We start from the raw sequence: 57,671 nt of genomic DNA, 5'->3' as shown, positions 1-57,671 counted from the left end.
AATAGATAGAAAAGTAGTCCCCTTATCCTTAAATTGTCACAAAACTATCAAATAATTTGTGACTAAAGGGGACTACCTTATTTAATACCCTAAGCTGCTTTTGTTTTGACAACAGTTCCAATAACTTTAATAACACTTGACATAACATGCCACATCATGACTGGAGGAACGGCATTTCCTATTGCTTTATATGCTCTAGTATTAGATACATTATATTTAAAACTTTCTGGAAATGACTGAATACTTGCAGCTTCTCTGGGAGTAAACCTTCTATAGCGACCATCAATACATAACACTGGATCGACACTATTTAAACTTGCTTTCGATAGATGAGCACTAATAGTATTACAATGACCTAAAGGATCTTGTATACGACCTTTATTCATTGTTTCTCTCTTTTTAAGCATCCCATCTATTGCTTTTTGAGAAAAGAAGAATTTATCTTCTACTTTACTCTCATCTTCTAATACATCTTTTAAAATGATTTGTGAATCTATCTTTTCAGGAAACTCAAACTCTTCACAGTCATTCGAGTTTAAGAAACCTACAATAAATACACGCTCTCTTTTTTGAGGAACACCATAATTAGAAGAATTAAGAACCATATATTTACAGTGATAGCCAGCATCTTTAAATGACTGCATAACCAATGGAAAGGCTTGCTTCTTATTAGCCGAAAGCAAACCTTTTACATTTTCAGCAATAAATACTTTTGGCTTATGAGCTGTAATGATATCAACCATTTCGAAAAATAATTTACCATTATCATTTTTATACCCTAAACGAGGGGGGTTTTGAGCTACAACAGAGAATGACTGACAAGGAAATCCCCCGATTAAAATATCATGCTTAGGAATATTGTCTTTTAACTCTCTAATATCACCTAAAATACTTTTATGCTCAAAGTTATCATTGTAAATATCAACAGCATATGAGTCGATATCAGAAGAAAAAACCACTTCTACATTGTTGCTTTCATAGTGTTTTCCTTGATAATTAAAACCACCAAGAGCGCCAAGATCCATACCACCACAGCCACTAAATACAGAGCAGACCTTTAGTTTATTCATGCTAGTAATTCAACCTCTTTCAACATATCTGGCTTAAATATAAGTTCTACACCTTTAGGAGCCGAAAGTTTAATTTTTTCTTGTTGTACTAACCCCACTGGGTTATTCATTACAAGTAACTTTCTAGTCTCATTAGTAATAATCAGTCGATAGATATAATAATTATCTTTGTTAGTATATGCTGCATTCCATTCGTTTTTTGTCAATGAAATTCGACTCTGTGTTAAAGGATGATTACTCAACGTAGTTTTAACTTCGATGAATATTTGGTTATCCATTTCGTCCATGGATTTTACATCATATCCAGCACCAAGATGGGTAGGTATGAATTGAACAAGATGTTTATTATGACCAAGCCCTAGACTCTCAAGTTTATTCTTCTCATGAGAGATAACTAAAGACTCACCTAAATCACCAATTTCTTTTGTAGTCATCTTATCCGTTGTGCCATCAGCCAAAATAATAGACACAACCTCGTCTTCCACTTTAGTTTGAATGAATTTACCTACACTCGTAGCACTTTTTGAAAAATCCAACGCATTAACATAGTCAAACCAAGAGTTTTTAATACTATTCAACTGACCGACTGTAAATTTTTTATTATAGAAAGGCTCAAATTCATCAAAGTTGCCATTTTCTTTACATGCATATTCAATAAAGTCAGACTCGATCTCATTTAAAAAATATTTCGATGATTTTTTTTCAACAACATTAGCAAGTACTAAATAATCTAGGAAGTCTAAAGCAGTTCTCGTTTGATCACCTCTGCCTTCTTTTGTAACACCTTTTACGAATGCATGCGTTTCATAAATTATAGACTTCTTTCTGTTAACTAATATTATGTCTTTAGCATCATTAGGACCAAGTACACCCGTTGTAAACCTTAAGTCATCAAAGACCACATAAGTTAATTCATCTCTCGTTATATAAGATTCACTAATTTCTTTTTCTTTGAGCAGAGTTAACAATTCAACAAGGAAAGATAAAGGCGCAAAGTCTACCTTATGTTCAATTAACTTTTTATTTACATGAGACTTCAAAATCCCATTAGGGAATTGAATTTTCATTGAAAAATTCTTAAAAAATTCGATTAAATCTTCTTTTTCAGACAATCTCTTAGAAATAGAGCTAGCGTAATATCCAAATCCATCTTCATATTGCATAAGCCCAAAAAGAGCACTAATCTCAGTCCGCCAATTAGCTAACGTTTTCTCTGATAAATGGCTATTACCAGGAAAGCTTGAAATCATACCGTCTAGAACTTCATTATCAATCGCACCAGAGAAAGATGTAATCTCTTTAGCCATGTAAAACAAAACATTTTCTATATTATTTTTAAACCTAGGCCTAACCATATGAAGTGGCAGCAAATTCACTTCTTTAGTTTTGTAAACATTCTGAACTATCATCTTTTCAATACCTCTGCTAATACTTTACCCAATAGAGGAGGTACAGCATTTCCTACTTGACGATATTGCTCTGTTTTATTGCCTAAAAATACAAATGAATCTGGAAACGACTGAAAACGAGCGTTCTCTCTAACAGTCGGAACTCGATTGTACTTATAGTGGAAATGGTGTCTATGTCCTGTATCTATAGTGCTAGCAGGTTTCTGGCTGTGGTAACGTGTCCACGCCACATTGAATTTGCGAGTAGATACAAAGTCTTCCGGTAAGTCCTTATAGTTACCACCTTCAGGCACTAGCGCAATTGTGGACTTAACCTTCTCCTGATGTTTAGTTATTAAATGGTTGTGAAGCTTAATCGGAGCGCCACTTCGCATTAGTTTTTGGTAATCACTAAGAGGTGAAGATGCATACTCAAAAGATTCAGGCATGAGATCATCGTCCAAACCATGTAAATCAGACACTGCCTGCTGACATGTAATGAAGTCTTTTTCATTTTTAATCAAAGGACTAGGAAATGAAACTTGCTGTTCCCCCTTTAAAGTACCAATAAATATCGCCCTTTTCCTTATTTGTGGGACGCCAAAGTTAGCGCTATTTAAAACCTTGTAATCGACATCGTACCCAAGATCACTAAACTCTTTAATAATCTGGTTTTTAACTTCGCCCTTAAATAGACTAATAATCCCCGGAACGTTCTCTAAAACGAAATGTTTAGGTTTTAAGTCTTTAACAACTCGAACAAATGACAAAAAAAGTTGATTCCTTGGATCCTCAAACTTCCTAGGGCCTGACAATGACAACCCTTGACATGGAGGTCCACCAATTACTACATCAACTGTTTTCCCACCAATGATATCTCTAATATCATTGGTTGCGATTGTTTGAATATCACCATGTATGATTTCAGAGCCATTGTGGTTAGCTTTAAATGTATCTAGAGCTGCTTTGTCATGATCAATACCTAACAGAACATCGAACCCAGCCTGCTCAAAACCAAGTGATAGTCCACCACAACCACAAAACAAATCTACTACATTCACACAAACACCCTAACTGTATTCTTATACAGTAAAAATAACACTAATCACACGATTATCGCTATGTTGGCATGTAATTTAAAGCCCTTAACAAGTTTTTTTTAAAAAAGACCATATAGCCGAAAAGCTGTTGGTCTTAGGTTCATTATTGTATCATCGTACATACTCTAATCACTCGTCAAAGAACAACACCTATACATGAATATGAACCTCCCTAATGCATTATCCCTTTTCAGGCTTATACTTATTCCTGTTATGGTTATTCTGTTCTACTTGCCCATAGAACATAGTGCAGTGCTTACAGGCTCTGTGTTTTTTATAGCAGGCTTCACAGACTTACTTGATGGTTATCTGGCAAGAAAGCTCAACCAGTCATCAGCATTCGGTGCATTTATCGACCCTGTAGCCGATAAGGTATTAGTAGCTACTGCTTTGATTTTAATAGTTGAATACTATAATTCAGCTTGGGTAACCATTCCGGCAGCGCTCATGATCGGTCGAGAGATCATAATTTCAGCCCTAAGAGAATGGATGGCAGAAGCAGGTAAACGAGATACCGTTGCCGTGTCTTGGTTAGGAAAAGTAAAAACAGCAGCTCAAATGCTAGCTATCCTCCTCTTTCTAATTCAACCTAATGGTATACTTCTATATACAGCCTATGTAACTTTTACAATCGCGACGATTCTTACTATTTGGTCTATGTGCTCGTACTTGTATCAAGCTCGAAAAGAGCTACTCAAAGGTATCTAGGTAACCGATAAAAGGGAGCTGTTACATAAATAACACTCCCTTGAGTAAATCATCTCACCTCATACAAAAAACTACTCATCTCCTCCTCTCTTAACATCTCAACCCATCCGTCAAACTCATTAACAAACCGAATCTTCGGCAAACCATACTTGACCGAAATCTCATCAATCGATAGGTTCTCAATATCGCCTTTGTTCTTCGCCCGACGAGCCTTGTCATTCAGTGAAGTAACAGCCTTACCCAAATCATCACCAGCAACCAGTTCAGGATTGGCTAGCAACAAATGACGCGCAGATGGATAGAGCTTACCTTGGTAGAACATCGGCTTAGATTGACCTTTTAACTTCTCACGCTCGGTATACGCAGTAGACAACGCTTCCTTTACAGATATGCCTGACTTTATGCGATTCATCAGTGTACTTTGCGCCACACCAAGCTCTTTAGCAGCCTGACGCATACTTGGGTACTCAGTACCGTCAATAACCACTTTCTTACGGTACGGTGTCGTAGGGCGAGCCTCAAGTTCAAGGGCTTGCTCTAGTGTCCAGCCGAACTTGGTAACGCGCTCATTAATCAATTTTGGGTTTAAGCCATAGTGACGCGCAGCAGCAGTGCGAGAGGTGAACTCAACACCCCCAACGGTCAATATTTTAGTATTTTTCATCGGTATTATTCCTGTAATTCAGATAGTAAAAAGCCCCACAGGAACCGAGAGGACAAGCCTCTCAGCCCCTGTAGGGCTAACTTTATGTTTAGTTAGAATGGTACGTCGTTATCTATTGGTTGCTCACCAGTGTTCAGTTTCACCTTATCGCCTAACTTTTCATACAGAGCCAACATTGGTTCGATGACTTCACGATGAGCAATGGGCTTATGGTACGAATTAACCCAGCCACGTTCACGGTATCTCGGAGCCCATTCATTCAGAGTGACTAGCACCGAACCATCAATACCCCAAACTTCGACACTATTCACACCATCATTTATTGCGTTATCAGCATACTGAATCGCTGCCTGAGCCAGCTCTAGATATTTCAGCTTGGCAGTGGCACCAGAACTCAGAGCAACAATCTCACTCTTTCCATCAGAGCCTGTAATGGTTGAATCGGCATTCTTACCACCGAAGTAGCAAGTCAGTACTCGCTTAGTTGCCTTAGCTGGTTTCACTTCTAAGTTGTAAGGGGTAATTCCCAGTAATTGCATAGCAGTAGGCTTCTTATGATATGGGTTACGTTTTCCACGTTTAGGTTTGTTAAACTTTAATCGGCTATCACGCTCTTTAATCTTTTCAAGTAGATAAACCTCAGCTTCAGCATAAGTATTGAATTTACGATTATGACCACCCGGTTCATTGTCATAGATCTCTTTAGCTTCTTCAAAGTTAGTAACAACCGCAGCACGCTTATTGTTCAATGCAGCATAATATTTAGTTTTAGACATAACGGGTCCTATATTTTTCAAGATCACCACGACGTTGTGGCATAGGATTAAGCTGGAAAGATTTGGAAAGAAATGAGGTTGTGTGATTGGTTATTGATGTGTATCCCAAACGAACTAGATACACACAGACCATGAGCCCTTGCTATACAAGGGCTCATGGCGTTTCATCATTTACGAAATATTTTCTAATTGACGCATAACTTCTTCATCGGAGGCATTAAACAACGGTACAGGGTCAAATTGAGGAAATTTACCCACCAGCAGTGTCGCTAACTTCAACGTTGATGGAGTAAGGGGAACAGTACCTTCCACAAGCTTTGTTCGACCAGCACCACGCACCAAGCTAGGCTTAATGTCATAACCTAACTCTACAAACCATTCAGATAGAGCTTTAGCGGTAATATCTTTCTTAGTGATACCTGATACTTCATGACCGTAAAAGCGCACAAACAAACGAGCCATTAATTCATCAGACTTTTCATCTTTCTTTAAACGAACTTCCCCCTTATCGTTCGCCTTATACATACTCAAACGCTCCTGCCAGTCGTACCAATCCTCCATGGTCTTCAAACAACGACCACTCTTACGCCAAGCATCAAAGCGAATACGGGTATAACGCATCTCAAAAGCATTCTTAAACGGTTTAGTTTCAAAGCTAACTAATGGAACACCATCAACTTCGATAACTCGTGGGTTGATTGGTTCACGCTTCATATCAAACTCAAGGTTCAAGCGTGATTGCTTCCGTTCCATCAGCATATCTTTACGTTCGGTACACATTGAACGGAGCGAAGTAAGGTGTGACGAATCAGTCATATGTTCAGGTGTTCGTTCTTTGTATAGATCCACCATGTACTGATTTTGATCAAAAACACCTTTAGGAACCTGAACCCCACCTTTCGCAAGTACAGGCTCCCAACCGTCCATTGGAGTTACCGTATATTGAGCGCGCGTCTTCGCACAGATAAGTTGCTTAGCCTTGTGCTTAACTTCTAATATCTCACCACCATTAGGCTCCATGCGATGAAACAACTCACGAAAGCGCTGGCAAATTGGTCCAGTTAAATCAAGGTCTTCAACACTTGTATTACCCAGAAATCCATCAGTCGTAATTGACAGAACCGTTTTATCATCTGGCACACTAGCTAACATTTCACTTAATAATGCACGCGCCAGACCACATGTATACGAAGCATAAAATGGATTGGTCAATTTGGATGGAGGTTGAGGCTTACTGTATCCATCCTCCACTGAAAATGTTTGCTTAGGTTTTACGTTTTGGCTAAATTTTCCATACGTAGAATTTAACATTTCTTTAACAAGCTTTTCCTGAAATGAGCCTTTCTCATAGCTCTTTCGCTTTTCACGCCCCCACTTCATGTACTTTTCGAAGATCCGCACATCGTTTTTCCATGGAAATATGAAACCCTGCTTGATCTTAATTTTAGCGCCTTGATTATATGCAACCTCTAATTCATGTCCCGTACAGTGAGTCTCACCACGGAGTGGGAAAATTAGTGAGTCCTTATCACGAACAACAAGTGACGGATGGCGAGTAGAAGATGGAAACTCAAATTCAACCCAAGCCAGTGCCATTTTATCGCCAAAGAAATCTTCCACCTTGTTACTCATGTACATGTCTTCGTAAGAAATTTCGCGCAGACCATTCGTAATCGCTCCGTAGCACGAAGGAACGTCTAGATCTAGCCAAGTATCAACTGGTGTAACACCTGACCAGAACGCTTCATTACGGCCACCGCTATAACATTCCGATGCGAACCACTCCATGGTCTTACGAGCTTGAGTAGGCTCTTCAATAGTGACTGTACGAACCTTGCCAGTTTCTTTCGACCATATTTCTCGCTTCTTCTCTTCAAAACCAAATAGCTTGCGATAACTTTTAGGGTCATCAAGCGAGTTAATGAATGTTTTGACCGCCATACCACCAATCGTATAAGGCACTGACTTCAAACCTAGCTCTTTACATAGGTCAGCCGTCACCTTGAAATGAAGAGCTGATATGAGGCTATCGGTTAAACCATACTCTTCAAATCCAGCCTTATTACCGGCAAGATATTCATCCATACGTTCAATGCTGTATGGTTCTGGTATTTCCAATTTAGGGACGCCTACGATATTTCCGACAGCCGATAAAGCCTGAGCGCTAGCAGGAGCAAGTAACATCGTATCGAAAAATGACATATGTAAGGTGTGATAATTGCGGTTCTTATCTTTAATCTGAACTGGCTCTTTATCTATACGACGAGTCATGACCTTACTTAAATCCAACTCATACGCATCCCCCAAACTCGCCACAGTTTTTCGGATCCCCTTGATATGAGTTTTGACTTGCTCAAAAGCCTGATTAAAGTTAAATAGGTCAGCTTTCATGAAGTGAGCTGTCACGATGATATCGGTAGGCCAAAGCTCAAGTACATCATCTTCAATGGCCTTTTCAATAACACGAGCAAAGCAGTAATCCATCGATAAACGACCAGATTTTTTAGCTGAGTCTGGATACAACACTAACTTAGACACTTTGCCATTATGTAAAGTGACAAATTGATAGCTTAAAACTCGGTTGTACTTGCCACACTTCGACAACACATACTCAGTATCGAATGAGATAATCGGACGGTCGAAGAACTTAGTACGAGCCTTATAGCGCTTACTCTTATCCTTCGAATTTTCAGACTTACTAATGTTTTCAACGGGCGGTATAGTCTCTACCGAAATACTACCAAGTGTTTCATCTACATGCTCATCGTTACTCGCATTGCCCCAAGCTTCAACTAAGCTTTCATCGACCTCGATACCATCAAATGATTCTTCAATTTTAATGTCCGCATCTTCAGCCCAGTAATTCATTGATTCTTCCATTTTATCCTCCTCTTAGATCAAAAAATGGCTCCGCAGAGCCATAGTGTTAAATCGAAATCAGATTACTGAGCCTTGTAAGCAGACCATTCAATAACAGGGAACTTCTCACCCTCACCGACACTAACCAGAGCATCCAAGATCACTTCGGTCAATCCATCTAGGTCAGAGAAAGTTTTAGCATCAAGAACACATAGAGGACGGTCATTAAGACCAACCATAACTAAATTACCAGTCTTCGGAGATACGAACACATTTGAGATAACACGTGCATCAATAAAGCCACCGTTATCTAACGCCAATCCATACTTGTCATGCGGTTTAATTGCTTTCTTCACACGTTCAAACAATTCAGGCGCTTTCTCGCTTTGGTCAAAAGCTACTTTTTGGCATTTATCATCCAGTAACAAAGTAAAGTCACCGTTATGAGTCAAACTCGTTGCAGTACTCGCATTTACTACAGAGTTACCGTTACGGATGAATAGTGGTTGAGTTGAAGTCGTCATAATAAAATCTCCATCGATTTATGTTTTATTTAAGTTTGTGTACCAATCAAGCCAATCTCGACTGGCAAAAGTAATAGCTGGAAAGAACTGGAAAATTTCGTGGTTTATGCCGTTTCCAATAAAGCTTTTTCCCATTTTTCAATTTCACTAACTAAAAAGCGGACACTGCGGCCAATGCGCAATACCTTGGGTAAACTGTCAGGCTTTCGAGTCACATTCGTTCTCACCGTGGCAGGGTTAAGGCTGTATGCCTCTGCAAACTCTTCTACTGTTAATACATTTTTCATCGTGTTCTCCTTAGCTGAATTGAAAATTGGGGAGCATTGCCTCAACAGTCTGCTGAGAGGCTTGCGCTAGATGGGTGTTTTGGTAATAGGCATAGCGCTCTGTGACGCTCACATTAGAATGACCAAGGCTCTGTTGAGCTAAACGAATATCATTGGTAGCGATCAGCATCTGGGTCGCATAGGTACGACGTAGATCGTGGATAGTGAAAGGCGCTTCTAGCGAACCTTCCACTTTCATGGCTTGCTGAATACGATCCATACAAGCTCGTGGGTAGGCAATATGCTCACCTTGGTTCTTCAACGATGGAAACACCCAATCATTAAAAGAAACCTTGAGGCACTTTCGGACAAGACGTTGTGCAGGCTCTGAAAGGTAAATGCGCTGCGATTTACCGGATTTAGTCATAGGCAATAAAGCAGACGATAGGTCATCGGCTAACATGGAGCGAGTAAGACTAATAACGTTACCAATACGCATACCTGTAAGCAGGCTAAGCATCAACGCATAGGCATGAATGAAGTTAGGTTCAGCGCAAGCATGACGACAAAAGCTTTCTACTTCTTTCGATGAGAGCACACGATCTTTAACGTTGTTCTCAGCCAGCTTTTTCACGCCCTTTACAGGACTCTTTTCAATGATGTCGTGCTCTATTGCCATAGAGAACAGCTTGGATAAAAAGGCTTGGTAACGATTTACCGTAGCTGGCGATAAGCCTGTTAAAGAGTTAAGAAATTTCTCCACATCACGACGAGTCACATCAGTGATACGCTTGTTACCTAAGACAACCATTACGCGCTTAGAACGAGATACAAACGTCTTATGATCACGGTGGTGACGTTGACTGAAAGGCACGAGTACTTCATCAAAGAACTGCTGAACAGTCAGGCGACTACCTTTGCGGTAGTCACCAGACTGAACATCAGCAATAAACTGGTAAGCCAACTTCTCAAGGTCAGCAAACTTCATTTCAGGGTAAGTACCAAATGACTCGTAGTAACGTTGCCCTTTCCAACCAAAGCGAACGATCCAGCGCTTACTCGAAGCTGTTACCAATAAACGTAAGCGAGAGTTCTTAGCCCATCGATACTCAACACCTTGCTCGCCCTTAGCAGGACGAGGCAAGACATTGAGCACCTTCTGGGTCATTTCTATAGATGTACTGCTCATTTAATCCATCCAAATATCAGTTAATCGATATAACCCAAGGCTGGAAAGAACTGGAAAAAATGAGACAATCCAAAAAACTTATTAAAAAAATACAGCTAATAATGTCTATATCATTAAAAAAGGCTTACTCAGCCTGTCTTTGGCTAGCCGAAAGAAAACTAGGAATACCCGTCGAAGAACAACGAGGGGAATGGGATCTTGAAGCAAAAGACAAAGCCTTCCACTGGAAGCGTGAAGAATTGGTAACAGCTTTACCTTTCACGTACTACGAGAACAACACGCTCTATTCATACTACGATGATGAAGATAACGTGTGCATTGATGCGAGTAATTTCATCGATGGTCATTTGTTCGCAGATGAAAACGACAACGATTTTTATCGCTATTCACCAAATCGCAATCGTCAGTTCTTTCACCCTCTGCGTGATGAAGTCAGTGATATACACCACGACTCAAACGAATCGTTACCATGGAAAGAATTGCCACAACTAACACTGGAAGAACTTACCAATACATTATGTAGTGATACCGACAAGTCACCTCTAGCCGCTTCCACAGCTCATTTAACATTGATGGAATTACTTCAGTCGGGACAGATATCAGCTAAAGGGTTCGCACACTTCACCCACACGCAAGAAACCATCACTTCAGAAAATAATCAGCACATGGTAGCGGTTGAGTTACCTCCGATATACTGGCACAACAACCCTATACCGAATTACGAGATCTCTGCCGTTGAAGAAGGTCTACAAAGACACATGGCTATGATCAGCTACTTCGACAAAGCACCATTCAAACCAGATTGGGATTTACTAAGTGTCAGTGAATATTGGTATGTAGATATAGAGGTGAGCGATAACTTCGCCAGTTGGTTAATGGACAAGGTTAGAGCCGAATTTCCGATACCAGAGAAAGTAACCTTAAAACCAGAAGGCAAAAACTTCTTAGTTCAGTTCGGAACTGATAAGAGAACCACAGTGCGCAATTCCAAGGGCATGTCGCTACTGTATAAAATATTAAAAGAATACCGCAAGAGTTCTTACAACATGGGTAGTGGCTATTCTACTGACGAAATCGAACAAGATATTCAGCACGAGTTAGGCATGAGTACTAAAACGTTGGATGCCAAACATGGTTACGAGGAGAAACTGCGCAATCAGTTTTTCAATCTATTAAGTCGATATTTTGAGGCTGGAGATTGGGATAAAAAAGAAAAGCTAGCGTCCATTGCCATCAATTCACTGACTGAAATTAATATGCTCAGTGATAATAATGTACTTACAACAGACGACCTAAAAGCCATATTACGCCAAGACATTGACTGGTTCGAAACTAACCATGACTCTCTCAAGCAAATGCTTAAAGTAGACGAGGTTGAGGAAACCAAGGAAATGGATAGTCTTCGCAAAAACCTAGAGAACGCCTTGGATAAACTGAAAACATCTTGCCCACATTTTACATATTACCTAGGCTCCCTAGCCTCGAAGAAAGCGCTTGGTCTTGGGTACTCCAAAGAGAACGAAGAATTTTACTTTATCTGTGATGATGATATTGAGTGGGACTTTGGTTGATAAGTTCTGGTGTGTGATTGGTTGTTGATGTATATCCCCAACGAGCTAATGACACACTAACCCGGATCCCTTGCAACAGTAAGGGAAAGCGAAAAACACAAATTACGATAAAGAAAAAAGTAGAGGAAAAACCACCTCTACTTTTTTCATTAGAGAACGTCTAGCTCATCCAGAACACCGCCGATTAAAGCTCCACTGACAAACCCGATTGCACCACCAAGGACAACACCTTGAGGCCCAAACCTAGCACCTAGAGCCGTCCCATAATGTGCTCCCTTCAGTCCAGTTGAAACGCTAGGCTTAAACCATCGTTGTTGAGGCATGATTCGATCATATGCTTTCATCATGATTCTCCTTTCCTATAGATATGAAAAAAGGCCATGCTCAATGAAGAACATGACCCTTTGGAGTTTTTGTTAATGCCGCTTTAGTGAGAGTGACCGCACACCTGACAGCTGCCATCATCATAAGCACGTTCACCACATGCAGGACAGGTTGTAACTAGTGTTGTAATTGATTTAATCGCCATGTTAAGGCTCCTTGTTGTTGGTTGATTGAGTGTTGCGGAGCTCATTGATACCTCAGCCTAGAGAGTTCCAATTTCGAAACTGAGATATCGTGAGCCAAGCTCCACAACAAAATTTATTGCGCTTTACCTTTTGGGGTATCAGGGCCGCATTGAGTCACATCAGTGACATGACCATTCATTGTTCCGCAGACATCGGCTTTCCATTGCACGATGACACCGTAAGACGCTGTATTCTGAATACCTGCCTTACCATTCCATTGTGGCTCTAGTAGCTCTTTCATTTTCGAGATATCGCCCGGATTACCACCGAACGTACCACCTGCGAATACTGAAGATGCGAATAGCGAAGTCAGACCGAGCAGGATGATTGATTTTTTCATTTTTTTTTTCCTTAATGGTGAATAAGCCTCAAGCTCGCAGCCTTTGTTGACTTATTGGTTGTTAGAATAAAGGGGGTTAAGGACAGGGTGTGTCCAACAAGATGAAATTGATTGAATATTTTGTATAGCCGCTGCTCCACCTAGGTTGATGAAAGCTATGCCAGTTCTTAGTGCGTAACGAATTGAAAGATTTAAAAATCTAACGGACACAACCCGTCCAATTGGTTCGTTACGATATTGAGATGAATGATAAGAGCGAAAAACTAGCCCTAAGACTTGGAGATATACTGACTCGGTTATACCGAGGTGAAGTGCTATCTATAAGTTGGCTAATGGAAGAATACGGTGTGAGTGAAAAGACCTTGCGCCGGGATTTCAACCAGCGATTGATTAATGCTCCTATCATGAAAACAGAACATGGATACCAGTTAGAAAGTCAGCTTAGCTCAAGCATAACAACCACCCAGCGTGTTCTTGAGGAATCAGGGTTATCAAGTCTGCTTCCACCAAAGCACAATATCAGTACCTCAGCTTCAACCATCCTATTTAAAAATCCACGTATCGAAGACACTCACAAGTTTGATGGTATGTTTACTCAGATAAATAGTGCGATTACCTCTAGAGCTATCATTGACCTTACCTACCAAGGTCGCCTGATAACTCAGGTGCATCCGTACCGATTGGTGAATGACAGGGGTATCTGGTACCTCAGTGGAGTAGCGTCAGATCAGCTATATTCGTACCGTCTTGCTAAGGTTTCCCAGATTCACACCACTGAAGATAAATACTATCCAGCACCGAAGGTATTAGAAAACATCCGTAGGGTGGGAATGGAGTGGTTAACTGCTGAAAATGCAGATGTGTTATTACAGGTTGATGTTGAGGTAGCTTCACACTTTATTGATGATGTTATTCTCCCTAACCAACAACTATTGAAGGAACTACCCGATGGAAGCTTATTAGTCTCCAGTCGAGTATCCAAACTAGGCGATATCATGCCGATTTTAAAACAATGGATGCCACGCATAGAGGTTCTTTCACCTACCACTTTGAAACTTGAGTTAATGCGTGAGTTGTATGCCTCATTGGATAGACTTTAACTAAAACTCAACTTTAACTCGGATTTTTTAACAACCGATTAGGTGCACTCTTGGTGCCTAATTAGGAACAGATGCCCATGAAGAATTTCAGGGTAAATTACATTTCTAATCGGCTCCCTATACGCGTACTAGAGAAAACGACCTTAACGGTTCCTATTGCTTCCACATAGCAATAGGAACCTATCTGACAATAAGAATCAAAAGAACATTGCCATGCAGTAATAAATATCTACAAAACAAATTATAACCCTTGAAAATCAGTAGATTAGAACCCATTACAATAGCTTATTAAATTAATAAGTTAGGAAATGACTATAATGACGCAATTCAACAAAGAAGATTGGCTATTAAATGGTTGTACTAGTGAAAAGCTAGCTAAATGCAACGCAGCAGCACATGCTCATGAGGCAATTATGGGAATGTGTACAATGTCAGTCGACGCTGACCACTATACGATTGAAGCTGGAGCTGAGTTCCTATCGAATGTTGAGGGTCAGGAAGTTCTACACTTAGAGTTCAAAGCGTACAGTGATTTTGAAGACTCTCGCTCTATCGCCCTGATTTATGAGAAAGAAGATCTTGTAATGTACTGCTCAGAGTTTTCATTTGGTGATGATGAAGAAGCTTACTTCGAACCTGTACAACCTATGACAACTCAAGGTTTTTTCAAGTACTTGAACTCACTACCAAACATTAAGAGTTACGCTCTTCCATCAAGCCTTGACAGTAAAGAGCAACAAGCTCAACAAGCCCTGATTGAACTAGCAGGCTAAACCAAAACACTCACTCCCATTGCTTCCAGATAGCAATGGGAGCCTTTAATAACAAAACACCAGTGAGAACCAAGCAAACTCGTTAAAATTAAGTCTCCCTTCCTTGGTGTTTCCACCGTCCATTACAGTCCAGCAACTGCACCCTCTCTGAACCCCGACGGCAACGTTTAAGTAATCCGTTGTAGAAACTTGATCCAATGAAAAAGGCTTCCCATCACACCATGAGTTACATGGAACAATAGGAAGCCTTGGTTTCACTAGGAAGTGAGAGGCGGATTTTATGGTGCATACATGGTGCTTTCAACTTGATTCGTTAGTGATGGACTAATCCACCGTGACTTTTATCTCATCAAAGCAGTCCATTCCGATGTAGCTTAGAAAGTTGGTTTCCCACATCGAATAGAACTCAGCGACACTGGGATCAGTAATGGGAACTTCACCCATGTAACGGATGTAAGCCACACCATGACCAAAATCAAAGTCGATTTCTTTCTCAAGTTCAGGCATCAATCCACAGTAACTAAAGTCAGTAATGTAGTCGAAAACCCATTGGTCATTAAGCCTAGTGATACGAACCTCCACAGGGTGGTAGCCACCGTTCTCCGGGCTGTAAGATTTCTGACGGAAAGAAAAGACGACCGATTGGATCATGGGTGTCCATTTACCTGATTCGCTGATCACTCGGTTTAAAGTATCTTGAAGATCCACACTGACAGGTAAAATCAGCTTATTCTTTGAAAAGCATAGTTTCATAATAAATTCTCTTTTAGCTTGTTAGGGATGCACTCTTGGGTAGTACACGGTATGAAATTTGGGAAGTAGTTTGGTCGGTAAGGATTGATAAGAAATTCGACGTTATTTAGCTTCGGTTTCACCGTCCACTAATGACATGAGCTCATCACGACGTTGCTCGTAGTCAGGCGCAAGAACGTGGAGAAACACCGATTTCTCCGACGGCAGGATAAGTAATAACCCACGCAGTGCCGCCGCCATAAATCCAGCATTATTAGCAGACCCACCTTTGAACACTGACTTGAATACAGTGCTCTTAAACGGTTTCTCGTCTTGCTCATTTAACACGGCGACAATATCTTCAAAGGCTATCCACTCTTTACTATGAAGACCGCCACCTTCATTACCCGAAAGTCTAAGGAATAGAGCATTTAGATCATCATGGACCGAAAGCTCATAGAACACATGATTCTGAGTTTTCGGTGATAACTTTTTCGCTTTGCCTTCTAGCACAACATTAGTGAAATAGTCTACAGGACTATCGTCAGTAACCGTGACTTGTTCATTACTCTCTACTGCTTCAGGTTGAACGATTTCTTGTTTTTGATTGGTTTTACGTGCCATGGGACACCTCCATACTATTAGTGACTATTAAGATTAAATTCGAGATTAAGATTCAGCTTGATCAGCAAGCTTGACGACAGGGAACGTTGGACTGTTCATTGGAGCGCAGCAATACACCCCACTACCAGCCGTAGTGACAATGGCAACAGCAATTAGCCAAGGAGAGTCATCATCATTTAGTAACAGAACCCATTCAGGGTAGTTAGTAACAAAGCGTAGAAAGTGTTGAGCTTCCTCTGACTCTTCACTCAAGGTTTCATCGGTATCATCGGCCTCAATCAAGTACAAAGTCGTACCGACCTCATCCCAGAACGCTTTCGTACTTTCTTCATCACCGAATGGTTCTATTAGATGCTCTAGCAGTTTTACTTTCACACCATCAGGCATTGGCAATGATTGAATATCTTCAAACTTGTTTACATTTTTCATAATTATTTTCTCCTAATAATGAAAAAGCCCCTGTTTAGCTCTTCGCTAAACAGGGGCTTTTCTAATATGTATTGCTTTATTCAGACCAATTAAACTTGTAGTTTAACGGCGGTAGTTCGTAATGTTGCCGTACATACCCATTGAGTAACTTACCTTCCAATGCATATGCATCTTCCTTCGTTTTGCATGATTTCCAGCACACATAGAGAGTATCGAGGGGAAATACATCCTCAAAATTAAAATTACAATATCGCCATCCAGCCATATGTCCTTTTTGGCTCGTTCCAGTAGCACAACTTATAAAAGCACGAACTCGAAAGTTTAACGTCACACTTTCACCGATATCCAAAATCCCATGCTCATCAACACCAACGGCTCTACTGAGCTCTTTCTCCGCAGCAATGATGTACACTCCTGGTCCCTTAGGTATCGAATTTATGTCAACACTGGACAGCAATACCCAGTCTGTCCAATCGGACCAATCATCGTATTTCATCTATATCCCTCTGTAATTCATTCTCATTATCTCTCAACCCCCAACGTATCTCTGGTTTCGCAGTCACCATATCCGACAAACGAGAACCTATCTCCCTCCTACGTCCAACGGTCAATTTCGAGTAGCGCCTTGTGGATGAAAGGTCAGCGTGATTCAACTGCTTGGCTATGTCGTGCAACGAGACTCCTTGGCTAGCTAATAAACTCCCAACCGTATGCCGAGCTGAATGTAGGGTTAGGTTCGCTTTATCTCCGGGTATGTCGGGCAGTCCCATCTTGGCTTTGATAGCCTTGAAAGCATGCCTAGGTTGACCTACGGGTTTACCCCTTTTACGTCCAGGAAAGAGATATGGGTTATTCGCCACATGAGGCACCGACCTCAAAATATCAAGCATGTAATCACTTAAGTAAATAACATGGCTACTACCATTTTTCGTTTGCGGAATAGTGAGTGTTTTCTCCTCCCAATTCACATCGGATTTTAATCTCAATCGTAATTCACTATCGCGTAATCCGGTCAAAAACAGAATAATTAGGTATGCCCCAATACTTTTATCTTCATGATTGAGAGCATGACCTATGAACTCTTTTAACTGTGCTTCGGTAAAGTAACCAGTACGGATGTTGTCTTCTTTCAACAAGCTGACCTTATCAGCAACCAACGGCGCGTCCATCAACTTGTAAGCCTGACGGTTTACCGTTTTCAAAAGCGCTAATACACGATTAATCGTAGCTACAGCATAAGGTTTCCCTGTTGTCTTACTTATAGCTCCCTGCATTTCCATTTGGATCTTAACGATATGTGCCGCCGATAATTCATTAATGGGAACATGAAATATCGACTTAGCATGACGGAACCTCGCTTGATCATCTTTCCAGCTTCGCTTTTGCTTAGCCAGTGGTAAATAGACCTCATTGAAAAACCGTTCAAGGGTCATAGAATTATCGACCTTTTCAGTATCACGCTCGATCTTCGGATCAATACCTTCAAGAATTTGCTGCCGATATTCTTTCGCTTTCTTGCGCAAGGTGATTAGGTCAGTGTCATTGAGCCGCCCTAGACCGATCGACGCCTTGCGACCAGTTACAGGGCTAGTAAACCTAAATATGAACCTGACAGATCCCTTTCCTTTACCCACCAGACATCTAACGCCCACAGGCAAGCCGCTATCTTTCATAGCTGACAAGTTAACTTCGTAATCAGCGGATTTAGCGTTGGCAGGATTGGGCTTGAGATTGTTGAGGAAAGTGGTGGTGAGTCGTTGTGATTTGCTCATTCAAACCTCCATTAACTAGATATTCAATTAGTTAATATCTGTTTGAATAGTTGTTTGTTACGGCGACGCGATACGGTTAGAGATATCACAAAGTTACTCAAAACTTCCGTAAAAACAAACTAGAACCAAAACATACAAAGAAAACATAGAGATTTATTTATGTAAAATTTACGCACAAAGACATCTAAATCCAAAAACTCTCCTCTCATGTAAAAAATCTCCCAAAAATAACGAATAGCAAGGTATCTCTCAGTCCAAAACACCTTCAAAACACCCAAAATTTCTTTGTTAATTTCTTGAAAATAAAAATTACCCCTTAAATTTCAGTAAATTAAAAAGACAGATTTCCGTAAGTTTTCCTTTCCATTGATAATCACATGCACTTATAGTCATTTCAAACTTAATCCAAACAGAGGTGTCTATGTCAGAATCAATAACCCACAATCAAAAGCTTGATAAGGACTGCGCAAAAAGCATTGTCGAGCAACTTGAATCGTTAAATATAGCCCCATCAGAAATCGCTCGCAGATGTGGCGTAAAACAGTCCAGAATCAACGGATGGAAAGACGGTCAGAAAGCTAGCAATGAATATCTTCAAAAACTAAGAGCATTGTTAAACCTCCGCTTACCGAACCATAAAGCAGAAACATTCCAAGTTTCAAAATGCGTGCGTTTAGCTTTATCTAAAGAAGACCTAGACCTATTTCTGGTAAAGCAAATGAAAGCCTTTATAGGAGAGCTCAAGTCACTTCCTTTCGAATTACGTGAGAAGTTCGATAGTGCTGATTCATTAGAGTTATTAAATGAGATTATCGCAGCTCAGTATCACTTGTATGTATGCAAGGAAGTGGATTCCGACCTCTATTTCTCTAAGAGGCAAAAACACTTGATTAACCAAATGTCACCATATGTAAAACCATTTGGCGTATTACCATCAAGTTACCAAAACACTATGCAAGCCGTACTCGCACAGCTTAAAGAAACAATTCAAGAGACTGAAGAACAGATAGAAAATAAAAATCAGCGTGAGAAAAACGAACGAGAATTCTTCAAGAGTACTATTGAACATTCCATTTCGAGTAGCTTACAAAGAACCCTATACAATCGAAACCCCGAACTAAACCTTGAAGATATAAAAGACGAGCTTCTTCAACAAGTCGACAAAGCTCTACAAGATTTCAAATACTCAGGTTCGCAATTCTCTTACTCTCTAAAACAGCTCGCAAGCATTATGGAGAGAGTTGCTCAATTTCTCGATGACAGTCAATTTGGTCCTAAGTACGGTATGTTACGGCTAGAAAACCAAAACATGTATTACCCTGAGTCTATTACGAAACCAGAAGACTTCATCGAATTTGACGATATCGAATTCGCAATTGATTCCGCTAAAAAACTTCAAGGCACCTTTGAAAAATTTATAGAGGAACAGCAAGATCGCTACTCAGAACTCTTTAACTTTAAAGCGAAAGAACTAGGACTATGTTCCAAGCTAGATAGCGACAAAGTATTCCACCAAAAAGCTTGTGAAGCTCTAACATCAGGTAAAGAGCTTGAGGTTCTAGATCCTCGCCTGAATGACCTATCTGTTATAGCCGATAGCATTTTGAAATCAGGCCAGCTAAAAATTGCTTTAGACGGAAATAAACATGAGTTAGAACTATTCGATGGACTCAAAGGTATGTTGACTGCACAAGTACCCGAACCAGTTATTCATACAGTTCAAATTGGTGGTAAATTAGCTTTCTCTACAGAAAGAGAAGTCCAAGGAAAAACTTTAATATATTCTTTAGACAACAATGATCTAATTCTTCTTCAAGAAGCTAGCATCTGCGACCAAAAAATCTTAACAATACAGCCAAAACTAGCAGCAGAAGAACTACTAGATCATATCGATATCAGTCTCAGAGAGTCAGTTAAGCAATCACTGCTAGAACACGGCTACATGTTTAGTGATGTCGAGGTTTTGGGGTAACTGACACGCAAAGAGCTCTTCTAGCAAAAGAGGTTTTCTAAGGGCTTAGTGTCTGATTTTCGTCAGCAGAACCACTAACAAAGTATTAATAATAACCAGTACAACAGCGGCCTACGGCAAGCTGTTGTACTGGTTATTATATATTTAATATCAATACTCTATCTGAAACCTAACTCTCAATTCATCCCACTACATTCGCGCAATCAACTAGCCACCGATACCACTACCCCAATTAAAATCCATATTTCGCATAGCAACCGCATCAGTAATATAGATTAATTCTCCCAGCAGTGCTCGACTCGGTAATCTCACCCACTTCCCCACAGAAACACCCCTGACAATCTCTCAGTGAGCTTACAACCGTGATTTTCACCCATTTAAAGTCAGTAATAACGATACTGAATCATCGCATTAGAATCGTTTCTGGTGGCTGTAGTGAAATTCGTTGATAGGTTTCTAAAGAGAATATCGAGACATTTACATGTAAAAATACATGGCTAACAAGATACCCACTTTTTCTTACAATCAGAGGTACGCTTGATCTGATTATTCTTAGATAGCTCGTTAACCGCCTTAGTGAAATCTGGCTTGGATAGTCCCAGTCGATTTTGCAGCTCTTGGTCGAGTGGGTGAGGTGATTTTAAGGCTTTAAGAAGCTTACTCTGTGCCGTTGAGAGGGATATTTTCGAATCGGAAATCGATACAACGGTATTATTTCTTGTACGGATACTCTCGAATTTCGCACCAAGCACATCACACTGAAATTCAAAAGCTGTTATCAAGCTCTCATCGTTACTATATAGCTCAAAATGTGTTGAACCTAGTTGCTTCTTATCCAGAGCCAGTAGCACTCTCGATAGGTAAGCAATAATGTAGAAGTCGGCTTGATTCGGTCCAGTAGGGTAATCACCCAAGAAGTGGTATAACGATTTTTGGCAAACCAACTTAACAGCATCTGATTTCGAAAATACAAATACCTTATCGACAATCGTAGCGTTGATCTTCTCAAGCTCCTTTAAACCTACATTTTCCGCATCAACAAATATCGCTTTCATTCAAATCAATTCCATTCACTTAAAGCCAGTTAAATATAATGCATATCATTACGACAAATGCAACTGCGCACTTATTTCGTGTGATTGGTTATTAATGTATATCCCCAGCGCGCTAGTGACACACTACCCAACAACGCCCATGATAAAAGGCTTAACAACAACCCCATAAAAACGATCTTTTCGCAACCAAAGGCCACATTAAAAATTCATAGCACCGTAAAGTCACCATGGTCGTACCATGGTTCTCTGACTCCACAGCCTTTGGTAATACTGGCTTGCAAGATTGCAGAAGTTTGCAGAAGTTTGCATTTGTTGGATTTACTAGGATTCCCTTGAGCACAGAATCGACATGTGATGAACCATAGATGCACCATGGAAGAAAATTCAAGGCTGATAAAGTGAGTCTATTGAGGGAGAAAAGTGTAGATAACAGAAAAGGAAAACTGAGCTAAGCTTTTGATTAGCCTAGATACAACAAAGCCCCGACAGAAGTCGAGGCTTTATCATTTAAATATGGTACCGGTAGGCGGACTTGAACCGCCACGCCCGAAGGCAACGGATTTTGAATCCGTCGTGTATACCAATTTCACCATACCGGCATTATCTTGGGGCATTGCCCTTTCGATGTCTGGCATTATACGTATGCGAACTGATGTGGCAAGTATAAAAACTTGAATTCATGTGTGTTTGCCGATAATTTCGCCACTAAATCATAAGCTGTGCGTTATGTCTCTTTTCACGCTAAGCCTTAAACTATATTCTGACGCCTCAATTTTTGAAGAAGTAATAACACAATGACATCAACAAACACTCTGCCACCAGCAGGAGTCATGCGCCGATTTGGTGCCTTGTTCTACGACGCTCTGATCGTAATCGCTATTGAAATGCTGGAAATGCTACCGCAGAGCTGGCGACGAAATCGATGAACCATATATAGACCATAAACACCCCTCCAATCACTTCAACACACTACCTCTTCAAAATCCCGTTGCCTTCGGGCGTGGCGGTTCCATCAAAGCATCTCTAGTCGAACTACTTTCAAACTCATTTCTGGACATAAATAGGTTAGAGTATACACCCTAATCTGGGCGCTTCAGATAAGAAAAAGTATCCCACTTCACAAAAAATACTGTTCTGCTATTATCGTCATTGAAACAGCTTCGCTTGCAAACGAGAAACTCTGAATATTTGATTTAGCAATCAAATTTGAAAATATAAGAAATGGTGATTACTTATGCATGTTCGCTATTTTTTGTCCGAACGGAGATGCCAAATACCCGTCGCAATCAGCAGGCCAATCACAACAACCACATTGCGGCATGCTGAAGTGATACAGCCAAATCCATAGTAGAAATACAGCGATCATAATAATCAGAAAGTAGCAAAGGAGTGACTTTTTCAATTTCATAAGAATCTAATACCCCTTGGCAAGTTGTTCTATAGTAAACGGCAGCACGCTGATATTGAAATATGATTGGGCTTCATAACATCTGTCCTAAGACGCAAGGAAAAGTGATTCTACCGCAAGCCAAATCGCGACTAATCTAACCCTTTTAAGTATTGTTTTCATTAGCATGTGATCTACTCATACTGATATGAGCTCCATCTGGTACTGTCGGTCACAGAGCTTCATGCCATTGACTGACAGTCTTGATATATATAAGGGCTTGTTGAAAAATTCATTAAGATCAATCACCACTTAAGACTGGAAGTTCAATAATAGCTCGGAGCCCTGTTGGTGTGTTTTGTTGAAGAGATAATTTGCCTCCATAGGATTGAGCGATTGATTGAGTGATAGATAAACCGAGACCAACATTTGACGACGTAGTATCTCTGGCACTGTCTAACCTAACAAAAGGTTTGATGACTTCTTCAAATTTATCTTCTTCAATACCGGGGCCTTCATCAGTGACAGAAATAATCATCATTTCACCACTCAATTCAACATCGATACAAATTACAGATTCATATCCTCCAGCATATTGAATGCTGTTATTCACTAAATTTTCAACCATTCTCCTAATGCTAACTGGAGGGCAGCTAATCGGATCTTCGTGTGAACTTTCATATATAACCGATACCCCTTTTTCCGCATATTCGTCAACGATTGTTTGAAATAGTGTATTGATATTTGTTAATTGTCTGGCCTCTAGTTCATTTTGCTGCTTCGCAAAAGACATGGTTGCGTTGAGCATTTTTTCCATCAACTGCAAAGTATTCAGCATCTGCTGTTTATCTTCACTCTCTTCAATGAACTCTAGTCGTAACCTCAAACTGGTTAACGGAGTCTTTAAGTCATGAGAAATTGCCGCTAAAAGCTTTGTCCTATCATTTATATAAGACGTTAGCTTACGTTGCATCTCATTAAATGCAGCGATAGTCGGCAAAAGATCACTTGCCCCTTTTTCATCTAGGGGTACTAACTCTTTTTCGATACCAAATTTCTTAGCTGCATCAGCAAGTGCAGCTATAGGCTTTAACGCTTGTTTAATTATCCAAAGAGAGAGTAAAACTACTATTGTTGCAACCGCGAAAAGCGAAAATAGTAATGCAAACGACCACTCTGTCGCTTCTTCCCTAACCCCTGAAGAAAAGTTCAACCATTCTCCGGAAGGTAACCTCACCGAACCATCGATAGTTGCAATATAACCAAATCGTCGCATACTCATCTGTTTCATCATGTCATTACGCATCATGCTATTACGCATCATGCCATTACGCATCATGCTATTATGCATATCTTCCATATCGAGTATGGCTCTTTGACTAGTGACAAGAGATACATGAGCTTGATTCAGGTTGGCTGAGCGAAACAGAGAAAGAAGCTGCTTCTCTTCTGAACTGCTATTTGAGGTTGTAACTACATTGGGACGGACAGATATTGACAGCGATAAATCAGGTGTTGTGCTGATCCTGATAATATTTTCATGTAGAGCTTCAGGTGTTTTATCTAATGCCTCTGAAACTGAAATGACCCTTTGAACTGCGCTAGTGCTAGATAGGTAGTTTAAGCTCTCGGCTCTTTCACTAGATAAAAGATAAAAGAATAACCAAAGGCTGAGAATAAACCCCAAGATAATCACAATGCCAATCTGGAAGATCAATGTCTGCCTGCTAAACCACCTAGTCATGGCTTACCTCACAACTTAACCGATACCCACCCCCCCATATGGTTTTTATCAATTTGGGTGATTTCGGGTCAATTTCAATTTTTTTTCTTAATCGACTTATCAAGGTATCAATCGCTCTATCATAGACATCGCCACCTCTACCCTGAACAAGATTCAGTAGATCTTCGCGTGACAAAACAACATTGGGATGAGTTATAAAGGCAACTAATAGCTCAAACTCTGAAGAAGTAAGAGTAATTAGAATATTGTCAGAATTATGAAGCTCTCTTGTTGTCGAGTTTAACTTCCAACCTGAAAATGAGTAATGTGTAGGCTTACTCGCAATTTTTTCGAGAATGTTAGGTATAGAAAAATGACGCCTCAATACTGATTTTACACGGGCCAGTAGCTCTCTGGGGTTAAATGGCTTCGAGACATAGTCATCAGCTCCGACTTCTAGTCCAATAATTCGGTCTACATCTTCACCTAATGCCGTTAGCATAATGATCGGAATATTCGAACTTGCCCTGATCTCCCGGCAAAGAGTAATCCCGTCTTTACCCGGAAGCATCAGATCTAAGATGATCAGATCAAAATTTGTGTGTACGAGATACTCTTCCATCTCATTTCCATCAGAGGCAACTGACACTTTGTACTCATGCTGCTGAAAAAATCGTTTAAGCAGATCTCTTATCTCTGCATGGTCATCGACTATAAGGATATGGTAAGCGCTACTCATTTTTCTTCCCGATATTTCATCTTTATATTCAATATATACAGTTCTTTACAAAATGTGTGACAAAGTTTGTCAAACTCAAAGGAAGACAAACTTTGAAAGAAACAATGGCGTTTCCGACACACCTCTGACAGTAATTTTTGCTGTAATAATGGTGAAGATAACGAATGGAGGATCTCATTATGAGAACTATAACAAAAACACTGGCCGCTGTTGCTGTAATGACAATCTCCCTTGGCGTATACGCACACATGGGAAACAATAATGGTCAATTCGGTTTTCATCATCCAATGATGGATAACAATAATCCACAGTATCAAGCAATGCTCGAACTCCAGAAAAATCCGGAAGCTATGCAGCAGTGGATGCAACAAATGCGCGAAAATCCGGAAGCTATGCAGCAGTGGATGGAACAAATGCATGGTAAAAATGTTGTCAATCGTCGAGGGGGCTTCGGTTGCCACGGAAATCGTTTTAGTTCAAACGACAATGCTGAATAATCAAGTAGGGTATTGATATGCATGGATTTTACGATTTCTGGTTTGGTATAGGACATGTCTCTATGATGCTCATGTGGATAGTGATCATTGGCTTGGTCTTCTGGGCTATTTTCTCCTCAAAAGGAACTTCATCATTACGGGGAGAGTCTCCGCTTGATATTGCCAAAAAGAGATATGCAAAGGGAGAAATTTCTCAAGAGGAACTCAATGAAATTAAACGCAATCTATAAAGATAAATAGCCACTAGTTCATTCGAACAAGTGGCTATTTCGTTAACGGCAGTAATACCACAAGTGTAATAAATGACAATTCTGATTAGTTTAATGGTTCTAAAACAGCCAAGTACTATTCGATTACTACCTATATCGTCATTCATACTACTACGCTCGCAAATAGGAAAATGCACAGTTCACAACATTAACGATCTACTCTGAAATATTAGGGTTATCTAAAGTCTCTTGGAGCATCTTGCTGTTAATGCTAGCGGCTCATCACATCGCCTCCTTGAAGACCAGCACAGGCAAGCTATCATTTGTATGAATAAATAATTCATGTATTTGTGTGTCATGGATTTTAAAGATTGATTGAATCAAGAGTTCATCAGCGTGATGAAGGAGCAGCGGCGGAACTTGCCGATTTGTTTCGTCTATTGCAAATCTAAATCAAAGCACTGTTATACAAGTAATACAACAGGCACAAACTGAACTCAAAATGTCCAGAAAAAGGAGAGCAAAATGAAAGTAACGTGTCGTAAACTTTGTATGCTACCAATGCTCAGTGTCTTCGCTGCTTTGGTTTTACTGCCAACCTATAGTGATCCTGCCAGCGCTCAATCACAGCCACCTTGTTGCAACGATAGATGGAACCCCGAGTGGACTCAACGCGAAATGTGGGGGCCGGGTATGATGAATCGCGGGCAGCGACAGAGAATGACAAGACATTGGACTTTTATGCATTCAAGCATTCCACAAGAATATCTAAACGTAAGAAACCCGTTTGTACTAAAGCCAGATGTAGTGCGAGAAGGTGGCGAATTGTACCGACAGAAGTGTTCGACCTGCCATGGTGCACAAGGTATGGGGGATGGAGAGATTGCTAATTCGTTAAACCCTTCTCCTGCACTTCTGGCGTATATGATCCAGATGCCCATGGCTGTGGATGAGTATTTACTATGGTCAATTTCTGAGGGGGGAAAAGCCTTTGGAACTGCTATGCCAGCATATAAAGGCCAGCTATCACGGGATGATATGTGGAAGATTATCACTTTTATGCGAGCAGGGTTCCCTTCAGATACGAAAAGCATTAAGAAATAGTTGACTACTACAATGGTCAAAGAGTCTTTGGGCGAAACCGTGGGGTGATGAGCGCAATGGATCACACATTCTATGGGGTAATGGTATGTTTTTCTGGCTAATAATGACGGTAGTGTTTATTGGAGTCTCCAATGTAGAAACATATCTTGATGATTTGCGCATATGAACGGAGGAAGAGGCAACTCTGGATATATGCATTCAATGATGAATACTGACAGTCCACAGTATCAGGCTATGCTCGAACTGAGAGGTAACCCTGAAGCAATGCAAGACTGGATGCAGAGCATGCACGACGACCCAGAAGCCATGAGAGAATGGATGAAGCAGGTTCACGGTGAAGACTTTGCAAACTGGAAGGGTGGTTTTAGATGTCATGGAAACCGCTTTAACAATGAACAAGCTCCTGCTTCTAAGTAGTCTGTGAGGTCAATATGCACGGATATTGTAATTCTTGGTTTGGAGCGGGACAAATGCCTATGATGTTAATATGGATCGTTGTTATTGGGTAGTTCTTTGGGTAGTTCTTTGGGTAGTACTTTCTCCGAAAGGTGTTTCATCAATGAATAGAGAAACGCCCTTGGATATCGCGAAAGGACGTTATGCCAAGGGAGAAATCACCCAAAAAGAGCTGGATGACATCAAACGAAACCTATAATTAACTGTATTAATTCCAGAGCCATTTGTTATTTAACTGAGTTATTTAATTTAACACTACTGGCTCTGTTTTTTCCTCTTCTTTATTAAATATCCGCTGGAATACAGAAGGATGGCAAGGATAGAATTATGCCAAAAAAGTACCTTGAGATTTATCTTCAAGGTACTCAGAGCGGGGGTGCGTCAATTTTATTTTAATTCACTTTGTACCAAATCATAGAGTTGTTGTGAACCAAAGGTTTCCAAAGGTTTCCCGTTCACAAAAAATGTTGGTGTCTTTTGAATTCCTAACGATTTGACATCCGCTGTATCTTGTTCAAGTATTTTTACTATTTGTGGATCATTGATATCTTCGCGAGCTTTAGATGTGTCTAGTCCGGCATTTTTAGCGATTTCCCAAGCTTTCGCGATATTGGGTTCACCGTGTGATGCCCATGAGCTCTGCGCAGCTAATATGGCTACGAGCACTTCTCTATAAAGCCCTTGACGTCGTGCAGCCTCCAACATTAGAACAACTTCGTCCGAACCTGCGTGAAAGGCCGCGTAGCGAAACACAAGACGAATATCTTCTGGGTTTTCAGCCATAATTTTCTTAACGAAAGGGTAAAATGCCCTACATGCTTCGCAGGCGGGGTCGAAGAACTCTACTATTGTAACTTTCGCCTTTTCAGGCCCAAAGCTCTGAGAGTAAGATCGCTCAAGCTCGTTGTTTTTCATTGAAATAGTATTAGTTTCTTGTTGTTGATACCAACTAAAAATAAAAACAGCGAAGACTATCCCCATCAGCAAGGTGATCGAAAGTACAATCTTATTCTGATTCATTAGGTGTTTTTTCCTTCATATTATAGAGAGTTGTAACAAGTGTTATAGTTATTAATGCTAGCAGTAGGGATAAGCCAAAGATAGAAAGATCTGTAAAAGTAATACTTTCATACAGTGGTGCGGCTGTCCCACAAGGGCCTTTAGCCTCAAACAATATAGGTAACCATGAATCCAACGGTATGAAACTCGGGAAAGGAGGTCCAAAACTACAACTTGAAAGCTTCTGACCAGTTTCAATCAAGTGGTTATCCCAAGAAAACTGCAAAGAAAAATAGGTACCGATGATTGATAATAGTAATGTACAAATCTTAATTATGTAATTTTCATTAGAAAATAGATGTAGTATACCTGCAATACCGATAAATAATATAAAGAGCCGAATCTGTACGCAGTTCGCACAAGGTTCGAAGCCAAGATAGTATTGCGTAAATAGCCCAAACAGCTCCATACCAACACTTGAAAAAAGTAAAAACATTCCAACAAGTGCCGAGTTTGTAAATATCTTCAAAGCACCCCCATATTAATAGAACTTCATAGTAGGTTATTTAGCTATGTTTCAGCTTAAGTATTTTACGGGCTCCATTTAAAACAAGCAATCCTACTAGCAAGCCAATGACTAAATCGGGGTACCTCGATCCTGTTAACGCCACCAACGCACCAGCCAAGATAACACCTAGATTTGCGATGACATCATTGGCTGAAAATATCCAGCTTGCCTTCATGTGTGCCCCACTGTCTTTCTTCTTTGCAATCAACAATAAACAAGTGGTGTTGGCAATCAAAGCAACTACACCAAAACCAATCATCAACATTGAGACGGGTTCACTACCGTATAAGAAGCGTCTACCGACTTCGAACAGTGCCCCGAAGGCTAAAATTAACTGTAACCAACCGGCAAAATGAGCTGCACGAACTTTCATTCTTATACTGTGACCCACTGCGTACAATGCTACCCCATAAACTGCGGCATCAGCGAACATATCGAGAGAGTCAGCAATCAATCCAGTAGACTGAGCCCACCAACCAACGATTATCTCAACGAAGAACATAACAGCGTTGATGGCGAGTAATTTCTTGAGTACTAACGACTCCGAAGCGTCCACCTCTGAGTCCGATAGTGAAGCTTTATTCAACTCGTCTTCTGATATCGGCCTCGTATCGTTCAATCGAGCACCCAACCCAACAGATGATAAACGTGATTCCACCTCCTGTAGATTCTCAGAATGATAAACCGTCAAATTACGATTGGGTGTATCAAAATCTAGAATGACCGTTGGCTGAATTGGTTCAAGCGCAATTCGGATCATACTTTCTTCAGCTGGGCAATCCATCTTGGGTACTGTAAATTCACTGATGTGACTAATATTTAGATTCATATCAGCTAAATTAGGCGTGTAACTTTCTTGTTCAGAGGGACTTTTGCTTTGACACCCCCCGCAACATTGATTAGTCATAATTGTCCTTGTGCGAAATTTTTTGTCAGTTTAAACTCTATACTAACTATAGAGTCAAGCACGGTGATAATAAATATGAAAATTGGAGAGCTCGCGAAGCAAACTAACTGTACAGTCCAATCCATTCGCCACTATGACAAAGAAGGGCTTATCTGCACATGGGCACGCAGTGAAGGTAACTTTCGCCTTTATGATAGGAGTACCATCGAAAGAGTCCTGTTTATCAAGCATTGTCGTAACCTTGATCTTTCTATCTCAGATATTCGTAAACTATTACAACTAAACGACTCGCCTAACGCGCATTGTGATGACATTAATATAATGATCGACAACCATGTAACCGAAGTTGAACAGCGCATCAATGACTTGCAGACCCTTCGCAAGCAACTCCAATCGTTACGCAATAATTGCTCTGGCAAGAAAACAGTCAAGCAATGTGGCATTCTTTCTAATCTGAATAGTCTCGATTGTGGTTGAGTGCATTAATTACCTCACTTGAGTCGAAGGTAGAACTCCAGAAATAGACAGCCACTATAGTGTTATCAAGTGAGACAACGAATGTACAATTACATTTAGGCTCTATCAGGGCCCAGTATTTAGTTTTTTTCCCCAAGATTCATTTCATAATTGTTAACGGGCTGTGTAAAAGCGCGGATTAACGGCGACGAGAAAATCAATCAAGAAATGGTAAGCTCATCCTCAAAATTATACAAATGGCTGTTGAAGCATCAAGGTGCCTCTCTCGCAAGCTCAAGACTCCACCTTGACATCACTTCAGCCATTTTGTTTTGGCCTTGTATGAGCTTTTCCAGCCCTTGTAATTACGAGTAGACTATTATGAGAAAAAGTCAATAGGGTAAAATCCTCGCAACCAAATATCCGCGCTTTTTGACAGCCGTTTACACATAATCGGCATCCACAAAATAATTCAACTATGTAAGCCTGAATAGATCCAATAAAGAACTGATTCTAATTGTGCTCCACTTTAATAGCTCTCTCAAAAGAACAACGTCTGTTGATGGATATCAACAAAATCAAACTTGGGGTTGCATACAACAATCGAGTATTCAAGCATTTACAAATCCGTTTTTCGGAGCATTCCAAACAGTCATTTTGGGATTATCCGATCACTGATTTCTGGAAACAGGCGATCGCAATCACTCCGAAATACGCATACAAAGAAATGGGGAGCGAACACTGGCTATAATACGCCTAAGCGTCCAGCATAAATATGCATTGCGATGATCATCAAGAAAAGAAATGTTCCTGCTCATTTCTGAGAGTTTTGAGTACTCCCTGTCATTCGTGCATGATCGACCAGTATGGGAACGAATTTATCGGTGCAAAGTCTAACTGACTTGCAATGGGGCAAAAGTAAGTTCATCACGCACCCTGCGTGATGGATTTACAACAAAGAAAGGAGAAGAAGTACGTTAAGATGAGTTGTGGAGCGGGCTATTGTACATTTGGGAAGCATGTTGTTTGGTAGTTTGACTACGACCAGAATAGCTTGACTTGACTGGCTAAAGATCAAACTCAGAGTCATCTTTTAATCGGTCATACTCAGCTTTAACATCTGGGTCGTCAAATGCTTTGAGTTTTAATGATTCCAACCGACTAAGCTTCTTTAAAGTCCAACTTCCATCACCATTATCAATCCACTCTATTGAATCACCTTCATTCCAAGATAAATCTTTCTGCAACACATCAGGTATTAAGAAGTAGTGATCACCATCTTCATTTTGTTCTATTTTTACTCGCACTGTACGCATGCATGCTCATACTAAATCTAGGGGGTGTATTTAGTTTGTCGCATTACAATAAATTAGGCAAAGATGATATCGTAAAAATGTTAGGAAAATCTGCGCTGAATTGAAATGGGGCATTTTGGAGTTAGAAAGTACTTTGGGTAAAGCGTAATCACCAAGCAATTCTGTCCTAATCCCTGCGATTACAATTTGCACATATATTAACAATCACAGGTGTAACGACACTTCGGATAAGTCGAGCAACCATAAAAACTCTTACCCGAATTAACTCCCCTTTTAGCAACACGCATCACAAGCTTAGACTGGCAGCTAGGGCAAACTCTATCTTCAACCGCCGACGCTCTTTCAGGTTTGGGTATTACGGGTTTATTCAGAAAGCTTCGTCCATCCTCGACCATGTGGACCAGCTCACTGCCATTAACCAACCACAAGCGCTTATCAACAGCAAAGGCAATTGCTTCTGAAGTAAAGTCGCCTGATGTAACAATAATCATCTTACTGGCATTGTTTGCGATCATGACACCGTACATTTCTCTTAGAACTTGTACGCCAACCTTACGAATCTTCCAGTGCTTACATTGTACAAGACTTAACTCCCCTTCTTTCGTCAGCCAAATATCAACGCCACCATCAGCCTTCTGAGAGAAAGATTGTTTGACCTCATAACCTTGAAATTTAAAGTATTCACCGATGTAGCTTTCAAACTCAATCCAACTTAAGTCTTTCAACGGTGAATTGTTCTTGCAAGCTTTAATTTGAGAACTTGTCGTTAGATAACTTTGCTTTCTTGTGTACTGTTTAAAGAATGCTATCGGCGCAGGGAGTAAAAATAGAAAGGTAAAATAAGGGGCTATCAAAGGAAGGTTGGGAGCAATAGCGTTAAAGATAAAATTATCACTGCTAGCCGCTAAGCTAGGTAATAGATATGAGAGCCCTAGGTATATAACACCAGCTAGCAACACACTAAGCCACCATGGGGCGTCCATTAAGTGCCATATGATCCCATCTTTACGCCGTGCCATTTAACTCTCTACCAATAAGCATTTGAATGCATTAAATCACAAATAATAGCTAGTGAGAATAATAGATTGACCAATAGCTCCACAGTTAACTGATGTTACCTAATCCCACTCAGAGATTAGGTCATTCATAACTCACATAGGTTCCTAGGACTTTCAGACTCAACCACCCAGCACTCACTGCTATGCTAATTAGCATTAATATTCAACCTCTTACCAGAATTATTTATTAGTTTAGTTACGTTCGACGAAAAACAGCATCGTTTTCAAAGTTCCCATATCAGCCAAGAGTTTCCACCTTAGCCCAGATTCCAACTTCCCATACCCAACTTCGGAAACTCTAAAATCATCGCACTACCACTCATTCACCTCACATAGCCACGACACTCAAACACCAAGCCTACTCGAAGTTACATTCAACACCAGATTTACACTGTGGTATAAAGACTGACACTTCAGATACTTATAAAACACTTGGCCATAAGAGAATAACGATGAGTCAGAAAAATAAATCTAACCATATTGAAGTCATAGATAAAGAACTCGACGAATACTTCCAAGCAGAAACCACCGACCAGACCACAGAATCAACCGACATTGAACTTGACGAGTTTCTAGAGCAAGAGCAAACCAACCAATATTCTAGCGACGAGGTAGATGAAGAGCTCGACATCTACTTCGAGAATGAAAAACAATCACCGTGGCAAGCACTCAAAGGTAATGATGAAGCCGTTCACATTGGTATAGACAGCGAATATGTCTACAACGAAGAAGAAAACCGAAACGACATTCTGTCCTATCAGTATTACCTAATCGCAGGTGAGCACCACATGAGCGATGTGATACTGACCCCTGTTACTGAGGTAATTAAGAAATCTAGAGCAGCAAACAAGAGTCGTGAAGATGAACTCAAAGCCATCAACAAAGTTAAGAAACCCCGTAAGAAGTTTGAAGAATTTTTAGTTGAGACACTTCAAGCTGCTATCGGTCGTGGATTCATTAAAGGCTGGCCTAAAGACACCTATATCTACGCACATTACCTCAGAGCAGATATGGTGTCCTTCGAAGCGTTCTGGGATACCAGCCAAAAAGCAAAACTGGAGGTCATTAGAGGCACCGTCGCGTCAACCCGTGGCGCATACGGCATCGATTTAGACGCAGTAGGCAGAACAAAACAGGCTTCAGAACCTATTCATTTTACAGACAAGCATGGTAAGAAACGTGAGAGTAGCGTGCGCTTTGTAGATACATTACTACTCAGTCCGGGGCAAAGTGGACTTGATAGAATAGGGGAGCTGATTCATATACCTAAAGAAGTAATCCCAGAGCCTTACCGTAAAGACCGAATGGATGAACTGTTAGTTTCAGATGAACCACTCTTCCTCCGCTATGCCCTAAGAGATGCCGAAATAACAGTTAAATACGGATTAGAGATGCAACATTTCGCCCTCGAAGACATCAAAGCATCACTCAAAGATAAAGTTCCAGAAGAACGGTTAGATAAACTTCAATTTAAACATCTACCATCAACACTAGGTAACTTCTCAGTATCACTCTTCAAAGCACTCACAGGTGATAAAGACGCATTAAACCAAGCACTCGGTATGGAGACCAAAACGATTCAATATTGGAATCAAACTAAAGGTCGAGTAATGCAGAAGAAAGAAACTGTTATTACAGCTGGTCGTCGCGTCTTCGAACAGCTGGCTATCGATTGTTTTCATGGTGGCAGAAACGAATGTTACGTGTTTGGTGGCGCAAACTTAAGTAATTACAACGATTTCGACTTGGCTACGGCATACGTCAATGCGTTAATGGACATTAAACCCGTTTCGTTTGAGAGAAGCTTCACCTCAACAGACATCAAGGATTATCTTGGTCACAAGATGGGGTTTGCTTATGTTAAGTTCAGCTTCAATAAAGACACTACGAAGTTTCCATCCCTTCCAGTAAGAACTGAACTCTATGGATTATATTATCCACTAGAAGGTTACTCTTACTGTACAGCTCCCGAAATTGAAGTCGCACATAACATGGGATGTGATATTGAAATTCAGTTCGGGGTTATTGTTCCATGGATTGAAGATAAAGAACCACTCTTTAAAGGCTTCACTGAACTCATCAGAGAGCAAAGACAAAAGTACACCGATGAGAACGATACATTTAGACAGAAGCTTTGGAAAGAGATCGGAAATACAGCGTACGGTAAGTTAGGGCAAGGGCTGAAGGGAAAGCGGGGCTTCAACTCATCAGATGGATTAAGTAAAAACATACCTCATTCTCCTATCACCAATCCATATTTTGCAGCACATGCGACAGGCTTTGTCAGAGCCGTTCTCTCAGAGCAATTAGCAGGGTTATCGACGCAGAATGATAAAGGTAATCACAGTGCTGCAACGGTGATTAGTGCCACAACAGATGGATACCTCGTAGACTGTACTGAAGAACAGCTCCACGTTTCAGGAACCATCAGCAAACGATTCAGCAAAATCTGTGAGCAAACGGGTGACGGAAAGATGATCAAACTAAAACACCATACAAAACAGATCATCGCCATGAAAACCCGTGGTCAACTAACAGGTGAACACGGTGAAACAGAACCTGTAATCGCAAAAGCAGGAGTCAAACCACCAGAAGCTGCATTAGTATCACCTGAAAAAGAAAATGCTTATATGGTCGAACTGTTCTTAGATCGCTATCCCGGACAGAAGATCCCTAACAACTCGTTGATCTCTCCACGCGATATGTATCTCAAGGATATGGATCTGATAGAAATCCAACGAGAAAAGACACTCAACTTAGAGTTCGACTTTAAGCGTAAACCCGTAAATCCTCGCATGACCAAAATCCGCCATCCAAAAGGTCACATCGTCGAGCATATCTATTTCGAAACCGTACCTTGGAAGAACGAGCAAGAGGGACAAGAGACTCGCGCATTGTTCGATGGGTGGAGACGTACTAACTGCCTTAAAAATATGAGCGATTGGGAAGACTGGATCGACTACAGCAAGACGAAGCCACTACTTAAAGGCTCACACATTAAATATGAAGAAGATGGTTCACACGGTGTCTTACTCAAGCTTGCATTGAGAGCACTATCTAAAGAGAGCTACGGACTCACCAAAACCATTAAGGGCAAGAAACTCACCCTCAAACAACTTACCGAACTGTTTAACAATGCAGGATTTGAAATCGCTCCGAACGCTATCAGTAATTCACGACAGGCAGCTTTCCGTCCTAATGTACTCGCTGCAACCCCAAGACTCATACCGCTATTACATTGGTTAATTGAGACGTTCCCTGACATGGAGATAGAACACTTTTTCCATAAAGACGAGCTGGATGAAGTTAAAATGATGCTGAAGGACTCGTGATAGTGGTTATAGATAGCAGAAAAAGCAGTGGTTATCGCTAAGGTGTAATTGTTTAAACTGCTGACTTTAAAGAAAAAACAACCTATTGATGGATGTTGTGTCTTGATAGGAGATTAGGTTTACGATTTCGTGGTGAGATTACTGATGTAATCAGCGGTGAATTGCGTGACCTAATTACACTATCAAGATGCAACATCCATTTTCTTTCCTAATACTATGATTTAAATGAAATTATTCAATTCACGCTGAGTTAGTCTATCGTGATTTTTGACACTATCAATGGCAAACAGGTAACTAACTGTCTATTAATGACCAACCTCACGAATGAGATCTAAATCACAGAAATAAAACATAAAGAACCTTGGATTTTCCTATTCAAAAAACATACCGACACATACCTAACAGACTCTTAAACCGATTCTACCGAGGGATTAAATCTGCCTTTTAAGTGACAAGCAAACCGGTAATCCCCTCTTTAAACACCTTTTAAACGCTCATGCGCCCCCTTGTAATCCACTTCCCGCTCTTTCTCTAGAAACATTCAAAAACAAACATAAGTACCTGAATTATATGAAATTTATCATTTGACTACATGGGTAAAAGAAGTTTAAATGGAGCTCTTTCTAATCTGGAGTAAAGAAAATGACTGATAAAAATAAAGCCGTAGAGCCCACCGATAGCCGTCTAAAAGAATTAGCTGATGCAGTAGTTAACGATTTGTCGAACGCTGGAGCTGCTCGTGTTGTTGATAAAGAACAGTGTGAACAAGCTCAGTACGATATTGGTGCTGCAATGCATGAAGCTAGACAGTTCTTCCAAGGGAACAAGAATAAGTTCGGTAAATGGCGTGATGAAAATATTATCGGCAACGGTAGACGTACGGTTGATAAACGCACGTTAACGCGTTGGACAGGTTTATCTGATTTTGGAACGTTGGAAGAATGCCGCAAAGTGGGATTTACCAACATTTACAAGCTATCGAGTAAACGTTATGCCCCTTTACGTGAGCGAATTAAACAACATCTAGAACAACACCCCGATGTTAATTCTGACACCATCAATGCAATGTTGAAAGACTTTGCAACTCAGTTAAAAGTTGAGAAAGAAAGAGCTAATCAATCTGAAAGTAATGACCTTCTGAATAAATTGACTGAAATGGAATCTCGCTTGAAAGAACTAGAAGACGAGAACGATAAGTTACGCCAACAGTTAGAAGGTCAATCCCCCTTTGAAGCTGCATAACTTGTTACCGAAACGACATTATGCCGTTTTCGGTTTTTCTATCACCTATTAAGGAGAGCATTCATGGCAACCGAAGGAAAAAAGAGCACAATGACTGTATTCAGTGACAAGTTACAGGTGTCATCGAGTCTCATAGCATCAATCAACAAGAACAAAAACCACGTTAGTGTCAGAGCAGGAAACGGGAAGCAGTTAGCCCACTTAAAACTTAAAGATGAAAAGAGTGAGAAAAAGCTCGAAGCCTTGCATTCTGAGTTGGAAAAGCTCTGCATTCGTGATGCTAACTACTGGATAACCCTTCCAACGGGTAGCTGGGTACGTAAGAACTCTATATTGGGTTACGAACAACATCAAAGCTCTAAATACAGCGGTGTCATTCTCCGTACCCAACACAACCGTATTTTGTCTTTCATCCCTTGTGATGATTTGGATATGCAACATTTAATTATCCAAGAAATGCACAAAGCGACTGAGAGTAAAACCCCATCTCGCCGTTACAAGCCAAACTGGAATTTCTATAACCAAGCAGCTTAATGTTGCTCAGATTAGCCCTTAATAAACTCTGGAGTATGACTCATGAAACCTAAAACACCGATACGTTATAAACGACTAGTAGATACGTTTTTAAAGGATTGTAATAAAGGTAATCAACCACGTATCAAGCGAAAGAATGAAGTACAACGTGCAGCTGAAAAAGTCGAATCTCTACACGGTAAAATCCCACGGTTAGGTATGATTCTCCGTAAGCTACCCGATAACCTATATCACTCCTATGAGCCTAAGCGCAACTCATTTGGGTACAAGGAAACGACCCAGAAACTTCAAGAAACCATCAATGAGGTAATGGGACGTAACATGTTCTAAAAAGAAAAAAATATGCCCGTATTATTGACCAGACCTTACCCAGATTTATTGCCGATGATTGCCTACATCGAGGTGTTAACTGTTAACCAAGACGTTAACACCTCAACCCTTTCTAGTCCTCCAGTACCTCATCAATCAAAATTCCTGCTGAAAATCCGCAGATTGTCCCAATTAACATTCCATACGGCCCACCAAATCGAAGGCCTATAGCACCACCAAGCTGAGCAGCTTTAAATCCTAATTCCTTCCTACTTTTAGATAGAGTCTCTGATCCTTTTTGTGGTTCAGAATAGTTGTCTTTATCCACGTACTTACTCCTTTCCTATAGATATGAAAAAAGGGACGTACTCAATTAAGAATACGCCCCCTTAGATTTTTACCAATACAGCTTTAGTGAGAGTGACCACACACCTGACAGCTACCATCATCATATGCACGCTCACCGCATGCTGGACAAGTAGTTACTAACTTTGTAATCGATTTAATCGCCATGTAAAGGCTCCTTCTTGTTGGTTTATTGGGTGTTGCGGAGCTCATTGATACCTCAGCCTAGAGAGTTCCAATTTCGAAACTGAGATATCGAGAGCCAAGCTCCGCAACAAAACTTATTGTGCTTTACCTTTCGGGGTGTCAGGGGCGCATTGAGTTACATCAGTGACATGACCATTCATTGTTCCGCAGACATCGGCTTTCCACTGCACAATGACACCGTAAGACGATGTGTTCTGAATGCCTGCTTTACCATTCCATTGTGGCTCTAGCAGTTCTTTCATTTTAGAGATATCGCCCGGATTACCGCCGAACGTGCCACCTGCGAATACCGAAGATGCGAATAGTGAAGTTAGACCTAGCAGGATGATTGATTTTTTCATTTTTGTTTTCCTTAAATACGTAATGACGCCGCTTATAAGAGACGGCGTTAACGTGATTGATGATTAGTTTAAAGAGGGTGAACGACAGGGTGTGTCGCTCAGGTGTAGAAATATTGAAATGATTGATGAATGCCTTGTAAGGCATACCTTGAGCTAACTAATGAAAGCTATAGCAATATCAGTAACTTTATGAAAATTAGCTAGAAATAATCAGGTTCTTTCCGACCACGACACCACCTGACGAGCGACCTATCTACAATGCGTAGAATGAAAGAGCATGACAAACTAGCGAAACGACTTGGCATCATCCTGACCCGTTTGAATACGGGTGAGAAGTTACATCTAGATGATTTAAGTCGTGAATTTGGAGTAGCAAGGAGGACGTTAAATCGTGACTTCAATGAACGGTTGAACTACCTACCTATACAACGTGATGGTGCTTGCTACTCGTTAGACCCTAAGTTCTTAGGCAGACAGACCAATAATGAGCTATCTCTCCTGCTGTTAAACATGGGGTTCGATACTTTGTTTTCGGGTAAGCACTATCTAAGCAATGGCGTATTGAACAACAAAACCACACCACCCTTTCTCTTCAAGAACCCACAAGTCGAGGACATTAGTGAATGTGCTTCAGTGTTCGAGAAACTTATCGAATCGATACAACGACGAAACGTGATTAGCTTTAGCCATGAAGGGAAAACCTACGATGAGTTCCACAGCTACAAACTGTTGAATGAACGCGGATTGTGGTTCATTGTCGGGACACACAGAAACCGCCTAGAGTCACTCAGAGTGGCTAAGATTCGTGAGTTAGTGCGTTACGAGGATAAATACTCTCCCGACCCTAGCGTTGAGCAGAAGCTGACTGGTTGTGGATATGAAGATGAACGCCCCAATCCCGTTGAAGTTCTTATACAGATGAGCGTTAAGGGGGTAGAAGCATTCTTAAATGAAGGTAATGCCGATAAGTTCAGAGTGTTGAAAGAACTAGATTCGGGGGATGTGTTCATTAGTCACCAAACCAAGAATATTCCAGAGTTAATACGCCAACTTAAAACGTGGCTACCTCATGCAGAGGTGCTCTCACCTGATTGGATACGTTATTTGTTGAAGCAAGAACTCCAAGTTTATCTAGACTCAACCAAGTAGAAGACACAGAGTAGATTGAAGTACGTCGTTGGGTTTGTTGATGGTTCGTTGAGATGAAATGCAACCACCAAGACATAATGTTGTTTCTGCTCTCTGTTGTAGTCACTCCATATCATAAAGAAACCACTATGCAGCGCTTTTTAAACTTTCGATGTTAGATATGGGAACTGGAGTATTTTACCAAACTTCGAACCGATACCAGTTAAGGGAAGGCTCAAAACGATGCTGTTTTTCAGCGAACGGTGACTAACTAATAAATAACTGCGCTTTGAGCAGGTTATTATATAGGGGAATTACTATGAGAACTGATGCTAGAACACTACTCCAAATCACTGAATTCAGCCCATATTTGTTTATCGTCGATATTACCAATGTGGCTGTGGTGGTTCTCTTGAGCCAGATAACTTGGTTGTTTTAGCGAGAGTGGTTTTAATGGATTAAACTTGTCATTGAGCTTATAAAGGCAAGTTTCTATTCCAATCAATGCTTATCTCGGTGTCGTGGTAAAACGCCCGTTCTGACCTTGTTTCTCGTACCAAAAGTGAAAATGGCCAAGTTGTCACACCTAGATGTAAACATTCACTCCCATTGCTTCGACATAGCAATGGGAGCTTATCTGACCATAAGACTCAAAAGAACATTGCCATGCAGTAATAAATATCTACCAAACAAATTATAACCCTTGAAAATCAGTAGATTAACACCCATTACAGTAGCTTATTAAATTGGTAAGTTAGGAAATGACAATAATGACTCAATTCAACAAAGAAGATTGGCTACTAAATGGTTGTGCTAGTGAAAAAATCGCTCGATGTGCTGCTGCGGCTCATAGCCATGAAGCCGTTGTATCTATAATGACAATGTCAGTCGACGCTGACCACTACACGATTGAAGCTGGAGCAGAGTTCCTATCGAACGTTGAGGGTCAAGAAGTTCTACACTTAGAGTTCAAAGCGTATAGTGATTTTGAAGACTCTCGCTCTATCGCTCTGATTTACGAGAAAGAAGATCTTGTAATGTACTGCTCAGAGTTTTCATTTGGTGATGATGAAGAGGAACACTTTAAAGCAGTGCAACCTATGACAACTCAAGGTTTTTTCAAGTACTTGAACTCACTACCGAACATTAAGAGTTACGCTCTTCCATCAAGCCTTGACAGTAAAGAGCAACAAGCTCAACAAGCCCTGATTGAACTAGCAGGCTAAACCTAAACACTCGTTCCCATTGCTTCCAGATAGCAATGGGAGTCTTTAATAACAAAACACCAGTGCAAGCTAACCAAACTCGTTAAAATTTAGTCTCCCTTCCTTTGTGTTTCCACCGTCCATTACAGTCCAGCAACTTCGTCCACTCTAAATCCCGACGGCAACGTTTAAGTAATCCGTTGTAGAACGTTACCCCAATGAAAAAGGCTTCCCATCACACCATGAGTTACATGGAGCAATAGGAAGCCTTGGTTTCACTAGGAAGTGAGAGGCGGATTTTATGGTGCATACATGGTGCTTTCAACTTGATTCGTTAGTGATGGACTAATCCACCGTGACTTTTATCTCATCAAAGCAGTCCATTCCGATGTAGCTTAGAAAGTTGGTTTCCCACATCGAATAGAACTCAGCGACACTGGATTCAGTAATGGGAACTTCACCCATGTATCGAATGAAAGCCACACCATGACCAAAATCAAAGTCGATTTCTTTCTCAAGTTCAGGCATCAATCCACAGTAACTAAAGTCAGTGATGTAGTCGAAAACCCATTGGTCACCAAGTCTACTAATGGAAATCTCAATAGGGTGGTATCCACCGTTCTCAGAGCTATAGCTCGAATCTCGGAAGCTAATCACGACCGATTGGATCATGGGTGTCCATTTACCTGAATCGGTGATCACTCGGTTTAAAGTATCTTGAAGATCGACACTGACAGGTAAAGTCAGCTTATTCTTTGAAAAGCATAGTTTCATAATAAATTCTCTTTTAGTTTGTTATGGATACACTCTTGTGTAGTGCGAGGTATGAAAACTGGGAAATGGCTTGGTTCGAGGTGAGTATTCTGATCTCGTCATTAACTCTTCCAGTGATAACTCAAGAAATTTGAAATCCGTCGAGTAGTGATATCAGTGATGACCGTATTACTCATCGTTCATTGGTGGTAATCACCTGATGAAGTAAACAGGTTACGACTCATCGCCCCAGCAAATTTCTTCTGTCGCCTTACTGTCTGGTAGGGTTATTTTTTCTTAGATGTGGTTTGAGATTTGGCGAGTGCCAGTAATGCACTTTTCTTATCTTCGAAGTCTGTTGAAAGTACATGTAAGTAGCGAGATGAATCCGTCTTTGATGCTAAACCTAAGTCCCTAATTATCACGGAACAGAACGAATGGTTGTTTGCTGAGCCTCCATTAAACAACTGCTTGTACAGCTGACTTTTCCATGGTTTATCTTTCTGCGCTTCTATCAGTTCAAGCATGGCTGTAACGGATAGCCACTCTTTTGAATGAAGTCCTGCGCCACCTTCCTGCCCTGCAATCCTGAAGTAGAGTTGCTTTTCTTCATTATGCAACGCCACTTCGTACAAGACCTTGCCAGTCCCTGCTAGTTTCGATGCTGCACCTGTTAATACGATTTGTTCGAAATGATTAATCTCTTGGCGTTGCTCGTCTTGAGTGTCAGCATTAGGAAAGTCTGGGTCTACTTTGTGTTGGTTCATAGATATTCTCCTGTCGGTAATAATGTGAAATATTGCTGCGTGAGTGACGACTAGCTATCAACCTGGGTCAATAGCGTCTGAATTGGATGGAGCTGAGTGCTGGTGTATCCGGTTAGGTAACAACCCGAGCCATAGTCGTTAAGTACACCTAACGCTATGACCATAGAGCCGATAAGCAGCACGTACTCTGGGTGATTAGTGACGAAATCAATCAGGTACTTGGTCTGTTCATCCATATCATCGAGGTCTTGATTGGTATCGCTCTCATCGAACAAAATCAGAGTGATGCCTATTTCGTCCCAACTTTTCTCCAACTCATTCAAATCGCCATCTGTTACTTCAGTTAAATGTGTCATGAGATTAGCCTTATCAGAGCTAGGCAAATTCAAGCCCATCAATTCCGTAAAAGTTTTTATTACTTGCATGTATTTTCCCTTATTGCAGATACGAAAAAGCCCCTACTAGCGAGAGCCAGTAGGGGCATATATGTAATTTTTATATATGTTTGATTTTTAGGTTAAAACTATTTAACTGATGCGGTGTGCCAGCCTTGGAGCCTGTTCTTTCAATACCGAAGACAAAGTGTCCGAGCTGTTGAGCAGCTTTTCCTTAGAATGCTTAACATACCTCTGAGTGCTGCTTAAATCCTTGTGGTTCATTAAACGCTGTACAGTCAGCACATCAACACCATTCTCGATTAAATTTGTAGCAAAGCTATGACGTGCCACATGAAAACAAACTTCATGAGGGTTCTTGATCCCTGCCCTCTCTTTGATACGCGTAAAAGCATTGCGCGGTTGTGATATGTAGCTTCTCTCCTTTCGACCAAAGAAGACGTATGGATTGCCTTTTTGTCTCATGTTTAATAGTTCCCGGAACAGTTCGACCATAAATGGCGTCAGCGGCACCGTCATACTAGATCCGTTCTTGGTATCAGGAACGAACATGGTTTTATCAATGAGGCTGATATCTTTCCACTTTCGGGTTCGAAGTTCAGAGTCCCTACATCCGGTAAGAAACAGAAGCGCTATGAAGTTTCCAGTCACACGACAATAGTAATCTCGTGATGTACGTATCACTGCTGCTGTTTCTTCCATGGTTAAGTAGCGAGTCCTCATGTTATCTGGATTGATAAGCGACACCTTATCGCCAATGTAGGGTATGTCTAAAAGGCGGTATGCTTCCTTTAGGATTGTTTTCATCAAGGCAATAGTACGATCGACCGTGGCTGCTGCGTACTTCTTACCGGGGCGATACTCTGTTGCTAATAGCTTTGCTTGAACTTGATGAAGATGGACGCCAGTTATCTTATCGATAGGCTTCGTATGTAGGTGCTTCCAGTGCTCAAACCTCGCAATATCATCACGCCACGTTTTCTTACCTTTACTTCTCTTAGAAACAATAAAGGTATCGTGAAAGAAGTCGTACAAGGTCGGAACTTGGGTTTCAACCTGCTTATCTCTTTCAAGTTTAGGGTCGATACCATCGGCGATTTGTACCTTTAACTTACGAGCTTTGTTTCGAACCGTGGGTAAATCGATATCAGGCCATTGACCGAGTGCAATGCTGGATTTTTTCTTTGAGATTGGCGATATAAACCGTAGTAGGAAGCGCTTCTTACCAGATTTACCAATAAGCAATTTCAAACCCTGCACTTCGGTATCAGAGACTTCATTGTTGGTGGATTTAGAGTGTCTATCGTGGGGTGGAATGTTGTTAAGTTTGGTTGGGGTAAATTTGAATAGTTTACTCATGTGAATACCTCAGTGGTTAACCGAGGTATTTATATATGTTTGATTGTGCAATATTTACTCGAATGTATGGCTTGGGACAGCTACCCAATTATTCTCAAGCCCATCAATCTTATCCAAAATTCTGGAGTCACAACCATCATGAAAGCGCACAATATATTCGTAAACTAGCCCATCATTGCTCTCATTTGTATCTATTTCGTAATCCCCATCTAGCTCTCTCATTTCGGCAAATGTTAATCCAAGTGTTAATGCGAGTTTCTTATCCCTTTCAAGCTCAACAGCATCGTCCATGACGGTTGGTTTAGGGTAAATCGACAGTTCAATTTTGGTGATACCTTTTTTCTTCCAGTCTCGAAGATAACCAGACCACAAGTTTGCTTTTAGGTTAGAGGATTCGGTAAACCTTTTGGCAACCCACTGAGAGACTTCCCTAGACATATCTGATTTATAGATTGCTACTTCTGCTAATTGATCGCGTAAAAGCAGTCGCTTAAAGTGCTCTTCATCACTAGGGCAAAGAACAATTTCTGGTTTCGATTCTACAGTTCCTTCAACAGAGTCCAGTAGTCTTGATATCACTGTATCTGGAGTATCAAAACCTTCAGCTAACTTCTCTAGTCTGTTGTATGTACTGTCGCTAATTTCTATCTGCATGCTCACCTCCAATCTATGATTAAAACAACTATAGATATAATCATATATGATTGCAAATATGATTTCACTTAATCCAAAACTAGACAGTAGCGTGACAGTACCTTTTCGGTTTTGCTGTCTTGAGCATCTAACCATCAAGCTTTGAAGATATTTTAAATTAGAAACACAGTAACGCTTTTCGGTTTACTGCTTTGACCGCAGTGACCAGTAAAGCTTAGGTTCTGGTTTTGCTGTTCTATGTTTAAGTTGGACAGGAAGTTGTCAGTAAAGAAGAGATAAAAGAAATTAAGAAGGGATATTTTGAAATGTGATAGAGGTTGTATTTTTGCATATTCTGAAAGCAGAAAAGCCTCGATAAAAATCGAGGCTTTTCATAAAATTCTTTATAAATTAGTAACTAAGGAAATTTTTGAATCCGTCGTGTATACCAATTTCACCATACCGGCATTATCTTGAGGCGTTGCCCTTTCGATGCTTGGCATTATACGTATGCGAACTGATGTGGCAAGTATAAAAACTTGAATTCATGTGTGTTTGCCGATAATTTCGCCACTAAGTCATAAGCTGTGCGTTATGTCTCTTTTCACGCTAAGCCTTAAACTATATTCTGACGCCTCAATTTTTGAAGAAGTAATAACACCATGACATCAACAAACACTCTGCCACCAGCAGGAGTAATGCGCCGATTTGGTGCCTTGTTCTATGACGCTCTTATCGTAATCGCTATTGAAATGTTGGCAGCTGGCGTTATTGTCGCTCTGCTGCACGCTCTAATGGCTCTTGGTATTTTTAACCATAGCGGATATGCAGATGTTAGTGACTTCTTAACAAACCATCCGATTTGGAGCCCAGCGTATACTTTTTACTTAGTCGTGGTTTGGGTTTACTTCTTTGTGTTCTTCTGGACAAGAGCAGGACAAACTCTGGGAATGAGAGCCTGGAAGCTACGCGTTCAAAACAAAGACGGTTCAGCTATTACAGTAACTCAGGCGCTGATTCGTTTAGGCACTTCAGGTTTTGGATTAGCGAACCTATGTGTTCCATTCGATCCACAAAAGCGTGGTTTTCACGATATCTGGGCAAAGACCGAAGTCGTTGTGTTACCACAAGCACGATAGCGTGATTTAAGTTAGCTCTAATCAAGATCAAAAAAGGAAGGCGTTATACCTTCCTTTTTTCTATTTACAGTTTCCGCCTCAAGAGCATGACTGCTATTCCGAGGAATACTACACTCGGGGCTAGCGCACCAAAAGCGGGGGGAATTTGATAAACCAAACTCACAGGACCAAAAAACTCACTGGATATATAGAAAGTAAAACCAGCGATAACACCAGAAAGAATCCTAGCCCCCATGGTCACACTACGTAGAGGGCCAAAGATAAACGACAATGCCATCAACATCATAACCGCTATCGAAATAGGCTGAGTTATCTTTCGCCATAACGCCAGTTCATAGCGTGACGCATCTTGCTCTGACGCCTTCAGATAAGATACATAATCATACAACCCACTTAAAGATAGCTCTTCAGGCTTAACCGTAACAATCGCAAGTTTATCTGGGGCAAGAGATGTCTTCCATGAATATGTAGGGAGGCTTTCTTTGGTAATCTGGAGCTCATTTTCGAAAGATGTGATCTCGACATCGTTCATTGTCCAAACGTTGTCTCCAACGTAATCGACCTCTTCAGAATATATCGCCGTCTTAAGTGCTTTGTTTTCATCAAAGCGCCACATGTTCAAACCATATAGCTTTTCATCGTCAATTTTGACAACAAATATAAAGTCATTGGCATCACGCGCCCATACCCCGCTTTGAGTGGAAATAATATTACCACCCGCAATCGATATAGTTCTTAAGTCGCGAGCCATTTTTTGTGCTTGAGGCGCTCCCCATTGACCAAGAAGAGTCACGACAACCATTAGTGGAATCGCGGTCTTGAGTACTGATAAGCCAATATCTAACTTAGAGAAACCCGCAGCCTGCATCACCACTAATTCAGAACTTGCAGCAAGCATACCTAATCCAATCAATGCACCAAGTAATGCCGCCATTGGAAAGAACATTTCTATATCACGAGGAACACTCAATAGAACGAAATACAGCGCTTGTAATAAATCATAGGTACCACGACCAACCTTTCTCAGCTGCTCTACATACTTGATAATCCCAGAGAGACCAACAAACGTCACCAATACCAGCGACGTCGTTGCGATGATGGTTCTGCCTATATATAAATCGAGAATCTTAAACACGGCTTAAGCTAACCTTTTATTCTTGAATTTTTCTTTCAAACGCCTTATTGGCACACTATCCATAAAGTTTGCACCAATTGCGACAAATAACAATAACGCATTAATTGGCCACATGCCGACTACCGCAGGGATACTCCCCTCTTCAATCGAAGATTTGGTTGCACTAATTGCTAAGAAATAAGTTAGGTAAATTAGAATGGCTGGGCCAATTTTAGCGAAACGACCTTGTCGAGGGTTCACCGCAGACAGTGGCACAACAAGCATGGTCAACAATGGAATGCAAAGCACCAATGAAATTCGCCATTGTAATTCTGCTTTCGCACTGTTTTCTGGATTACCAATCAGTTCAAGCGTAGGAATCGCTTCCCAATCTCGACCTTTTTTCTCGACTTCACGTTGGCCAATTAGGCCTTCGTACTCCTCAAAGTGCGTCACCATATAGTCAAGACGTGTTGGAACACCTTCATGTCGAGTGCCATCGTACATCACAATAACTTGGCGACCATCACTAAGCTCTTTGACATCGCCTGATTTAGAGAACATCACGCTCGGCAGTACAGAATCACGTGGGCGCATTTGAGCAACAAACACATTTTTTAACTTATTACCGTCGATATCATCAATAAAAACGACAGAAGAACCATCCGGCGTACCTTCAAACTTACCTTTTGGCAGCAAATCAACGCTGTTCTCTGCAGCCACTTCTTCATACATTTGTTCAACTTTATCTTGTGACCAAGGAGATAACCAAAATGAGTTAAAAGCGGCAACCGATGCAGTAATCAAAGCCAAATAAAGCGCAGATTGGATAAGAAATTTATTACCAATACCCGTGGCGTTCATTACGACTATTTCACTTTCAGCGTAAAGACGCCCAAAAGTAAGTAAAATACCAATATAGATACTGAGTGGAAGCATCAGTAAGCCCATCGCTGGCATATTTAGGCCAACGATCGACAATATGAGGCTCGCAGGAATATCACCATCAGAGGCGTCCGCTAAAACACTGATGAATTTTTGGCTGAGAAACACGAGAAAGAGAACAAAAAAGATCGCAAATTGGCTCTTGATTGTCTCGCGGATCAAATATCTAACAATAATCACACTCAAATTACCTATACAAAACTTGTTTTTTTGATTGAATCACTATAATTTCCCGTTGAACCTTTTATTTTTTTCAATTTTTAGCTAAGTGTCAGTGTTCTTCTTTAAGGTTAGTTCCATTATAGGATCCAACAAGTAAGAACCCATTATCTAACATTTAGTTTGATTTGTCTTCAGGATGTAGGAGTACGCATGGAGTTCAGTGTAAAAAGTGGCAGCCCAGAGAAACAGCGCAGCGCATGTATCGTTGTCGGTGTATTCGAACCGCGCCGCCTTTCTCCAGTAGCCGAGCAATTAGATAAGATTAGCGATGGCTATATTAGTTCACTGCTTCGTCGCGGTGACCTAGAGGGTAAACCTGGCCAGATGCTACTACTGCATCAAGTACCTGGTGTACTTTCAGAACGTGTTCTACTGGTAGGCTGTGGTAAAGAACGTGAGCTAGGCGAGCGTCAATACAAAGAAATCATCCAAAAAACCATCAGCACACTAAACGAAACAGGCTCTATGGAAGCAGTATGTTTCCTTACAGAACTTCACGTTAAAGGCCGCGACACTTACTGGAAAGTTCGCCAAGCGGTTGAGGCGACTAAAGATGGTCTTTACACATTCGACCAATTCAAGAGCAACAAGCCAGAGACTCGTCGTCCGCTACGTAAATTGGTGTTCAACGTACCAACACGTCGCGAGCTAAGCCTTGGTGAAAAAGCGATCTCTCACGGTCTTGCTATTGCTTCCGGTGTGAAAGCATCTAAAGACCTTGGCAACATGCCACCAAACATTGCTAACCCAGCATACCTTGCCTCTCAAGCTCGTCGCCTAGCTGACGACTTCGAAACCGTAACGACTAAGATCATCGGTGAAGAAGAGATGGAAAAACTAGGCATGACTTCTTACCTAGCGGTAGGTCGTGGCTCTAAGAACGAATCTATGATGTCTATCATGGAGTACAAAGGCGCACCTGATTCAGATGCAAAGCCGATTGTACTTGTTGGTAAAGGCCTTACGTTCGATTCAGGCGGCATCTCACTTAAGCCAGGCGAAGGCATGGATGAGATGAAATACGACATGTGTGGTGCAGCGTCTGTATTCGGAACAATGAAAGCATTGGCGAAACTGAACTTGCCAATCAACGTTGTTGGTATTCTAGCAGGCTGTGAAAATATGCCTGGTAGCAATGCTTATCGCCCAGGTGACATCCTAACAACGATGTCAGGCCAAACCGTTGAAGTTCTAAATACTGATGCTGAAGGTCGTTTGGTTCTGTGTGATGCACTAACTTACGTTGAGCGCTTTGAACCAGAATGTGTGGTTGACGTTGCAACGCTAACCGGCGCGTGTGTTATTGCTTTAGGTCACCACATCAGTGGCGTTCTATCAAACCACAACCCACTGTCTCACGAACTTGTGAATGCTTCTGAGCAAGCAAGTGACCGTGCATGGCGCCTACCAATGGCAGACGAATACCATGAGCAGCTAAACAGCCCATTTGCTGATATGGCGAACATCGGCGGCCGCCCTGGCGGTACGATTACTGCTGGTTGCTTCCTGTCTAAGTTCACTAAGAAATACCACTGGGCTCACCTGGATATCGCAGGTACAGCTTGGAAATCTGGAGCAGCAAAAGGCTCGACAGGTCGTCCTGTCTCAATGCTAGTCCAATTCTTATTGAACCGCAGCGGCCATGAGACTGAAGAGCAATCTTCAAAATAATGAAAAGGGCCTACGGGCCCTTTTTTAATAAGCGCTATTTATTAGAGTCAGTTGACCGAGTAAGATTGATAGCCACGATTTTCAGTTCGAGTATAAAGTATGCAGACAGCTACGTTTTACATAGTGTCATCAGGTAGCCCGCAAGCCAGCGAAGAGGGTTTTGCTCACTATGTACTGTTTCTTGTTCAGCACTTTGCGAAACAAGGCGCTAAACTTTATCTCAACTGTAATGATAAAGAACATGCCGAGCGTATCGCAGAGGTTTTCTGGCAAGTCGAACCCAGTGAATTTATGGCACATAACTTAGTTGGCGAAGGTCCGAAATATTCAACCAACATTGAAATCGGCTACCAAGGTGTAAAACACAATTGGAATCGTCAGCTGATAATTAATCTGGCCGATAATCATACAACCTTTGCGAACGCCTTTGCTCAAGTGATAGACTTCGTTCCTTGCGAAGAAAAAGCTAAGCAACTCGCTAGAGAAAGGTATAAAATTTACCGTCAGGCTGGATATCAGCTACAAACTATCGAGATTCAACATCCATAGTCAAACCTCATAGTTAAAGCTCTCTTTGACTTTAAACTCAAGAAGCTTCACTTATGAAGTTTGACCACGATTAACCATTCACAGTATCCGTTTAAGAGCACTATGGAAAAGACATACAACCCAACATCAATCGAACAAGCTCTGTATCAGACTTGGGAAGAGAAAGGCTACTTCAAGCCACACGGTGACACATCAAAAGAAGCTTACAGCATCATGATCCCGCCACCGAACGTCACTGGCAGCCTACACATGGGTCACGCGTTCCAAGATACGATCATGGATACGCTTATCCGTGCTCAACGTATGAAAGGCAAAAACACGCTTTGGCAAGTAGGTACTGACCACGCTGGTATCGCAACTCAAATGGTTGTTGAGCGTAAGATTGCTGCTGAAGAAGGCAAGACAAAACACGACTACGGCCGTGAAGCTTTCATCGACAAGATCTGGGAATGGAAAGGCGAATCAGGTGGCACGATCACTCAACAACTTCGTCGTCTTGGTGCATCTGTAGACTGGGATCGTGAGCGATTCACTATGGATGACGGCCTATCGGCTGCAACTCAAGAAGTGTTTGTTCGTCTGTACGAAGAAGACCTAATCTACCGTGGTAAGCGTCTAGTAAACTGGGATCCTAAACTGCACACTGCAATTTCGGATCTTGAAGTTGAAAACAAAGACAAAAAAGGTTTCATGTGGCACTTCCGCTACCCGCTAGCGAACGGTGTTAAAACGGCTGATGGCAAAGACTACATTGTTGTTGCAACTACGCGTCCAGAAACCATGCTTGGTGATACTGGCGTAGCCGTAAACCCAGAAGATCCACGTTACAAAGATCTTATCGGTAAAGAGATCCTGCTTCCTGTTGTTAACCGTCTTATCCCTATCGTAGGCGATGAGCACGCAGACATGGAAAAAGGTACTGGTTGTGTGAAGATCACACCAGCTCACGACTTTAACGATTACGAAGTGGGTAAGCGCAACAATCTACCAATGATCAACATCCTAACGTTCAACGCTGATATCCGTGATGCTGCTGAAATATTCACAACCAACGGCGAAGAAAGCGATGTTTACTCAACAGATATCCCTGCTAAATACCAAGGCATGGAGCGCTTTGCTGCTCGTAAAGCTATTGTTGCTGAATTCGAAGAACTTGGTCTTCTTGAAGAGATCAAAGATCACGACCTAACCGTGCCTTACGGCGACCGTGGTGGTGTCGTTATCGAACCAATGCTGACTGACCAATGGTACGTACGCACAGCACCTCTTGCTGAGCCTGCAGTTAAAGCCGTTGAAGATGGTCAAATCCAGTTCGTGCCTAAGCAGTACGAAAACATGTACTTCGCGTGGATGCGTGACGTGCAAGACTGGTGTATCTCTCGTCAACTTTGGTGGGGCCACCGTATCCCAGCATGGTACGACAACGATGGTAAAGTTTACGTAGGTCGCACTGAAGAAGAAGTTCGTGAAAAGAACAACCTAGCGCCTGTTGTTGTACTTAAGCAAGACGACGACGTACTAGACACTTGGTTCTCTTCTGCACTTTGGACGTTCGGCACACAAGGCTGGCCTGAAGATACTGAAGCGCTGAAAACATTCCACCCATCTGAAGTGCTAGTATCTGGTTTTGATATTATCTTCTTCTGGGTTGCTCGTATGATCATGATGACCATGCACTTCGTGAAAGATGAAGATGGCAAAGCTCAAGTACCTTTCAAAACCGTTTACATGACAGGTCTTATCCGTGATGAAAACGGCGACAAGATGTCTAAGTCGAAGGGTAACGTACTTGACCCTATCGACATGATTGACGGCATCGGCCTTGAAGAGCTAGTAGAGAAGCGTTGTGGCAACATGATGCAACCTAAACTAGCCGCTAAAATCGAGAAAAATACACGTAAGACTTTCGAAAACGGTATCGAACCACACGGTACTGACGCACTGCGTTTCACTCTTGCTGCTATGGCTTCAACAGGCCGTGACATCAACTGGGACATGAAGCGTCTTGAAGGTTACCGTAACTTCTGTAACAAGCTATGGAACGCAAGCCGTTACGTACTGATGAATACAGAAGAACACGATTGTGGCATGTCACTGTCTGTTGAAGACCGTGCAAACATGGAATTCTCTCTAGCCGATAAGTGGATTGAATCTCAGTTTGAAGTTACAGCGAAAGAGTTTAACGCTCACCTAGACAACTACCGTCTAGACATGGCGGCAAACACGCTTTACGAATTCATCTGGAACCAATTCTGTGACTGGTACCTAGAGCTCACTAAACCGGTTCTTTGGAAAGGGTCTGAAGCTCAACAACAAGCGACTCGTTACACGCTTATCACGGTTCTTGAGAAGACTCTCCGTCTTGCTCACCCTGTTCTTCCTTACATCACTGAATCTATTTGGCAGAGCGTTAAGCCGTTAGTAGATGGTGTTGAAGGCGAGACAATTATGACTCAAGCGCTTCCTCAGTTTAACGAAGATAACTTCAATGCTGAGATCGTAGAAGACATCGAATGGGTTAAGACTTTCATCACCGCGATCCGTAACCTACGTGCGGAATACGACATTGCACCAAGCCAAGGCTTAGAAGTAATGATCAAAGTAGCTGATGAGAAAGACGCTGCTCGTATCGAAGCGAACAAGATCGTTCTTAACTCTCTGGCTAAACTAGACGACATTAAAGTTCTAGCTGATGATAAAGAGACTCCTGCTTGCGCAACCAAACTGGTTGGCAAATCTGAGCTAATGATCCCAATGGCAGGTCTTATCGACAAAGATGCAGAGCTTGCTCGTCTAGATAAAGAAGTTGCTAAGACTCACGGTGAGATTAATCGTATCGAAGGTAAGCTAGGTAACGAAGGTTTCGTTGCTAAAGCACCAGAAGCGGTTATCGCGAAAGAGCGTGAAAAGCTAGAAGGCTACCAAGAGACTCTTGTTAAGCTTGAAGAGCAAAAAATGACCATCGCAGCTCTATAATCTTCAATGCTCAGTTGAGTGATTAAGTACCAATTGAAAGCCGGTGTGAAAACATCGGCTTTTTTATGACCTAAAGAAAACCCTCCCCCTCAAATAACTCCTCCAAAGGTTAGCAATAAACGAAATGACCATTACTTATTGACGTAGTCCAGTGACATAGCTTATTGACATGGTTGCGAGTCGCAATTACATTATATGTATTAAAATCATACTGAGGAGGTAACATGACTTCTGCACAACTTAGAGAATTATCACGTCAGCTCGTTCGACACCTTGGAATGCTCGACAAAGATTGTGGTGATATTGCCCTACCTCCAATTCAAGCCCATACGCTTATCGAGTTAGAACTGCAGCCATTAACCGTGAATCAACTGGCGGATAAGCTCAATATCGATAAATCTAACGCCAGTAGAGCAGTCAATAATCTAGTAAAGAACTCACTGATTCAAACCTCACAACACCCCAATGATAAGCGCAGTGTTGTTGCCTCATTAACCCCCCAAGGTCTTGAGACACTGACCAAGCTACACCAGCAACAAAATCAATTTTACGATTCGGTACTCGAACGTTTAACCGAAACGGAAACTCAACAAGTCGCAGGCGGAATAGAGCAATATCTAAAAGCACTGCAACAAAGCCACGCCTCAAGTAATGTGGAGGTTCGCCCCCTAAAACAGCACGACAACACCGAAGTTGCCAATGTGATTCGCCAAGTCTCTTATGAAAACGGGTTAACCGAAGACAAAGGTTATGGTGTGGCGGATCCCACCTTAGAAGACATGTTCAGTGTTTATAACAATGGAAGATCGCAATATTGGGTGATTGAGCTTGATGGAAAGGTGGTCGGTGGTGGCGGGTTTGCACCATTAGCCGGTATGCCAGAAGTCTGTGAACTGCAAAAGATGTACTTCTTGCCAGAAACCAGAGGCAAAGGCTTAGCGAAGAAGTTGGTTAATATGTCGATGGAGAAAGCTAAAGCTCTGGGTTATCAACATATGTATCTAGAAACGACCGAATGCCTTAATGCCGCCGTTAAACTTTACGAAAAACTGGGCTTTGATCACCTTGATTCAGCTTGGGGAGAAACAGGCCATGACGCTTGTGAAGTGGTCATGGCCAAAACGCTATAATGTGTTTTTGAAATAGGGTTAGCGTCGGCAGTTCATTGATGAGAAGCCAGTACACGAATTGATGCATTGCGTAACAGGCTAATTGAAGAAACACTAGTTACGCAAAAAATTACTCACGCAAGAGGCTGGATTCAAGGCAACAAAAGAGCTCTCTTTCTGTCCATCCAATTCAACTTCTAATTGATACAAATGCTTAGGGTTGGGGTCATCAAGATCAAAAAGGACCGGAGCTTCAACCTGAAATACCACACCAGTATGCTCAGCTCGTACATCTATTGGCATGACTAATGTCATACCGTTGAATTTGATTGATGCAGAGACTAGCCCTGCTTTTAATGTCCGATAAATAACATCCACTTTAAACTCACAACCACCACCGTGGTGCCAGATTTGCTCGGTGACGACTTGTTCAAGCTTCACATTACGAACAAACTGCAAATACGGTACGTGCCAAATCCCAATACGTGAATCTGATTTAGTAACGGCTGCTGAAGATACAGAGTCATCCATATCCTCTTCAAGTAACAGGCTCTCCTCTTCTTCAAGGAAAAGGATCTCAAAACGATTGCGACCAAGCTGCATATAAGGGCGAATGTCTTTACGATATTCAGCTTCGCTACCATCACAGTCAAACACGGCAACGCCATTGAGTCGTACTTCTGCAAAGTAATCAACGCCTGCGACAACTAGCTCAACAAATGAGCACGCCAACATGGCATCATCCACTTCGATGTCATGCATCAGGTGCCACTCTTGCTCTGCGATTTCCTCTTCACTCAAGTGATCAGGGAGTTTAGAGCTTAACGGAGCAGGAAAGGTAATGTCATCTTGTGGGATTGAGAGATCCGTCAGTGGCGAAATTTGCCAAAAACCATCGAGAGGTAGCTGCATGTCATTCCTTGAGCTAGATCAATTTTGACCGCATTATAATGAATGAATGCATATAAAGACATTCATTTTTCTGAGGACAAAAAAATGCCAGCTAGTCGCTGGCATTCTTTTAAAATTGGGAAAGAATTACTCTTCGCCTTCATCATCTTCTTCAGGGTAGATAGCATCTGCACCTTCGTAGTAAGTGCCCCAACCGTCATAGATAATGTCAAATTTTTCTGCAAGATTCACAAGCTTTTCAACTTGCTCATCAATCGCTTCTGCATTCAGAGTACACTGCATCGTTGCATCACAACAAAGTAGCTTCTTACCATCTTCGTCTTCTGTCTCTTCAGCTTCAAGCACTTCAAAGCCTATTTTGAATGCTTCAACAACCGCTTTCTCAAGTACGTCGAAATCTTCAGCGAATAGGTGATGCTCAATATCGTATAGAGCTTCAGGATCGCTACCATCTTCAATTAATGCTGTAATGATGTCGCGAGTCTCTTCCTTTTGAAATTCAATTAATTCCGCTACTGATAGATATTCATCTTCGTGAGACATGTGTCTGCTCCAGAGTGTTGACTATGAAAAGATCAAATTTGATTGCCACGAAATATGGCACGGATCGTCTAGAAAAGCCACCTAGATCAGGCTTAGAAAGGTAAGTTTATCGCGAGATAGCAAAGGCGATATCGATTCAAAAGTGAAATCAAAATCACATAAACAAATTTTCAACATTTTATTAACCGTCGTGTGTTTTAGCATTTCATTTTTATTGTTACTTTTAGTCTTAGTCTTCAAGAATTGAGTGGTTAGTCATATCAAATGCATACTGACGATCACTTGACTGATGCATAAAACCTCATAAAAAAGTAAATAACTGCATATTTTTTGAATGGAAAATCATGTTCACCAAGCATAGTGGATCATCGAATAACTAAAATTTAAGCATAGAACCGCAAAAAGTTTGTTCCAGAATTAAGCCTTTCGATTGGATTTTAATACCAACAAACTTAAATAACTCAGAATTTAAACCCAAAAATATCAGAACAACACAGCCTTTACACAATCTTCAAAACTTGCATATTACGATCAAGCTTGTCATAAATAGAAGCTGGATTAATAGTAAGGATGCAAAATGAGTAAGCTGTACGTTGGCTCCGAAGTCGGTCAATTAAGACGAGTTCTCCTAAATAGACCTGAAAGAGCACTCACCCACCTCACCCCTTCAAACTGTCACGAACTTCTATTTGATGATGTACTTGCCGTTGAAGCTGCTGGTGAAGAGCATGATGCCTTTGCAGAAACACTGCGTGACCAAGACGTTGAAGTGCTGTTACTGCATGACCTATTAGTTGAGACACTCGCAGTGACTCAAGCTCGTGAATGGCTGCTTAATACTCAAATCTCTGATTTCCGTTACGGCCCTACATTCGCACGTGAGTTAAGAGAGTACCTTGCTCAAATGGACAATGAGCACTTGGCCACGCTCCTACTTGGTGGTTTAGCCTACTCAGAGCTTCCTATCAAATCATCTTCAATGCTACCGAAGATGCATCGACCACTCGATTTCGTTATCGAACCGCTCCCTAACCATCTATT

59 protein-coding genes, 1 tRNA gene and 1 pseudogene (1 of these 61 running past the window's edge) are annotated in these 57,671 nt (G+C 41.2%); 25 read left to right on the top strand and 36 right to left on the bottom strand.

What is annotated here, in order from left to right; all coding sequences use genetic code 11:
• Nucleotides 1-89: 89 nt before the first annotated feature.
• The 3 genes from dcm to OCT63_RS05815 are packed head-to-tail and all read right to left on the bottom strand — an operon-like array spanning nt 90 to nt 3,519.
• Nucleotides 90-1,070, bottom strand: coding sequence for a DNA (cytosine-5-)-methyltransferase (gene dcm, locus OCT63_RS05825; RefSeq protein ID WP_269983354.1), 981 nt, complete (start codon nt 1,068-1,070; stop codon nt 90-92).
• Nucleotides 1,067-2,479 (bottom strand): protein NO VEIN domain-containing protein, encoded by a 1,413-nt coding sequence (locus OCT63_RS05820; RefSeq protein ID WP_269983353.1) that lies wholly within the window; start codon nt 2,477-2,479, stop codon nt 1,067-1,069. Before OCT63_RS05820 ends, dcm begins: the two co-directional genes overlap by 4 nt.
• Nucleotides 2,476-3,519 carry a DNA cytosine methyltransferase gene (locus tag OCT63_RS05815; protein ID WP_269983352.1) on the bottom strand — a complete coding sequence of 348 codons (1,044 nt, stop codon included), beginning with the start codon at nt 3,517-3,519 and terminating at the stop codon, nt 2,476-2,478. Before OCT63_RS05815 ends, OCT63_RS05820 begins: the two co-directional genes overlap by 4 nt.
• 195 nt (nt 3,520-3,714) lie before the next feature.
• Between OCT63_RS05815 and pgsA the strand changes: the two genes are divergently transcribed.
• Entirely contained in the window at nt 3,715-4,266 is a 552-nt protein-coding gene (gene pgsA, locus OCT63_RS05810) for a CDP-diacylglycerol--glycerol-3-phosphate 3-phosphatidyltransferase (RefSeq protein ID WP_269983351.1), read from the top strand.
• A gap of 49 nt (nt 4,267-4,315) precedes the next feature.
• Here pgsA and OCT63_RS05805 read toward each other — a convergent pair whose 3' ends face one another.
• From OCT63_RS05805 to OCT63_RS05780, 6 genes are all read right to left on the bottom strand, one after another.
• Nucleotides 4,316-4,930: a hypothetical protein gene (locus tag OCT63_RS05805; RefSeq protein ID WP_269983350.1), complete on the bottom strand. Its 615-nt coding sequence runs from the start codon at nt 4,928-4,930 to the stop codon at nt 4,316-4,318.
• Between the two features lie 92 nt (nt 4,931-5,022).
• On the bottom strand, nt 5,023-5,706 hold the full coding sequence (locus tag OCT63_RS05800) for a hypothetical protein (RefSeq protein ID WP_269983349.1): 684 nt from the start codon (nt 5,704-5,706) through the stop codon (nt 5,023-5,025).
• 171 nt (nt 5,707-5,877) lie between these two features.
• Nucleotides 5,878-8,586, bottom strand: a complete 2,709-nt coding sequence (locus tag OCT63_RS05795; protein WP_269983348.1) for a DNA polymerase — start codon at nt 8,584-8,586, stop codon at nt 5,878-5,880.
• A gap of 62 nt (nt 8,587-8,648) precedes the next feature.
• Nucleotides 8,649-9,089, bottom strand: a complete 441-nt coding sequence (locus OCT63_RS05790) for a hypothetical protein (RefSeq protein ID WP_210446919.1) — start codon at nt 9,087-9,089, stop codon at nt 8,649-8,651.
• Nucleotides 9,090-9,193: 104 nt separating this feature from the next.
• The gene (locus tag OCT63_RS05785) at nt 9,194-9,376 is read right to left on the bottom strand and encodes a helix-turn-helix transcriptional regulator (protein WP_269983347.1); all 183 of its coding nucleotides are present in this window, start codon (nt 9,374-9,376) and stop codon (nt 9,194-9,196) included.
• A gap of 10 nt (nt 9,377-9,386) precedes the next feature.
• A complete protein-coding gene (locus OCT63_RS05780) occupies nt 9,387-10,544 on the bottom strand; it encodes a tyrosine-type recombinase/integrase (RefSeq protein ID WP_269983346.1) in 1,158 nt (385 codons plus the stop codon).
• A gap of 101 nt (nt 10,545-10,645) precedes the next feature.
• Between OCT63_RS05780 and OCT63_RS05775 the strand changes: the two genes are divergently transcribed.
• Complete coding sequence (locus OCT63_RS05775) at nt 10,646-12,115, top strand: hypothetical protein (protein WP_269983345.1); 1,470 nt, start codon at nt 10,646-10,648, stop codon at nt 12,113-12,115.
• 149 nt (nt 12,116-12,264) lie between these two features.
• Here the strand turns inward: OCT63_RS05775 and OCT63_RS05770 are convergent, their stop codons facing one another.
• Nucleotides 12,265-12,462 carry a hypothetical protein gene (locus OCT63_RS05770; protein ID WP_390903059.1) on the bottom strand — a complete coding sequence of 66 codons (198 nt, stop codon included), beginning with the start codon at nt 12,460-12,462 and terminating at the stop codon, nt 12,265-12,267.
• Between the two features lie 295 nt (nt 12,463-12,757).
• Complete coding sequence (locus OCT63_RS05765) at nt 12,758-13,024, bottom strand: hypothetical protein (protein WP_017086930.1); 267 nt, start codon at nt 13,022-13,024, stop codon at nt 12,758-12,760.
• A 242-nt stretch (nt 13,025-13,266) separates the two neighbouring features.
• On the opposite strand from OCT63_RS05765, the gene OCT63_RS05760 reads away from it, so the two are divergent.
• Entirely contained in the window at nt 13,267-14,124 is an 858-nt protein-coding gene (locus OCT63_RS05760) for a helix-turn-helix transcriptional regulator (RefSeq protein WP_081230773.1), read from the top strand.
• 317 nt (nt 14,125-14,441) lie between these two features.
• Complete coding sequence (locus tag OCT63_RS05755) at nt 14,442-14,897, top strand: hypothetical protein (protein ID WP_054866221.1); 456 nt, start codon at nt 14,442-14,444, stop codon at nt 14,895-14,897.
• A gap of 324 nt (nt 14,898-15,221) precedes the next feature.
• Here OCT63_RS05755 and OCT63_RS05750 read toward each other — a convergent pair whose 3' ends face one another.
• From OCT63_RS05750 to OCT63_RS05730, 5 genes are all read right to left on the bottom strand, one after another.
• The gene (locus OCT63_RS05750) at nt 15,222-15,650 is read right to left on the bottom strand and encodes a DUF2787 family protein (protein ID WP_269983344.1); all 429 of its coding nucleotides are present in this window, start codon (nt 15,648-15,650) and stop codon (nt 15,222-15,224) included.
• A gap of 102 nt (nt 15,651-15,752) precedes the next feature.
• Complete coding sequence (locus OCT63_RS05745; protein ID WP_269983343.1) at nt 15,753-16,253, bottom strand: hypothetical protein; 501 nt, start codon at nt 16,251-16,253, stop codon at nt 15,753-15,755.
• 45 nt (nt 16,254-16,298) lie between these two features.
• Entirely contained in the window at nt 16,299-16,682 is a 384-nt protein-coding gene (locus OCT63_RS05740; protein ID WP_269983342.1) for a hypothetical protein, read from the bottom strand.
• A 76-nt stretch (nt 16,683-16,758) separates the two neighbouring features.
• Nucleotides 16,759-17,178, bottom strand: coding sequence for a hypothetical protein (locus tag OCT63_RS05735; RefSeq protein ID WP_269983341.1), 420 nt, complete (start codon nt 17,176-17,178; stop codon nt 16,759-16,761).
• Nucleotides 17,165-18,454 carry an integrase family protein gene (locus tag OCT63_RS05730; RefSeq protein WP_269983340.1) on the bottom strand — a complete coding sequence of 430 codons (1,290 nt, stop codon included), beginning with the start codon at nt 18,452-18,454 and terminating at the stop codon, nt 17,165-17,167. The genes OCT63_RS05735 and OCT63_RS05730 overlap by 14 nt, the downstream gene beginning before the upstream one ends.
• 421 nt (nt 18,455-18,875) lie before the next feature.
• Between OCT63_RS05730 and OCT63_RS05725 the strand changes: the two genes are divergently transcribed.
• Nucleotides 18,876-20,426: a hypothetical protein gene (locus OCT63_RS05725; RefSeq protein ID WP_269983339.1), complete on the top strand. Its 1,551-nt coding sequence runs from the start codon at nt 18,876-18,878 to the stop codon at nt 20,424-20,426.
• A 497-nt stretch (nt 20,427-20,923) separates the two neighbouring features.
• On the opposite strand, the gene OCT63_RS05720 is transcribed toward OCT63_RS05725, so the two are convergent.
• Complete coding sequence (locus tag OCT63_RS05720) at nt 20,924-21,481, bottom strand: hypothetical protein (RefSeq protein ID WP_269983338.1); 558 nt, start codon at nt 21,479-21,481, stop codon at nt 20,924-20,926.
• Between the two features lie 514 nt (nt 21,482-21,995).
• Nucleotides 21,996-22,080: transfer RNA gene (locus OCT63_RS05715), tRNA-Leu, on the bottom strand.
• 195 nt (nt 22,081-22,275) lie between these two features.
• Here OCT63_RS05715 and OCT63_RS05710 point away from each other — a divergent pair.
• Nucleotides 22,276-22,371, top strand: a pseudogene (locus tag OCT63_RS05710) (RDD family protein); the annotation flags it as partial.
• Nucleotides 22,372-23,169: 798 nt separating this feature from the next.
• On the opposite strand, the gene OCT63_RS05705 reads toward OCT63_RS05710, so the two are convergent.
• Nucleotides 23,170-24,612: an ATP-binding protein gene (locus OCT63_RS05705; RefSeq protein ID WP_161687972.1), complete on the bottom strand. Its 1,443-nt coding sequence runs from the start codon at nt 24,610-24,612 to the stop codon at nt 23,170-23,172.
• Complete coding sequence (locus tag OCT63_RS05700) at nt 24,605-25,330, bottom strand: response regulator (RefSeq protein WP_161687971.1); 726 nt, start codon at nt 25,328-25,330, stop codon at nt 24,605-24,607. The genes OCT63_RS05705 and OCT63_RS05700 overlap by 8 nt, the downstream gene beginning before the upstream one ends.
• Nucleotides 25,331-25,509: 179 nt before the next feature.
• Between OCT63_RS05700 and OCT63_RS05695 the strand changes: the two genes are divergently transcribed.
• The 5 genes from OCT63_RS05695 (at nt 25,510) to OCT63_RS05675 (ending at nt 27,795) form a co-directional block, all read left to right on the top strand.
• Nucleotides 25,510-25,827, top strand: coding sequence for a hypothetical protein (locus tag OCT63_RS05695; RefSeq protein WP_161687968.1), 318 nt, complete (start codon nt 25,510-25,512; stop codon nt 25,825-25,827).
• A gap of 17 nt (nt 25,828-25,844) precedes the next feature.
• Nucleotides 25,845-26,057 (top strand): SHOCT domain-containing protein, encoded by a 213-nt coding sequence (locus OCT63_RS05690; RefSeq protein WP_161687966.1) that lies wholly within the window; start codon nt 25,845-25,847, stop codon nt 26,055-26,057.
• 672 nt (nt 26,058-26,729) lie between these two features.
• Nucleotides 26,730-27,140 (top strand): c-type cytochrome, encoded by a 411-nt coding sequence (locus OCT63_RS05685; RefSeq protein WP_269983337.1) that lies wholly within the window; start codon nt 26,730-26,732, stop codon nt 27,138-27,140.
• A gap of 201 nt (nt 27,141-27,341) precedes the next feature.
• Nucleotides 27,342-27,557 carry a hypothetical protein gene (locus OCT63_RS05680; protein WP_139130303.1) on the top strand — a complete coding sequence of 72 codons (216 nt, stop codon included), beginning with the start codon at nt 27,342-27,344 and terminating at the stop codon, nt 27,555-27,557.
• A 70-nt stretch (nt 27,558-27,627) separates the two neighbouring features.
• Complete coding sequence (locus OCT63_RS05675) at nt 27,628-27,795, top strand: SHOCT domain-containing protein (protein WP_161753542.1); 168 nt, start codon at nt 27,628-27,630, stop codon at nt 27,793-27,795.
• A gap of 188 nt (nt 27,796-27,983) precedes the next feature.
• Here OCT63_RS05675 and OCT63_RS05670 read toward each other — a convergent pair whose 3' ends face one another.
• Genes OCT63_RS05670 through OCT63_RS05660 form a run of 3 tightly spaced genes read right to left on the bottom strand, consistent with a single transcriptional unit; the run spans nt 27,984 to nt 29,947 of the window.
• Nucleotides 27,984-28,616 (bottom strand): DsbA family protein, encoded by a 633-nt coding sequence (locus tag OCT63_RS05670; protein ID WP_016796746.1) that lies wholly within the window; start codon nt 28,614-28,616, stop codon nt 27,984-27,986.
• Nucleotides 28,603-29,124 (bottom strand): disulfide bond formation protein B, encoded by a 522-nt coding sequence (locus tag OCT63_RS05665; protein WP_161687961.1) that lies wholly within the window; start codon nt 29,122-29,124, stop codon nt 28,603-28,605. The genes OCT63_RS05670 and OCT63_RS05665 overlap by 14 nt, the downstream gene beginning before the upstream one ends.
• 37 nt (nt 29,125-29,161) lie before the next feature.
• A complete protein-coding gene (locus OCT63_RS05660) occupies nt 29,162-29,947 on the bottom strand; it encodes a cation transporter (protein ID WP_237668690.1) in 786 nt (261 codons plus the stop codon).
• 198 nt (nt 29,948-30,145) lie between these two features.
• Here OCT63_RS05660 and cadR point away from each other — a divergent pair, with 198 nt between their 5' ends.
• Both cadR and OCT63_RS05650 read left to right on the top strand, forming a co-directional pair.
• A complete protein-coding gene (gene cadR, locus OCT63_RS05655; RefSeq protein ID WP_016796743.1) occupies nt 30,146-30,547 on the top strand; it encodes a Cd(II)/Pb(II)-responsive transcriptional regulator in 402 nt (133 codons plus the stop codon).
• 541 nt (nt 30,548-31,088) lie between these two features.
• A complete protein-coding gene (locus OCT63_RS05650; RefSeq protein ID WP_161687957.1) occupies nt 31,089-31,277 on the top strand; it encodes a hypothetical protein in 189 nt (62 codons plus the stop codon).
• A gap of 316 nt (nt 31,278-31,593) precedes the next feature.
• On the opposite strand, the gene OCT63_RS05645 is transcribed toward OCT63_RS05650, so the two are convergent.
• Nucleotides 31,594-31,842, bottom strand: coding sequence for a hypothetical protein (locus tag OCT63_RS05645; protein WP_161687955.1), 249 nt, complete (start codon nt 31,840-31,842; stop codon nt 31,594-31,596).
• 197 nt (nt 31,843-32,039) lie between these two features.
• Nucleotides 32,040-32,861 (bottom strand): restriction endonuclease, encoded by an 822-nt coding sequence (locus tag OCT63_RS05640; RefSeq protein WP_161687953.1) that lies wholly within the window; start codon nt 32,859-32,861, stop codon nt 32,040-32,042.
• Between the two features lie 491 nt (nt 32,862-33,352).
• Here OCT63_RS05640 and OCT63_RS05635 point away from each other — a divergent pair, with 491 nt between their 5' ends.
• The 4 genes from OCT63_RS05635 to OCT63_RS05620 all read left to right on the top strand — a co-directional run bounded on the left by OCT63_RS05635 (nt 33,353) and on the right by OCT63_RS05620 (nt 38,338).
• Nucleotides 33,353-36,232, top strand: coding sequence for a DNA-directed DNA polymerase (locus OCT63_RS05635; protein ID WP_161687951.1), 2,880 nt, complete (start codon nt 33,353-33,355; stop codon nt 36,230-36,232).
• A 642-nt stretch (nt 36,233-36,874) separates the two neighbouring features.
• On the top strand, nt 36,875-37,474 hold the full coding sequence (locus OCT63_RS05630) for a hypothetical protein (RefSeq protein WP_161687949.1): 600 nt from the start codon (nt 36,875-36,877) through the stop codon (nt 37,472-37,474).
• A 63-nt stretch (nt 37,475-37,537) separates the two neighbouring features.
• Complete coding sequence (locus OCT63_RS05625; RefSeq protein WP_161687947.1) at nt 37,538-38,008, top strand: hypothetical protein; 471 nt, start codon at nt 37,538-37,540, stop codon at nt 38,006-38,008.
• 42 nt (nt 38,009-38,050) lie between these two features.
• Nucleotides 38,051-38,338 (top strand): hypothetical protein, encoded by a 288-nt coding sequence (locus OCT63_RS05620; RefSeq protein WP_161687945.1) that lies wholly within the window; start codon nt 38,051-38,053, stop codon nt 38,336-38,338.
• A gap of 112 nt (nt 38,339-38,450) precedes the next feature.
• Here OCT63_RS05620 and OCT63_RS05615 read toward each other — a convergent pair whose 3' ends face one another.
• Nucleotides 38,451-38,645, bottom strand: coding sequence for a hypothetical protein (locus OCT63_RS05615; protein ID WP_010434944.1), 195 nt, complete (start codon nt 38,643-38,645; stop codon nt 38,451-38,453).
• Between the two features lie 298 nt (nt 38,646-38,943).
• Nucleotides 38,944-39,210 (bottom strand): hypothetical protein, encoded by a 267-nt coding sequence (locus OCT63_RS05610; RefSeq protein ID WP_016796240.1) that lies wholly within the window; start codon nt 39,208-39,210, stop codon nt 38,944-38,946.
• A 267-nt stretch (nt 39,211-39,477) separates the two neighbouring features.
• Here OCT63_RS05610 and OCT63_RS05605 point away from each other — a divergent pair, with 267 nt between their 5' ends.
• A complete protein-coding gene (locus OCT63_RS05605) occupies nt 39,478-40,359 on the top strand; it encodes a WYL domain-containing protein (protein ID WP_161688003.1) in 882 nt (293 codons plus the stop codon).
• Between the two features lie 749 nt (nt 40,360-41,108).
• Entirely contained in the window at nt 41,109-41,564 is a 456-nt protein-coding gene (locus tag OCT63_RS05600; protein ID WP_102516728.1) for a hypothetical protein, read from the top strand.
• A 324-nt stretch (nt 41,565-41,888) separates the two neighbouring features.
• Here the strand turns inward: OCT63_RS05600 and OCT63_RS05595 are convergent, their stop codons facing one another.
• The 5 genes from OCT63_RS05595 to OCT63_RS05575 form a co-directional block, all read right to left on the bottom strand.
• A complete protein-coding gene (locus OCT63_RS05595; RefSeq protein ID WP_161687943.1) occupies nt 41,889-42,317 on the bottom strand; it encodes a DUF2787 family protein in 429 nt (142 codons plus the stop codon).
• Nucleotides 42,318-42,583: 266 nt separating this feature from the next.
• The gene (locus tag OCT63_RS05590; protein WP_161687941.1) at nt 42,584-43,063 is read right to left on the bottom strand and encodes a hypothetical protein; all 480 of its coding nucleotides are present in this window, start codon (nt 43,061-43,063) and stop codon (nt 42,584-42,586) included.
• 50 nt (nt 43,064-43,113) lie between these two features.
• Nucleotides 43,114-43,488, bottom strand: a complete 375-nt coding sequence (locus OCT63_RS05585; RefSeq protein WP_161687939.1) for a hypothetical protein — start codon at nt 43,486-43,488, stop codon at nt 43,114-43,116.
• A gap of 102 nt (nt 43,489-43,590) precedes the next feature.
• Nucleotides 43,591-44,817, bottom strand: coding sequence for a site-specific integrase (locus OCT63_RS05580; RefSeq protein ID WP_161687937.1), 1,227 nt, complete (start codon nt 44,815-44,817; stop codon nt 43,591-43,593).
• Between the two features lie 54 nt (nt 44,818-44,871).
• Nucleotides 44,872-45,471, bottom strand: a complete 600-nt coding sequence (locus OCT63_RS05575) for a hypothetical protein (protein WP_161687935.1) — start codon at nt 45,469-45,471, stop codon at nt 44,872-44,874.
• Between the two features lie 641 nt (nt 45,472-46,112).
• Between OCT63_RS05575 and OCT63_RS05570 the strand changes: the two genes are divergently transcribed.
• Nucleotides 46,113-46,589: an RDD family protein gene (locus tag OCT63_RS05570; protein WP_017055298.1), complete on the top strand. Its 477-nt coding sequence runs from the start codon at nt 46,113-46,115 to the stop codon at nt 46,587-46,589.
• A gap of 64 nt (nt 46,590-46,653) precedes the next feature.
• Here OCT63_RS05570 and lptG read toward each other — a convergent pair whose 3' ends face one another.
• Together lptG and lptF are read right to left on the bottom strand one after the other, a co-directional pair.
• Nucleotides 46,654-47,724: an LPS export ABC transporter permease LptG gene (lptG, locus tag OCT63_RS05565; RefSeq protein WP_017055299.1), complete on the bottom strand. Its 1,071-nt coding sequence runs from the start codon at nt 47,722-47,724 to the stop codon at nt 46,654-46,656.
• 3 nt (nt 47,725-47,727) lie between these two features.
• Complete coding sequence (gene lptF, locus OCT63_RS05560) at nt 47,728-48,828, bottom strand: LPS export ABC transporter permease LptF (RefSeq protein WP_269983336.1); 1,101 nt, start codon at nt 48,826-48,828, stop codon at nt 47,728-47,730.
• 192 nt (nt 48,829-49,020) lie between these two features.
• Between lptF and pepA the strand changes: the two genes are divergently transcribed.
• The 4 genes from pepA to OCT63_RS05540 all read left to right on the top strand — a co-directional run bounded on the left by pepA (nt 49,021) and on the right by OCT63_RS05540 (nt 55,196).
• Nucleotides 49,021-50,541, top strand: a complete 1,521-nt coding sequence (pepA, locus tag OCT63_RS05555) for a leucyl aminopeptidase (RefSeq protein ID WP_017055301.1) — start codon at nt 49,021-49,023, stop codon at nt 50,539-50,541.
• A 99-nt stretch (nt 50,542-50,640) separates the two neighbouring features.
• Nucleotides 50,641-51,090: a DNA polymerase III subunit chi gene (locus OCT63_RS05550; protein ID WP_269983335.1), complete on the top strand. Its 450-nt coding sequence runs from the start codon at nt 50,641-50,643 to the stop codon at nt 51,088-51,090.
• A gap of 102 nt (nt 51,091-51,192) precedes the next feature.
• The gene (locus tag OCT63_RS05545) at nt 51,193-54,066 is read left to right on the top strand and encodes a valine--tRNA ligase (protein ID WP_269983334.1); all 2,874 of its coding nucleotides are present in this window, start codon (nt 51,193-51,195) and stop codon (nt 54,064-54,066) included.
• A 224-nt stretch (nt 54,067-54,290) separates the two neighbouring features.
• The gene (locus OCT63_RS05540; protein WP_269983333.1) at nt 54,291-55,196 is read left to right on the top strand and encodes a bifunctional helix-turn-helix transcriptional regulator/GNAT family N-acetyltransferase; all 906 of its coding nucleotides are present in this window, start codon (nt 54,291-54,293) and stop codon (nt 55,194-55,196) included.
• 93 nt (nt 55,197-55,289) lie between these two features.
• On the opposite strand, the gene OCT63_RS05535 is transcribed toward OCT63_RS05540, so the two are convergent.
• Nucleotides 55,290-56,087, bottom strand: coding sequence for a glycosyl hydrolase 2 galactose-binding domain-containing protein (locus tag OCT63_RS05535; RefSeq protein ID WP_269983332.1), 798 nt, complete (start codon nt 56,085-56,087; stop codon nt 55,290-55,292).
• A gap of 126 nt (nt 56,088-56,213) precedes the next feature.
• A complete protein-coding gene (gene rraB, locus OCT63_RS05530) occupies nt 56,214-56,630 on the bottom strand; it encodes a ribonuclease E inhibitor RraB (protein WP_269983331.1) in 417 nt (138 codons plus the stop codon).
• A gap of 577 nt (nt 56,631-57,207) precedes the next feature.
• Between rraB and arcA the strand changes: the two genes are divergently transcribed.
• Nucleotides 57,208-57,671: the 5' end (the start) of an arginine deiminase gene (gene arcA, locus OCT63_RS05525; protein ID WP_017055309.1), read on the top strand. Its footprint extends 757 nt past the window's final position; 464 of the gene's 1,221 nt are visible here — the first part of the coding sequence; the start codon lies at nt 57,208-57,210; the stop codon falls past the right edge of the window.

It is taken from the genome of Vibrio sp. RW, assembly GCF_027587105.1.
GTDB classification, from domain to species: Bacteria; Pseudomonadota; Gammaproteobacteria; order Enterobacterales; family Vibrionaceae; genus Vibrio; species Vibrio toranzoniae.
Note: the sequence above shows the minus strand (reverse complement) of the source record. Positions and strands in the feature narration are given on the sequence as shown.

What these genes read in the sequence shown, in the direction of transcription:
- dcm (WP_269983354.1), bottom strand. Translation starts at nt 1,070, where the DNA reads ATGAATAAACTAAAGGTCTGCTCTGTATTTAGTGGCTGTGGTGGTATG.
- OCT63_RS05820 (WP_269983353.1), bottom strand. Translation starts at nt 2,479, where the DNA reads ATGATAGTTCAGAATGTTTACAAAACTAAAGAAGTGAATTTGCTGCCA.
- pgsA (WP_269983351.1), top strand. Translation starts at nt 3,715, where the DNA reads ATGAATATGAACCTCCCTAATGCATTATCCCTTTTCAGGCTTATACTT.
- OCT63_RS05805 (WP_269983350.1), bottom strand. Translation starts at nt 4,930, where the DNA reads ATGAAAAATACTAAAATATTGACCGTTGGGGGTGTTGAGTTCACCTCT.
- OCT63_RS05800 (WP_269983349.1), bottom strand. Translation starts at nt 5,706, where the DNA reads ATGTCTAAAACTAAATATTATGCTGCATTGAACAATAAGCGTGCTGCG.
- OCT63_RS05795 (WP_269983348.1), bottom strand. Translation starts at nt 8,586, where the DNA reads ATGGAAGAATCAATGAATTACTGGGCTGAAGATGCGGACATTAAAATT.
- OCT63_RS05790 (WP_210446919.1), bottom strand. Translation starts at nt 9,089, where the DNA reads ATGACGACTTCAACTCAACCACTATTCATCCGTAACGGTAACTCTGTA.
- OCT63_RS05785 (WP_269983347.1), bottom strand. Translation starts at nt 9,376, where the DNA reads ATGAAAAATGTATTAACAGTAGAAGAGTTTGCAGAGGCATACAGCCTT.
- OCT63_RS05780 (WP_269983346.1), bottom strand. Translation starts at nt 10,544, where the DNA reads ATGAGCAGTACATCTATAGAAATGACCCAGAAGGTGCTCAATGTCTTG.
- OCT63_RS05775 (WP_269983345.1), top strand. Translation starts at nt 10,646, where the DNA reads ATGTCTATATCATTAAAAAAGGCTTACTCAGCCTGTCTTTGGCTAGCC.
- OCT63_RS05770 (WP_390903059.1), bottom strand. Translation starts at nt 12,462, where the DNA reads ATGATGAAAGCATATGATCGAATCATGCCTCAACAACGATGGTTTAAG.
- OCT63_RS05765 (WP_017086930.1), bottom strand. Translation starts at nt 13,024, where the DNA reads ATGAAAAAATCAATCATCCTGCTCGGTCTGACTTCGCTATTCGCATCT.
- OCT63_RS05760 (WP_081230773.1), top strand. Translation starts at nt 13,267, where the DNA reads ATGAATGATAAGAGCGAAAAACTAGCCCTAAGACTTGGAGATATACTG.
- OCT63_RS05755 (WP_054866221.1), top strand. Translation starts at nt 14,442, where the DNA reads ATGACGCAATTCAACAAAGAAGATTGGCTATTAAATGGTTGTACTAGT.
- OCT63_RS05750 (WP_269983344.1), bottom strand. Translation starts at nt 15,650, where the DNA reads ATGAAACTATGCTTTTCAAAGAATAAGCTGATTTTACCTGTCAGTGTG.
- OCT63_RS05745 (WP_269983343.1), bottom strand. Translation starts at nt 16,253, where the DNA reads ATGGCACGTAAAACCAATCAAAAACAAGAAATCGTTCAACCTGAAGCA.
- OCT63_RS05740 (WP_269983342.1), bottom strand. Translation starts at nt 16,682, where the DNA reads ATGAAAAATGTAAACAAGTTTGAAGATATTCAATCATTGCCAATGCCT.
- OCT63_RS05735 (WP_269983341.1), bottom strand. Translation starts at nt 17,178, where the DNA reads ATGAAATACGATGATTGGTCCGATTGGACAGACTGGGTATTGCTGTCC.
- OCT63_RS05730 (WP_269983340.1), bottom strand. Translation starts at nt 18,454, where the DNA reads ATGAGCAAATCACAACGACTCACCACCACTTTCCTCAACAATCTCAAG.
- OCT63_RS05725 (WP_269983339.1), top strand. Translation starts at nt 18,876, where the DNA reads ATGTCAGAATCAATAACCCACAATCAAAAGCTTGATAAGGACTGCGCA.
- OCT63_RS05720 (WP_269983338.1), bottom strand. Translation starts at nt 21,481, where the DNA reads ATGAAAGCGATATTTGTTGATGCGGAAAATGTAGGTTTAAAGGAGCTT.
- OCT63_RS05705 (WP_161687972.1), bottom strand. Translation starts at nt 24,612, where the DNA reads ATGACTAGGTGGTTTAGCAGGCAGACATTGATCTTCCAGATTGGCATT.
- OCT63_RS05700 (WP_161687971.1), bottom strand. Translation starts at nt 25,330, where the DNA reads ATGAGTAGCGCTTACCATATCCTTATAGTCGATGACCATGCAGAGATA.
- OCT63_RS05695 (WP_161687968.1), top strand. Translation starts at nt 25,510, where the DNA reads ATGAGAACTATAACAAAAACACTGGCCGCTGTTGCTGTAATGACAATC.
- OCT63_RS05690 (WP_161687966.1), top strand. Translation starts at nt 25,845, where the DNA reads ATGCATGGATTTTACGATTTCTGGTTTGGTATAGGACATGTCTCTATG.
- OCT63_RS05685 (WP_269983337.1), top strand. Translation starts at nt 26,730, where the DNA reads ATGATGAATCGCGGGCAGCGACAGAGAATGACAAGACATTGGACTTTT.
- OCT63_RS05680 (WP_139130303.1), top strand. Translation starts at nt 27,342, where the DNA reads ATGATGAATACTGACAGTCCACAGTATCAGGCTATGCTCGAACTGAGA.
- OCT63_RS05675 (WP_161753542.1), top strand. Translation starts at nt 27,628, where the DNA reads ATGGATCGTTGTTATTGGGTAGTTCTTTGGGTAGTTCTTTGGGTAGTA.
- OCT63_RS05670 (WP_016796746.1), bottom strand. Translation starts at nt 28,616, where the DNA reads ATGAATCAGAATAAGATTGTACTTTCGATCACCTTGCTGATGGGGATA.
- OCT63_RS05660 (WP_237668690.1), bottom strand. Translation starts at nt 29,947, where the DNA reads ATGGATTGCCCAGCTGAAGAAAGTATGATCCGAATTGCGCTTGAACCA.
- cadR (WP_016796743.1), top strand. Translation starts at nt 30,146, where the DNA reads ATGAAAATTGGAGAGCTCGCGAAGCAAACTAACTGTACAGTCCAATCC.
- OCT63_RS05650 (WP_161687957.1), top strand. Translation starts at nt 31,089, where the DNA reads ATGGATATCAACAAAATCAAACTTGGGGTTGCATACAACAATCGAGTA.
- OCT63_RS05645 (WP_161687955.1), bottom strand. Translation starts at nt 31,842, where the DNA reads ATGCGTACAGTGCGAGTAAAAATAGAACAAAATGAAGATGGTGATCAC.
- OCT63_RS05640 (WP_161687953.1), bottom strand. Translation starts at nt 32,861, where the DNA reads ATGGCACGGCGTAAAGATGGGATCATATGGCACTTAATGGACGCCCCA.
- OCT63_RS05635 (WP_161687951.1), top strand. Translation starts at nt 33,353, where the DNA reads ATGAGTCAGAAAAATAAATCTAACCATATTGAAGTCATAGATAAAGAA.
- OCT63_RS05630 (WP_161687949.1), top strand. Translation starts at nt 36,875, where the DNA reads ATGACTGATAAAAATAAAGCCGTAGAGCCCACCGATAGCCGTCTAAAA.
- OCT63_RS05625 (WP_161687947.1), top strand. Translation starts at nt 37,538, where the DNA reads ATGGCAACCGAAGGAAAAAAGAGCACAATGACTGTATTCAGTGACAAG.
- OCT63_RS05620 (WP_161687945.1), top strand. Translation starts at nt 38,051, where the DNA reads ATGAAACCTAAAACACCGATACGTTATAAACGACTAGTAGATACGTTT.
- OCT63_RS05610 (WP_016796240.1), bottom strand. Translation starts at nt 39,210, where the DNA reads ATGAAAAAATCAATCATCCTGCTAGGTCTAACTTCACTATTCGCATCT.
- OCT63_RS05605 (WP_161688003.1), top strand. Translation starts at nt 39,478, where the DNA reads ATGAAAGAGCATGACAAACTAGCGAAACGACTTGGCATCATCCTGACC.
- OCT63_RS05600 (WP_102516728.1), top strand. Translation starts at nt 41,109, where the DNA reads ATGACTCAATTCAACAAAGAAGATTGGCTACTAAATGGTTGTGCTAGT.
- OCT63_RS05595 (WP_161687943.1), bottom strand. Translation starts at nt 42,317, where the DNA reads ATGAAACTATGCTTTTCAAAGAATAAGCTGACTTTACCTGTCAGTGTC.
- OCT63_RS05590 (WP_161687941.1), bottom strand. Translation starts at nt 43,063, where the DNA reads ATGAACCAACACAAAGTAGACCCAGACTTTCCTAATGCTGACACTCAA.
- OCT63_RS05585 (WP_161687939.1), bottom strand. Translation starts at nt 43,488, where the DNA reads ATGCAAGTAATAAAAACTTTTACGGAATTGATGGGCTTGAATTTGCCT.
- OCT63_RS05580 (WP_161687937.1), bottom strand. Translation starts at nt 44,817, where the DNA reads ATGAGTAAACTATTCAAATTTACCCCAACCAAACTTAACAACATTCCA.
- OCT63_RS05575 (WP_161687935.1), bottom strand. Translation starts at nt 45,471, where the DNA reads ATGCAGATAGAAATTAGCGACAGTACATACAACAGACTAGAGAAGTTA.
- OCT63_RS05570 (WP_017055298.1), top strand. Translation starts at nt 46,113, where the DNA reads ATGACATCAACAAACACTCTGCCACCAGCAGGAGTAATGCGCCGATTT.
- pepA (WP_017055301.1), top strand. Translation starts at nt 49,021, where the DNA reads ATGGAGTTCAGTGTAAAAAGTGGCAGCCCAGAGAAACAGCGCAGCGCA.
- OCT63_RS05550 (WP_269983335.1), top strand. Translation starts at nt 50,641, where the DNA reads ATGCAGACAGCTACGTTTTACATAGTGTCATCAGGTAGCCCGCAAGCC.
- OCT63_RS05545 (WP_269983334.1), top strand. Translation starts at nt 51,193, where the DNA reads ATGGAAAAGACATACAACCCAACATCAATCGAACAAGCTCTGTATCAG.
- OCT63_RS05540 (WP_269983333.1), top strand. Translation starts at nt 54,291, where the DNA reads ATGACTTCTGCACAACTTAGAGAATTATCACGTCAGCTCGTTCGACAC.
- OCT63_RS05535 (WP_269983332.1), bottom strand. Translation starts at nt 56,087, where the DNA reads ATGCAGCTACCTCTCGATGGTTTTTGGCAAATTTCGCCACTGACGGAT.
- rraB (WP_269983331.1), bottom strand. Translation starts at nt 56,630, where the DNA reads ATGTCTCACGAAGATGAATATCTATCAGTAGCGGAATTAATTGAATTT.